Origin of the sequence: Streptomyces sp. NPDC002055, from assembly GCF_040296705.1 — a bacterium.
Lineage (GTDB): Bacteria > Actinomycetota > Actinomycetes > Streptomycetales > Streptomycetaceae > Streptomyces.
The window spans coordinates 1-45802 of record NZ_JBEOXS010000056.1; the positions used below are offsets into that span (position 1 = coordinate 1).

Consider the following 45802-nt stretch of genomic DNA (forward strand, 5'->3'; position numbering starts at 1 on the left):
CGGGCCGCGCCGGAGCCCGCGGCCCGGAGCCCGGCGCCCGGCGTACGGAGCCCGGCGTACGGAGCCCGCGGCCCGGCGCACGGCGGTGGAGCGGCCTGCTCCGGAACCTCCTCTTACCGGGGCTCTTGCGACAAGCCCCGGCGTTCACGCCGGGGATGAATGCATCTCAAGGCTGCTCTGCCGTGCAGGTCAGAGCGGACGTTGCTGCTGCTCGATGTACTGGCGGATGATCTCCAACGGTGCTCCGCCGCACGATGCGGCGAAGTGCGAGGGCGACCACATGTGACCGTGCATGGTCGCGCGGTTGACCCGGCCGGTGAACTTTTGCCGGATCCGGCGGGTGGAGACGCCTTTGAGGCTGTTGACCAGCTTCGAGACGGCGACCTTGGGCGGGTAGTTGATCAGGAGGTGGACGTGATCGCGTTCGCCGTTGAACTCCGTCAGCTCCGCCTCGAAGTCCTCACACACCTTCCGCATGACCTCTTCGCAGCGCGTCAGCATCTCCTCGTCGAACACTCCGCGCCGGGACTTGGTCACAAAGACCAAGTGAACGTGCATCGCCGAAACTACATGCCTGCCACGCCTGTAGTCATTCACCTGATCCAGGAGACCAATCGTAGTAGCGTCGCGGGTGTGCAGCTCCGCTACAACTACCGGGCCTACCCGAATGCCTCCCAGTGCCGCGCTTTGGCTCAGGCGTTCGGGTGCGCGCGGGTGGTGTGGAACGACTGCCTGCGCGACCGGAAGGAGGCGCATGCGGCGGGGCTGCCGTATGTGACGTCGGGCGAGCTGTCCCGGCGTCGCATCACCCAGGCCAAACGCACCGCCGAGCGTGCCTGGCTCGCGGAGGTGTCGGCGGTCGTTCTGCAACAGTCCCTGCGGGACCTGGATGCCGCTTACAAGAGCTTTTTCGACTCGATCAAGGGCAAGCGGCGGGGCCGGAAGGTCGGGCCGCCGCGGTGCAAGTCGAAGAAGGACAACCGGCAGTCGATCCGCCTCAACACCAACGCCTTCTCCCTCCGGGGCGACGGCACGGTGTATGTGGCCAAGGTCGGCAACCTGAAAGTCAGGTGGTCGCGGCGGCTTCCGGCCGCACCCACCTCCCTGACCGTCACCCTGGACAGCTCCGGGCGGTACTTCCTCAGCTTCGTCGTGGACACCGAGCCCGACATCCTCCCCGAGTCGCAGACCGACACGGGCATCGACCTCGGCTTGTCCACCTTCGCCGTCCTCTCCGACGGGACGAAGATCGCTGCCCCGCGTTTCCTGCGCCGGGCGGAGAAGAAGCTCAGGCGCCTTCAGCGGGAGCTGTCCCGCAAGGCCAGGGGGTCGAAGAACCGGGCCAAGGCCCGGATCAGGGTCGCACGCCAGCACGCACGGGTGGCCGACCGGCGCCGGGACTTCCACCACAAGGCATCCACACAGATCATCCGCGACAACCAAGCGGTGTATGTGGAAGACCTCGCGGTGTCCGGCCTCGGCCGCACCCGGCTGGCCAAGTCCGTGCACGACGCGGGATGGGCTGCCTTCGTCTGCATGCTGGAATACAAGGCCGCCAAACACGGCCGCACCTTCACCAAAGTGGACCGGGCCTTCCCCTCCTCCCAGCTCTGCTCGGCCTGCGGATTCCGGGACGGCCCCAAACCCCTCCACATCCGGCAATGGACCTGCGGCCGGTGTGGCACCACCCATGACCGTGATCACAATGCAGCATGCAACGTCCTGACTGAAGGACGCCGTATCGTCGCCGCCGGGCGGGTGGAGACGCCAAACGCCTGTGGAGCGCCGGTAAGACGGGTACATGTGCCCGCACAGCGCCGTGAAGCAGGAAGCCCCCGGAAGGGTCAACCGACCCAGACCGGAATCCCTGGATGTTAGGCCAGGGAGCACGTCAAGATGGCAAGCGCACGGGCGGACGACGACGTGCCGGCGGCTCGCACGCCGACGCCCGGATGGTTTCCATCCCTGGAGAAGCAGGACGATGTGGACAGAATCGCCGCAGCCGAGCGTGCGCTGCGCACCGCCGCCCCCCACACGCTGATCGACGTGACGGCCGCGGCGCTCCGGGAGAGGTACGGCGCCACCGGCGTGGCCCTCCGGCTCGCCGACTACGGCCTCACCACCCTGCAGGCCGTGGAGCGCGGGCCGTTCCACGCCGAACCGGTCTCCGTCCACGACAGCCCGCAGGGCCGCGCCTTCGGGGCGCAGGAGCCGTTCATCACCACGGAGGAGGCGGCCGGGACGCTGACGGTGCACCTCCCGGTCACCATCCGCGGCGACCGGCTGGGGGTGCTCTCGGTGTCCCTGCCCGAGGACGCCGACGTCCACGCGCTGCTGCCGGAGCTGCGGCACCTCTGCGAGGCCCTCGGCCACGAGATCCTCGTCGCCGACCGCGACACCGACCTCTACCTGCTCGCGCGCCGCGCCACCCGGCTCACCCTCGCCGCCGAGATGCAGTGGCAGCTGCTGCCCGGCCACTCCTGCGCCCGCCCCGAGTTCGCCCTCGGCGCCCACCTGGAACCCGCGTACGCGATCTTCGGCGACAACTTCGACTGGTCCGCCTCCGCCGATGTGCTGACCCTCACCGTCACCAACGGCATGGGCGAGGGCAGCGAGGCCGCCCTGCTGTCCAACCTCGCCGTCAACGCGCTGCGCAACGCCCGCCGGGCCGGCCTCGGCATCGCCGACCAGGCCGCCCTGGCCGACCAGGCGCTGTACGGGCACTACCGGGGCGCCGTCCACGTGTCGGTGCTGCTGCTGGCCTTCGACCTCGCCACCGGCGAGGTGGAGGTGGTGGACGCCGGGTCGCCGCGGCTGTGGCGGCTGCGGGACGGTGTCGTCAGCGGAATCACCTTCGAGCCCCAGCTCCCGCTCGGCATGTTCGGGGACAGCCACTACACCGTGGAGCGCTTCCGGGTGACCACCGGCGACCGCCTGCTGTTCGGCAGCGACGGCGTCTATGACACCCTGTCCGGCGCCGGGGAACACTACGGCGACCGGGCTCTGGCGCGGTCCCTCATCTCCAGCCGGCTGCTGCCCCCGCCGCAGGTGCCCCGGGCGGTGCTGCGCGACCTCGCCACCTACCGCTCGGACACCCCGCTGGAGGACGACGCCCTCGTCGTCTGCCTCGACTGGTACGGACGCGAGGCCGGATGACGGCCCGCCGGACGTCCGGCACCGGAGGCGTGCCGGCCCCCGCGCCCGCCGGGTGCCCGTACGGTGACGGGCGCGGGCGACGGTGACGGGCGCGGGCGACGGTGACGGGCGCCCGACGGTCGGCGGGGTGGCCCGGGGAGGTGAGGTGCCCGACGGTCGGCGCGGTGCCCGGGGGAGGTGTGGTACCCGACGGACGGTGCCCGGGGAGGTGTGGTGCCCGACGGACGGCGGGGTGCCGCGTGGAGGTGTGGTGCCCCACGGCGGGCATGGGCCGCCCCACGGAGGGCACGGGTCCGCGCGGCAGGCAGGGCACCCAGGGCACGGAGGGGGTCCGCGCGGCACCCAGGGCGGGCAGGGCACCGACGGCAGGCAAGGCGCCCAGGGCAGGCACAGCACCCCGGGCAGGCAAGGCGCCCACGAGGCGGACGAACGTGAGGACACGAGCATGGACATCATCGGCAACCGCCGAACGGGCGACACCGTGCACAGTGACCCGCCCGCCGGCGCCACGCCGTCGTCCCCCGTCGGCCTGCCCCGCTCCGAGGACTGCCTGACCGCGCTGCGCCGCACCCCGGCGGCGGTGTGGAACGAGGACGCGACCGACTGGGCCGCCGCGCTCACCTACTACGCGGTGCTCGCGGTCTTCCCCACGCTGCTCGTCACCGTCTCGGTGATCGGCGCGACGGACAGCGCGGCGACCGAGAACCTGATCCGGAGCGTCGCCGGCCTCGTCCCGGCCGAGTCCCGGTCCGTCATCCGCGGAACCCTGGAGGGCATGGCGGCGCAGAGCTCCGCCGCCTGGCTGCTGATCGTCGTCGGCACGATCGGCGCACTGTGGTCCGCCTCCAGCTATCTGGCCGTATTCCGTCGGGCGCTGCACGCGATGCACGGAGTCGAGGACCAGCGCCCGGTCTGGCGGCGTGCGCCCCGCATCGTGCTCACCGCCCTCCTCCTGCTGGCCCTGCTGGTCTCCAGCGTGCTGGTGCTGGTCCTGACCGGGGAGGCCGCCCGCCCCCTCGGCGCCTTCCTGGGCCTGGACAGCGTGGCGGTCACGGCGGCGTGGAACGCCCTGCAGTGGCCGATGCTGCTGTGCCTGGTGGCGGTACTCGTCCTGGTGCTGTTCCGTACCGGCCCGGCCGAGACCCGCGGGGTGCGGCGCCGCGCCCTGGGCGGCGCACTCGCCGTCGTGCTGTGGCTGATCGCCTCCGCGGGCTTCACCCTCTACACCTCGAACGTCGGCACCTACAGCCGGCTGTACGGCTCCCTCGCCGGGATCGTGATCTTCCTGGTGTGGCTGTGGGTCTCCCACCTGGCCCTGCTCACCGGCGCGCAGTTCAACGCGGAACTGGCCAAGCTCCACCGGCGGTGAGGGGCGGCGCTCCACCGGCGGTGATGGGGCGGCGTGCCGGTCTCCCGCCCCTGCTCGGCGGGCTCCGAGCCCACCGCGTGCCGCCGCCCGCGGTGAACCTCCCCGTACGCCCCGCTCACGCTCCGCCCGCCGAGCCGCCGACGTCACCCCTGAGCGCGGCGATCGTCTTGAAGGGACTTCATCCTCATGAGTGACCATTTTCGCCTCGATATCGAGACGATGGACTATCGAGACGGCGTGGCCTACTACGAATTCATCGACGGTGTTCCTGCGAGGCAGGTCACGAACGTGGATCGCCTTTGGCTGAGTTCACGCAGAGGTCACCACCCAGCGGTAGGGCCACTGTTCACGGACCAGTTGCAGCAGCCGGGCGAGTTCGATGAACTCGATCGAATCACGGCCGACGCATTCGAAGAGGCGTGGCGCCGTGCGATCGAACAGGAGGAGGGGGCGTAGCCGGCGAACACCGGACGGGAGGCATCCTCGTGGCGCAAGATGCGCCGACTTTACGCTCGGCATTCGGTTCCGGTTGCGCCGTGCAGGAAAACCGACACGACGGCCGCCCTCTCCGGTACCGGTTCGAAGCCCAATTCCACCCTGCCATAGGTCGGCGAACAACCGCTGAGCATCTGGCGGGAATGCACTTCCATTCCCCGCACTGGGTGAGCGAGTCCGACGGTCCGTGAGTCAGCCACGAAACAGGCGGGGGTACGAGTGTCGAAGTCCCAGCGCCCGCGGATTTCCGAACTGCCGACGCTGCCATTCGTCGTCGACATCCGCAGGGCTGGTTCAGTTCAGGGCTGGGGGCGTTCCCGGAACATCGGCGGACGTTCCCGGAGACCGAGCAACCTCGACCTGCCCGGCGGACCCGCTCCGGTGGCCGCGCCGCAGCAGCCGGTCAAGACTCGGGCGGACCGTCCCGGTCTGCGGCGAGGACGCTCCCCGCACCGGTGGTGGTCAGCATCGGAGTCCGACGATGCCCCAGCCACGGTGCTCTGCCTGCCCGACCACCTCGCCCCAGTCGGTGAGGAGGTCGGTGAACGATTCGAAGGTGTTGATCCATCCGCCGGGCTCGGCGGCGTGCTGGGAGAACGGCGCGCGCAGAGATTCCAGGTGGGGTGCTGCCTCCTGCCACCATCCGGCGATCAGGGGCACGTGATCGGGCGGACACCACAGCAGCAGGTCGGCGTCCCAGGTGCACGGCCGCGCCGGGAGTCCCGAACCGACGCCGGTGGTGTCCTCCATGCCGTGCCAGAACAGTGCGTCGTTGAACCGGTCCAGTAGATTCCGCACGTTCGGCTCAACGAAGTCGCGCATGTGGTCCCAGCGATGGCCTGCCCAAAAGTGCGGCTTGTACGAGCCGATCGTGTTCCGGAAGGCATACCTGCCATACCAGTCCTCACCCGGCTGCGCGGACCATGACCAGCCGTGCTCGAAGAGGTCGTCGCTGTACGCCTCTCCGAAAGCGGCGTCGATCAGCAACTGTTCCCGGTCGCCTGCCGCGGTTGCTTCCACCCGCGGCCAGTCCACGATCAGCACCTCCATCCCCACACCCATCACGCCAGACTAGGTCAGGGAGTCCCCGCCTTCTGCAGGGTTCCGAGCCCTTCTCGCATGTGGGCGGCCCGAGTCAGGTCGCCATCAAGCGGCCCAGCTCGTGTGACTTCTCCTGAAGACTGACTGCCCACGACCCGTCGGAAGAGCCTGGGGCCCGAGATGGCTGAACTTGGTTCAACCCGCCGCACTTGGCAAGGTCGGCACATGGCCAGTTCAATGCGATGCCCGCCCTCTCCGCCAGGACCAGCACCGTGGCGACGAACCCCTCGGACAAGGCGGCCATCACGGCGTGGCTGTTTTTCCGGTGCCATGCGAGCAGGGCGGCGACAAACACTTCGAACACGGCGGGGTCGATCTCGCACTCGTCGTCCTGCACGGGGCCGATACCGGACGGCAGCCCCAGCTCGGCCTGATGGATGCCCACCTGCATCATGAACAGCCGGGAGGCCCCGTTGGACGGATTCCACAGCGTCCGGTCGCCTACGCCGTAGTACTGACTCAATGCTGCCTCCGCCCGCCGACCATATCGGCCAGCGTAGTGAGCGTGAACAGCACCTCGGTCGGGTTCGCGCACGACGCGTGCGCCCGGGGGAAGCGCAGGGCACCCGTGTGCTTCGCCGCGCAGGCGCGGATCCAGCCAAGATGCTCGGAGCTACAGAAGACCGCGAAGCGCTGCTTCGGCCTTGTCCACGGCTTGGGTGAGAGCCTGCATATGCGCCGGTGGAAGAGTCCCGGCGCCGAGTCCTGATGCGGTGAGTACGGCGCCGAGTTTCTCGCTCTGCTCGCTGGTCAGGCGGGAGCCGGCGATGTCGTGGTTCAGGACGTCCCGGGCGGCGTAGGCGTCGAGGAGGGCCACCTCGGCGAGGGCGTTTTGCGTTGTCGACCTGCGCGCCGCGCGGACCGCCACCGCCGAGGTACGGGACTGGCTGGGCAAGCAGCACATGCATCGCAGCTTCGGCGCCAACGTGCCACGCTTCACTTACCGACTGCACCACGCCCCGACAGTGCCCGCCGAGGACTACGACGGCCTCGCCTACGTCGATACCTCCACCTGCTCCCGCCCTCTGCCGTGAGCGGACGCCGGGCCGGACGGCAATGGCACCCGCCTGTCGGTCAGGGTGCTTCGCGCTTCCCGCACCTCTTACGACGACGCTTCGCACCGAACGAGCGGAACGGAGGCGGCTGCGGGATCAGCGGAGGCGTCCGAGGTGGATCACGCTGATCCGGACTTGCTGGTCGCTGATCTCGTACATCACGCGGTAGGCGCCGACGTGGATGCGCAGCAGGTCGGCGCTGCCGAACGCGCCCCGGGGCCGGGGGTCGTCGGCGAGGCGGTCGACGGCAGTGAACACGTGCCGCACTCCGTCGGGATCGTCCTTGGCTAACCGCTCCGCCTGGGCAAGGGCCTCGGGCTCCCAGATGACCTCGTAGTTCACGCCTCGTCCCCGCCGAAGACTCGGCGGTAGGCCTCGGCGTGTCCGATGCCGGCGTTCTCGCCGCGGGCCTGGCGGGCGCGGTAGGCGGCCAGGGCGCGCAGTTCCTGGAGCTCCAGGGCGTCGGCGGGGCTGACCAGTACGGCGACGGTCTGTCCGTGGTCGGTGATGGCGACCGGTTCACGGGTGGCGCTGACCTCGCGCGCGATGGCACCGAGCCGGGCCCGGGCCTGCACGATCGAGTACGTGGTCTCCGTCATGCACACCACCTTACGGAAGTGTGCACCTTTCTCTCTCGGCTTGCGGCGCTTTCCTGGATTCAGACCTCAACCGAAGGCCGCCCAGGACACCCCGGACGGCCTCCGTGTTTGCCGGCCCTCCCGCGAATCTTCCGGCGGATCGTCGTCGTGCGCGGAGCCGCAGCCCGGGTCGCCGATGCCGCCGACGGCAGACCAGGGACGTGGAGCTGCGCACCGACGCTTCCGACGTCGCCGACGACCTGGTCCGTCACGACAGCCGGCAGGGGACCAGCGCCACCGGTGCCATCCCGGCGGCTCTGGAGGACGGCTGCGCCGACGTCGAGCGGGACGCGGTCAGTCCTCCTCCGGGTCTTGACCGGCGTGGAGTCGGGATGCGAGGTCGTCGGCCCAGGCCAGGGCCCACGCGCGCAGGTCCTCCACCTGCTCAGAGCTCAGTCCGTAGTCGGTGAAGTCCTGGTCGTCCCACCACTCGGCGCCGACGAGGCGGTCGTGCAGGTCGTGGAGGCTGAACTCGAAGCGGGCGTGGCGGCGGCCGAGGTTTTCAAGGTCGGCGGTAGTGCGGTGCCGGGTGGCGGCATGGACGTCGATGAGGTCGCGGACCGCGCCGCGGTCGGCGAGCGCGCGAACCTTGGTGCCGATCACGTCGTCCAGGGAGAGAACCGGCCCGTACTCGGTGATGGTGGGCGGAGCCCAGAACGCTTCCTTGAGGATGTCGACCTCGCACTCCTCGCCCGTGGCAGGGTCAGTGGCGATGAGCCGGCCCGAAAGCGGGCTGGACTCGATGTGCCGGATGCCCCAGCCGCGCTCGGTCAGACCGTCGCCGACCGTGCAGATGATCTCGTTGATGGGAGCCGGATTTTCAGTGGCCACGTCAAGATCCTGGGAGAGCCGGTCGACCAGGCCATGGGCCTGCACGGCGTATCCACCAGTGATCACCAGCGGGTAGGGGGTGCCGATCGTGAGGACATCGGCCAGGAGCCGCCGATGGAGTGCGCTGAGGTTCACGCGGCCGTCTCGGCGGCTGCCGGGGTGAGCTCGGGGAAGGCTGACTCCCACACGACCCTGAGCGGGCGGCTGATCAGCGTGCGCAGCACCGGCCACTGCGCAACGAGGAGATCCCGGTTGAGGAAGTCGATCAGGTCCTGGCATTGGCCCTCGGCCAGGACGGTGCGGTACAGGCTCATCCGGGAGCGCGACTGCTCCAGGCCGTAGGAGCGGCGGCCCGACCAGGCCACGTGCAGCGGCAGGTCAACCCTGCCGTGGGCGGGACCGTTCAGATCCTGTAGCTCCGCGGGCAGCCGCTGTGCGTACTGGGTACACAGCAGCTCGAACGCGTTCGGCACCGGGAACGAAGACTGCGCGGTCATGCCGCCAGTATCGCCCGGAGGGTCACGCGGTTTCCAGCCGGCGCCCGAGCTGTGCGGCGGGGCGGGGCGGTCTCAGGCAGTGGTCGGCTGCGGCATCGTGCCCGGACATCGGCGGCCCCGAGCGGAATCCGCCCGGGACCGCCGATGTCCGGCTGCACGGCGTTCGGCCTTTCCCGGATTCGAGATGCGGGCCGCACGGCCATTCGACTACTTCAGGGTCGCGGCGCGCTTCGTGCCGGAGCCCTTGAACTGAATGGCGATCTTCGTGTTCCTCGGGAACTTGGGACCGGTGTGTCCGCCGCGGCCCCAGTCCACCTCGATCCATGACTCGGAGCTGTTGTGTACCTTGGTGCCCTTCCGCCAGCTCTTGCCGACCTTCCATGAGCCGCCCGGCTTCTTGTAGAGCCACCGCGCGTAGTAGGTCTTGCCCGCCGCCGGGTTGTCCTTCCCTGCGTAGATCCAGCCCACCCCCCGGCTGTGGGACCCCTTCTTGTACCAGTACTCGACGACAATGCCGGGATTGCACCCCACGCAGGGGTTGGCACGCTTGTCCACGTAGGAGGCGGCTGAAGCAGGTGCCGCGGACACGATGACTGTCATGGCACCAGCCGCGACAGTTGCCGCTGCCGCCTTTCCCATACCCCGTAGCAAATGCATGTTCCTTCCTCATCGGAATGATCGTCGCCGCTACCGGAGCTGACCTCGGCCGAGGGGAGCCGCCAGAACGACAGCGGCCTCGTGAAGTGGACGATCCTGCCGGCCCGCGGAGTGCAGTCGCGACCCAACCGCGGCTCACTGAAAGCCAGTTGGACCTGCTCCGTTCTCGCCCGTTCGCACCTGTCGGCGAACCAGCACCACGGCGACATCAATCAAGATTGCAGGCGCCCCGTGCCCTGGTCGTTGGCAATCAGTCGCGCACTGCTTGTCGATCCGTCTACGGCGAGCCGACTGGGGAGACGCACAGCGTCTTGAAGGACAGAGCAGGTCGCGACGGCGATGACCGCGCTGGGCGTCGTTCGATGTGAGTTCGGGAGTCACCCGAGCGGTTCCGACCTGCACGTAGGGCGGGTCGGGAAGGAGCTCCCTTCCTGACCCGCGCTACGCGAGATGTGGCCCTCCGCTGCTAACGGGATGAGCTACCGAACGTTGTACGACATCCCCGTTGCGCCGATTCCGGACGGGCACTCGGCCTTGTTGTACTCCCAGCGCCAGTAGGGGCTGCTGGCGTAGGAACGGCCGTTTCCACACTTCACGTAGACACTCACGTCGACCCCCTGGCCCTGGCAGTTGGCGTGGGCCCGCCCGCGGCCGTTGGCGTAGTCGATCCAGGTCGAGCAGGCAGCGGCCTCCGTCTGCGACCCTGTGGCCGAAGCCGCCGTGGCCGTTCCCGGGACCATGATTCCCGCCAGCATCAGGCCGGCTGCTGCTGCGGATATGCGTCGGAAGTTCACAGTTCTCCCTGGTCTCGTTGATGGGACTCGTCGCCGCGCCGGCGACAGGACTGTGCGTCGTTGCTGCGCCGTCGTTGGCCTCCCGGCGTTCTCGACCGCGCAGTGAGAGCAACTCATGGGTGCATCCGCTTCGATGCCCCAATTCGGTGTCACCTGCGGGTCGAGCACGCCGTCGCCATCACCCGCCGCGTTTCGGGATGGCGGGCGCCGCGCGTGGCGTGTGTCCAGATTGCTGTGGAGCCCCGGCGATCGCCTTGTACGAAGGCGCACTCTCTTCACGGGCGATGACTGTCGCGCGCGGCACGGGGCCGCAGACGGAGGTTGAAGTGTCCATGGAGCCGAGGAGCAGGGGCGAGTATGCGGAGCGTCGCGCTCCCGAGTGGTTACGGGCTCAGGTGGTCATGTACAGAGGTCACCGCACTGCGGGGCGGGGACCGGTCAGGCTCACTCTTCCTGCAGCCACCGTGACGTTGTTCCTGGGCTGGGGCGATCCCCTGTGCCTTCTCAACGAGGTCAAGAGCGTTCCGGCGGCGCGGACGACGTGGCATGCGATGCTCTCCGGTCTGCGGACGTCGCCGGTGAAGGGGGGGCTATGAGGGTGTCGCGGAGGCGGTCGAGGTGGAGTTCACTCCGCTCGGCGCGTACAGGTGTCTGGGGTTACCGCTGCACCACCTGGCCAACGGCCACGTGCACCCGGATGAGGTACTGGGCAGCGGCTGGTCGGTCAGGCTCACCGAGCAGCTCGTTGCGATGCCGGACTGGCAAGGGCGCTGGGCGGTCATCGACAACGCCCTGGCGCGGCGGATGGTGGACGCTCCGCCGCCCTCGCCGGTCGTTGCCGAGGCATGGAGCCGGCTGCGCGCCTGCCACGGGCGGTTATACGCCAAAGACCTGGCCGACGCCACGGGCTGCGGCAAACGGCGGCTGCAGGTGCTCTTCCGCGAGCAGATCGGACTGCCGCCGCAATCCGTCAGCCGAATCCTGCGGTTTCAACGGGCGCTCACCTTGCCGCCCGCCGCTTGTCGATCACTGGCTGACCGGGCGACTCTGTGTGGCTACTACGACCAGGCACACATGAACCGCGACTTCCGCGACCTGGCCGGACTCACCCCCGCACAGCTATGCCTCCTCGCCGACCGTGCCGCTTCCCGGGGCAAAGCCCCCGTCGAAGGGCGGCTGCCCAATGTCTTCGATCAATGAAGCTGCCGCCCTTGGTCCTGCCCGATGTCGGCGTCGCCGGCTTGGCGGAGCGGCGCCGGACTCACGGAGGGCCCTGCGGCGCCCCGGCCGCCGCGCGGCCACCAATGGAGCGGCCGGGAGCAGGCGGGCACGAGAGGCCCGCCTGCCCCTAGGAAGTGCCCCAGGTAGACCCGGTCATCACCCAGGCAGTGGAGCGACGGACCCGCGCGATGCGGGAGCTGAGCCGACGACGTTCCCGGAGTCGGAGCTGCCCTCGGACAGCCCGGCGCGCCCACGCGCTGGTCAGGGCCTCTTCCCTCAGCACTCGATGACGTTCACCGCGAGCCCGCCCCGCGCCGTCTCCTTGTACTTGACCTTCATGTCCGCGCCGGTGTCCTTCATGGTCTTGATGACCTTGTCGAGGGAGACGTGGTGCCGGCCGTCGCCGCGGAGGGCCATCCGGGCCGCCGTGACGGCCTTGACCGCCGCCATGCCGTTCCGCTCGATGCACGGGATCTGCACCAGGCCGCCCACCGGGTCGCAGGTCAGGCCGAGGTTGTGCTCCATGCCGATCTCGGCGGCGTTCTCCACCTGCTCGGTGCTGCCGCCCATGACCTCCGCCAGGCCGCCGGCCGCCATCGAGCAGGCCGAGCCGACCTCGCCCTGGCAGCCGACCTCGGCGCCGGAGATGGAGGCGTTCTCCTTGAAGAGCATGCCGATGGCGCCCGCGGCGAGGAGGAAGCGGACGATGCCCTCCTCGTCGGCGCCCGGAACGAAGTTCGCGTAGTAGTGCAGCACCGCGGGGATGATGCCCGCCGCGCCGTTGGTGGGGGCGGTGACGACCCGGCCGCCGGCCGCGTTCTCCTCGTTCACGGCCATCGCGTAGAGGGTGATCCACTCCATGGCGCGGGCCGTGGCGTCGCCCTCGGCGCGCAGCTGGCGGGCGGAGTTCGCCGCCCGGCGGCGGACCTTCAGGCCGCCCGGCAGGATGCCCTCCCGCGTCATGCCGCGGCTGACGCACGCCTGCATGACCTGCCAGATCTCCAGCAGGCCCGCGCGGATCTCCTCCTCGGTGCGCCAGGCCTTCTCGTTCTCCAGCATCACCGCCGAGATCGACAGGCCGGTCTCCCGGGAGATCCGCAGCAGCTCGTCACCGGTGCGGAACGGGTACTTCAGCACCGTGTCGTCGAGCTTGATCCGGTCCTCGCCGACGGCGTCCTCGTCGACGACGAAGCCGCCGCCCACCGAGTAGTACGTCTTCTCCAGCAGCGGCGCGCCGGTCTCGTCGTAGGCGTAGAGGGTCATGCCGTTGGCGTGGTACGGCAGGGAGCGGCGGCGGTGCAGGACGAGCTGCGAGGACTCGTCGAAGTCGACCTCGTGCGCCTCGCCGATCTCCGCGCCGAGGAGCCGCAGCCGCTTGCTGCTGCGTATGCGCTCGACCTCGTCGTCGGCGGTCTCGACGTCGACGGTGCGGGGGGAGTGCCCCTCCAGGCCGAGCAGGACGGCCTTGGGGGTGCCGTGGCCGTGACCGGTGGCGCCGAGCGAGCCGAACAGCTCGGCCCGGACGGAGGCGGTCTGCGCCAGGAGACCGTCCCTCTTCAGGCGCCCGACGAAGATCCGGGCCGCGCGCATGGGGCCGACCGTGTGGGAACTGGACGGGCCGATGCCGATGGAGAAAAGGTCGAAGACGGAGATGGCCACGGTGGCGGACTCCCTTGTCTGTGCTGGGTGGTACTGGAGGTGCCGGGCGGGGCACCCGCACGTGGTGATGCGGGTGCCCCGCCGCCGGCCGGTTACTTCTTCAGGCCGGGGTACAGCGGGTGCTTCTCGGCCAGGGCGGTGACCCGGGCCTTCAGCGCGTCGGCGTCGTAGGACGGCTTCAGCGCCTCGGCGATGACGTCCGCGACCTCGGCGAAGTCCTCCGCCGTGAAGCCACGGGTGGCCAGCGCGGGGGTGCCGATCCGCAGGCCCGAGGTGACCATCGGGGGCCGGGGGTCGTTCGGGATGGCGTTGCGGTTGACGGTGATGCCCACCTCGTGGAGGCGGTCCTCCGCCTGCTGCCCGTCCAGCTCGGAATTACGCAGATCCACCAGGACGAGGTGGACGTCGGTGCCGCCGGACAGCACCGAGACACCGACCTTGGTGACGTCTTCCCTGGTCAGACGCTCGGCGAGGATCCGGGAGCCGTCCAGCGTGCGCTGCTGGCGCTCCTTGAAGTCCTCGGAGGCCGCGACCTTGAACGACACCGCCTTCGCCGCGATGACGTGCTCCAGCGGGCCGCCCTGCTGACCGGGGAAGACCGCGGAGTTGATCTTCTTGGCGAGATCGGCGGTGCACAGGATCACGCCGCCGCGGGGGCCGCCCAGCGTCTTGTGGGTGGTGGTGGTCACGACGTGGGCGTGCGGCACCGGGCTCGGGTGCAGCCCCGCGGCCACCAGGCCCGCGAAGTGCGCCATGTCGACCATCAGGTACGCGCCGACCTCGTCGGCGATCCGCCGGAACGCCGCGAAGTCCAGCTGCCGCGGGTAGGCGGACCAGCCCGCGACGATCAGCTTCGGCCGGTGCTCCTTGGCGAGGCGCTCGACCTCGTCCATGTCGACCAGGTTGGTCTTCTCGTCGACGTGGTAGGCGGCCACGTTGTAGAGCTTGCCGGAGAAGTTGATCTTCATGCCGTGGGTCAGGTGCCCGCCGTGGGCGAGGTTCAGACCCAGGATGGTGTCACCGGGGGAGAGCAGGGCGAACATCGCCGCGGCGTTCGCCTGGGCGCCGGAGTGCGGCTGGACGTTCGCGTGCTCGGCCCCGAAGAGCTCCTTGATGCGGTCGATCGCGAGCTGCTCGATCACATCGACGTGCTCACAGCCGCCGTAGTAGCGGCGGCCCGGGTAGCCCTCGGCGTACTTGTTGGTCAGCACCGAGCCCTGCGCCTCGAGGACCGCGACCGGAGCGAAGTTCTCCGAGGCGATCATCTCGAGCGTGGACTGCTGGCGGTCGAGTTCGGCGTCGACGGCGGCGGCGACGTCCGGGTCGAGCTCGTGCAGGGACTGGTTGAGAAGCGACATCAGGATCCCAATCGGGCGACGGGTGGGCGGATCAGTTGCCGGTGAAGGCGGTGTACTCGTCGGCGGAGAGCAGGTCCGCCGGCTCGTCAGTGACCCTCACCTTGAACAGCCAGCCGCCCTCGAAGGGGGCGGAGTTCACCAGCGCGGGGTCGTCCACGACGTCCTGGTTGATCTCGGTGACCTCGCCGGTGACCGGGGAGTACAGATCGCTGACCGACTTGGTCGACTCCAGCTCACCGCAGGACTCGCCCGCGGTGACGGTGTCGCCGGCCTCCGGGAGCTGGACGTAGACGACGTCACCGAGCGCGTCGGCGGCGTGCGAGGTGATGCCCACGGTCGACACACCGTCCTCGGCGACGGTGAGCCACTCGTGCTCCTTGCTGTAGCGCAGCTGCTGGGGGTTGCTCATGACCTGATTCTCCTGGATGAGGGGGCGTGCTGTGGTGCCGGGTCTTGACAGATGGGACGGCCGTGACGAGAGATTCCCGACAACCGGTCGGCAGTGGGTGACCGGCCGGTGACCGGTGCCCGTCGGGGTGGCGCGGACAGGCCGCGACGTCAGCGCGCCGCTGGTGGGGACCGGCGGGGACGTCAGCGCTGCCGCTTGTAGAACGGCAGGGCGACGACCTCGTACAGCTCGTGGCTGCCGCGGATGTCCACCGCGACCCCCTCGGTGCCGGGCGCGGCGTGCTCGGCGTCCACATAGGCGATGGCGACGGGCTTGCCGAGGGTGGGCGAGGGGGCGCCCGAAGTGACCTCGCCGATCACGGTGCCGGAGCCGGCGGCCACCACCGGGTACCCGGCGCGCGGCACCCGGCGGCCCTCGGCGATCAGGCCGACCAGCTTGCGCGGCGGGGCCTCCTCGGCCCGCTTCGCCGCGGCCTCCAAGGCCTCACGGCCGACGAAGCGGCCGTCGTTGGTGGTCTTCTCGAACTTCACGACCCGGCCCAGCCCCGCGTCGAACGGGGTGGTGTCCGTGGTCAGCTCGTGCCCGTACAGCGGCATGCCCGCCTCCAGGCGCAGGGTGTCCCGGCAGGACAGGCCGCACGGCACCAGGCCCGCGTCCTTGCCCGCCTCCGTCAGCGCCTGCCACAGAGCCTCGGCGTCGCCGGGCGCCACGAACAGCTCGAAGCCGTCCTCGCCGGTGTAGCCGGTCCGGGCGATCAGCGCGGACACCCCGGCCACCGTGCCGGGCAGTCCGGCGTAGTACTTCAGCCCGTCCAGGTCGGCGTCGGTCAGCGACTTCAGGATGCCGGGGGACTCCGGTCCCTGGACGGCCAGCAGGGCGTACGCCTCCCGGTCGTCCCGCACGGCGGCGCCCGCGAAGCCCGCCGCGCGCTCGGTCAGCGCGTCCAGCACGACCTGCGCGTTCGAGGCGTTGGCGACGACCATGAACTCCTCGTCGGCCAGCCGGTAGACGATCAGGTCGTCGAGGATGCCGCCCCGGTCGTCGCAGATCATGGTGTAGCGGGCGCGGCCGGGAGCGAGCGCGGAGAGATTGCCGACCAGGGAGTAGTCCAGCAGCGCCCCGGCCTCCGGGCCGGTCAGGGTGATCTCACCCATGTGGGAGAGGTCGAAGAGTCCGGCGCGGGTCCGCACCGCCAGGTGCTCGTCGCGCTCGCTGCCGTAGCGCAGCGGCATGTCCCAGCCGGCGAAGTCGGTCATGGTGGCGCCGAGCCCGCGGTGCAGTGCGTCGAGGGCGGTACGGCGTGATGCATCGGTCATGTTCAGGCTCCCAAGCAAGGGTGGCGAGGCTCTGTCGACAACAACACAGCCTCCCCATCTGTCATCGGAACCTGAGAGGTTCGCCACGACCCGGCAGGCGGGTCACAGCTTGCACCTTGGGTGGGACCGCTCCACGGCGGCCCGCTTTTCAGATGTGCCTCGCCTGCGCGGTACGGGGCCTGAGAGATTCAAGGGAGGACTTGCTCCTTCGGCGCTCCGGCGCCCGGCTCACTGCCGGTCCGGAGACTCTCCCGCGCGGGTTACAAGCGGCCGGTATGGAGTTTGCGCGCACATCATTGCACGCCTGTGACACTTTCGGACCCTGCGGGCGGGGGATAAGGCGGTTGTATGGCATTACCTTTTCTTGAAACTCTGCGGCAGCCGCAGTGACCGGACCTGGGAGGACGATCACGGTGCAGAGCCACGGAACGTTTGCGACAGCCTCGGGGGTCGGGCTCGGCGCGGTGCCCAGCCAGACGGGCCCGGGAGCCCCGGCCGCCCCGGGCGTCGTCCGCCCCGGCCGCCTGGCCGGCACCACGGAGCTGCGCGGGCGCCCGGCCGCCGCGCTGCGCTACCCCGCCGGGGACGTGCTCGTCGTCTCCGGCCTGCCCGGCAGCGGCAAGAGCACCCTGATCCGGCGGGCGGCCGGCGCCCCGGAGCACGGCGGGGCCCGGGTCCACCGGGTGGACTCGCAGGACACCAGGGACCGCTGGGAGCGCAGGATGCCCGCGCTGCTCCCGTACGCCGTCTACCGCCCCCTCGTCCGCCTGGCGCACTACGCCGGGCTGCGCCGCGCGCTGCGCTCCGGCGACAGCGTCGTGGTGCACGACTGCGGCAGCCTCGTCTGGGTGCGCCGCTGGCTGGCCCGCGACGCCCGCCGGCGCGGCCGCTCCCTGCACCTGGCGCTGCTCGACGTGGAGCCGCGGGTCGCCCTGGAGGGGCAGGCCTCGCGCGGGCGCGGGGTCTCCGGATACGCCTTCGCCCGGCACCGGCGCGCCGTGGGGCGGCTGGTCCGGGAGCTGGAGGCCGGGCGGCTGCCGGACGGCTGCGCCTCGGCCGTCCTGCTGGACCGCCGGGCCGCGACCACACTCTCCGGCATCGGGTTCGACTGACCGACGCAGGCGGTCACCGGCCGTCCGCGACCGCCCCTGACCGGTGCCGAACGAACACGGACCGGGACCCGGACCCGGACCGGGACCCGGACCGGGACCCGGACCGGGGCCCGGCAGGCGGACCCGACGGTTCCGCAGCCGCTCCGCAGCGGTCCCGGACGGTTCCGGAGCGCCCCCGTCCGGAGGATCCGTCCGTCCGCGGCGGGCGGGACGGCGCCAAATGGCGGAAAGGTCCGGCGCGTCCTGGAGGTTCCCGACAGAAATCCGGTCACCCCAGGGGAGCTCCCGCGGCCCGCAACCGCTAGGGTTCCTGTGCAGTTCGGACGAGACGTGGTGGGGCCCGATGAGCATGACGGAGCAGCACAGCTATACCTCGCTTCCCGACGGGGCGACCCCGGGCAGCGGATTCCCCGGCAATGCGCTCGAAGAGGCGCTCGCCGCCTCCGTGGGCGTGGCCGGCGCCGGGCCCCGGCTGGTCGAGGTGCTCGGCCGCAGCCATGTCTGGGTGCCGCTGCCAGGCGGCGGCAGCCGGGAGAGCCGGGACCTGGACCTGCCCACCGTCGAGATCGACGGCGCCGCGTACGTCCCGGTGTTCAGCTCCGAGCAGCAGTTCCTCCAGGTCGTCGGCTCGCATGTGTCGTTCACCGTCGCGCCGGCCCGGGAGTTCGCCCGCGGTCTCCCGCCGCAGCTCGGCATCGCCGTCAACCCGGGCGGGGCCGTCGGCGTTCCGCTGCCGCCCGCCGCCGTCGCCGAGCTCTGCCGGACCGGCCGGACCGAGCTCGACGGGCCCGCCTCGGGTGGCCGGGTGCGGCTCTTCGAGCCCGACTGGCAGGACGAACCCGTCGACTTCCTCGGCGCCGCCGCGGGCGAGTTCGCCGTCACCGGGCTGGTCCGCACCGCCCGCCGCGCCCTCGCCAGCGTCGAGGGCGACGCGCCCGCGCTGTTCGTCGGCGTCGAACTCGTCCGCTGCGAACCGGAGGACCGGACCGTGGTGATGGAGGCCCTGGGGCGTGCGCTGGGCGCGGTTCCGGTGCCCTGGCCGGTGCAATTGGTACTCCTGGACGTCGCGAACGACCCCGTGGGGCACTGGATGCTGGAGCGCGTGCGCCCCTTCCACACCGCGGAGCGCTGAACGCGACCCGGGTGTACCCCCGGTGGTGCACCGGGACGGGCCACCGTCGGCCCGTAAGCTGGTTGGATGACCGGGCGGGAGCGGGACTGCCCCGCACAGTGCCGACAGGCCGGAAGAAGGGGCGGAGTCAGGTGAGCGCGGGAGCCAGCGCAGCGGCGGCCGGAGCCGTCGAGCAGATGCTGCGGCAGGTGACGCCCGGGCGGTACGACGCCTATGAGGCCCTGCTGCGCGCCCTTGCCGAGGAGCAGGTCTGGATGCTGCTCTGGCACGGCCGGCCCGGATCACCGGACGCCCAGTACGGGAACATGGAGGTCGGCGGCCTGGGGTACGCCCCCTGCGTCACCTCCGCCCAGGAGTTGGCGGCCAGCGGCTGGAACCGCGCCCACGAGGTCGTCACCGGCTGGGAGATCGCGTCGGCCCTCTACCCCGAGCGCTGGGGCCTGTGGCTCAACCCGCACGCCCCGGGCGGCGGCGTCGGCATTCCCTGGGCGGATCTCCGCCGGATCGCCGGCGGGCTGGACCGGCTGCCCGCCGGGCCGCTGCGGCTGTCCGAACCGACCATCGAGATCCCGCAGTTCTACGCGCTGCTGACGCAGAACGCGCACCGCACCCCCGCCGTACGGGCGCTGCGCCGCGCCTGGGTGCAGCCCTCCCTCGGCGCGCCGTACCTGGCGATCGGCCTGGAGCTGTACGACACGGGCCCGCAGGCGGTGGACTCCGTGCGGGTGATGATGCAGCAGTCGATCGGGGCCGTGCCGGACGGGCTGCCGGTGTCGACGGTCGCGATGTCCGACGAGTACGACCCGGTGGCGATGTGGCTGCGGGCGAACGCCCGGCCGTTCTTCGACCGGGACGCCTACGGCGCCGCGGCGGCGCCGCCCACCGGGCCCGCCCCCGGCTACGGTTACCCGCCCGCGCCCGCCGGCGGTGCCCCGGAGGCGCAGGGCTGGCAGGGGCCGGCACCCCGGGCGTACTGACCGCACCGGGCGGGCGGACCCGGATCCGCACGGTCCGCGCCTTGCGCGGGCGCGTCCGCCCGATCTGCGCCTGCCCGGTTCGCCGTTGCCCGGTCGGCGTCCGCCTGAGCTGTGTCCACCCGGCCCGCGCCGCCTGACCTCTGTCCACCCGGCCCGCGCCGCCTGACTTCTGTCCGCCCGGCCCGCGTCCGCCGGTACCGGCCGCGCCGCCCGTCCCGGAGCGCTCTCCGAATCGGAACTCCCCGAACCGGCGGCGGGGCTCCACGACCTGGCGCAATTTGTACGCCCCGGCTCGCGGATCCGCCCCTCCATACGTCCCCGGAAACCCCCGGATTGCATCGTTCCGCGCGCCCGCCGGCTGCTCCGGGGATGCCATGACGTGCAGCAACTTCGCGCCATATCAAGGGATATGGGCCGTTTCTGGTTCCGCTCGTGCTGTTCTGTTGTTCGGATAACGGAGGATGCCTGGTCACATCACAGTTGCGCATCCATTGCCGGGGAAGTCTGGCGGGGCCTCAGACCGCGATGAAGACTCCCGGCAACGACGCGGCGTCGGCCCTCTGGGACCGCTCCGGAACGTTTTCGTACCACTCGTTCAGCTCGCACCACTGATGTGATCAAGCCGCTCCGGCGGCGGGCGTGGGCCGTTTCATGCGGCCGAGAGGGGTTCCCCAGACGATGACCGCACCACCGCACGACACGAGTGCCGTTGAGGCCGCGGCCGTCGACGTCGCCGCCGATGTTCCGGTCGCGGCGATCCAGGGACGCTCCCCGTGGCGCATCGCCTGGATCCGGCTGAAACGGGACAAGCTGGCGCTGGCCGGTGGCGTCGTCGTGCTCTTCCTGATCCTGGTCGCGGTGTTCGCGCCGCTCATCGTCGGTCTCCTGGGCCATCCGCCGGACGAGTTCCACGAGGAGAAGATCGACCCGCTGTTCGGCACCCCGTACGGCTCCTGGGGCGGCATCAGCGGCGACTTCCTCTTCGGCGTCGAGCCGGTCAACGGCCGGGACGTGTTCTCCCGCGTGGTCTACGGAGCGCGGATCTCGCTCCTCGTCGCCTTCCTCGCCGCGATGGTCGCGGTCGCTCTCGGCACCGTCTTCGGCGTGGTCGCCGGCTACTTCGGCGGCTGGGTCGACGCGGTGATCAGCCGGGTCATGGACGTGCTGCTCGCCTTCCCGCAGCTCCTCTTCATCATCGCGCTGGTCTCGGTGCTGCCCAACGAGATGCTCGGCGTGAGCGGCAGCGGAGTGCGCATCGGCGCGCTGGTCGTGGTGATCGGCTTCTTCGGCTGGCCGTACGTCGGGCGCATCGTCCGCGGCCAGACCCTCTCGCTGCGGGAGCGGGAGTACGTCGAGGCCGCCCGGAGCCTGGGCGCCGGGCAGATCTACATCCTCTTCCGGGAGCTGCTCCCCAACCTGGTGGCCCCGATCACCGTCTACACGACGCTGATGATCCCCACCAACGTGCTCACCGAGGCCGCGCTCAGCTTCCTCGGTGCGGGCGTCAAGCCGCCCACCTCCTCGTGGGGGCAGATGCTCGACAAGGCGGTGGACACCTATGAGTCGGACCCCACGTTCATGGTGATCCCCGGTCTGGCGATCTTCATCACGGTGCTGGCGTTCAACCTCTTCGGCGACGGCGTGCGGGACGCGCTGGACCCGAAGGGCTCCCGTTGAGCCCACCCGCACCGACCGCAACGACCCAGCTCAGAACCGCCCCTGCCGATCCGTCGGGCGGCCATTCCACAACAGTCGTCGCCCGGTGGGCCGCGACCATCACGGAGGTTGCTAGATCGTGAGAACGAACCACGCTTCGAGACGCAGACTGGCCGCCGGCTCGGCCCTCGTCGTCGCCGCCCTGCTGGGCACCGCCGCATGCGGTGGCGGAGGAAAGGACGACGACGGGAAGGGAGGTGCCCCCGGGTTCAACGCCGCCGTCGGCAACATCGCCAACGCGTCGGCGAAGAAGGGGGGCACCCTCAAATTCATCGGCACCCAGGACGCCGACTCCTGGGACCCGCAGCGCGGCTACTACGGCTTCATGTGGGACTTCGCGCGGTTCTACACGCGTCAGCTCATCTCCTTCAAGACCGCGCCGGGCAAGGCCAGCACCGAGCTGGTGCCGGACATGGCCACCGACACCGGCAAGGTCTCCGCGGACGGCAAGACCTACACCTTCACCCTGCGTGACGACGTGACCTGGGAGGACGGCAAGCCCGTCACCGCGCAGGACATCAAGTACGGCATCGAGCGGATCTGGGCGCAGGACAAGATCTCCGGCGGTCCGATCTACCTTCAGCAGGTCCTCGACCCGAAGAAGGAGTACGCGGGTCCGTACAAGGACAAGAGCAAGGACAAGCTCGGCCTGAAGTCCATCGAGACCCCGGACGAGAAGACGATCGTCTTCAAGCTGCCGAAGGCCAACGGTGACTTCCTCCAGATGCTGGCGATGCCCTCGGCGACGCCGGTGCGGCAGGACAAGGACACCGTGGAGAAGTACGGCCTGAAGCCGTTCTCCAACGGCCCCTACAAGTTCGACTCCTACACCCCCAACAAGGGGATCGCGCTCTCCCGGAACGCCGAGTGGAAGAAGAGCTCGGACCCGATCCGCAAGGCGCTGCCGGACAAGATCACGGTCAAGCTCACCACCAACGCCGACGACATGGACAACCGGCTGATCGAGGGCGACTACGACCTCGACATCAACGCCACTGGCGTCGGCGCGGCCGGCCGCCAGAAGGCGCTGCGGAACCACAAGGACAACCTGGACAACCCGCAGACCGGCTTCATCCGGTACGCGGTGTTCCCGCAGACGGTCAAGCCGTTCGACAACGTCCACTGCCGCAAGGCGGTCATCTACGGCTCCGATCACAAGTCGCTGCAGAACGCCCGTGGCGGCCCGATGGCGGGCGGCGACATCGCCACCAACATGCTGCCGCCGGCGATCAAGGGTTCCGACCCGAAGTACGACCCCTACGGCGTGCTCAAGAACAAGGGCGCCGCGAACGTCGCGAAGGCCAAGGCCGAGCTCAAGGCCTGCGGCAAGCCGAACGGCTTCAAGACCACCATCGCGGTCCGCAACAACAAGCAGCAGGAGATCGACACCGCGCAGTCGATGCAGGCGTCGCTGAAGAAGATCGGCATCGAGGCCGATGTCGACCAGTACGACGGCGCCCAGAGCTCCGGCATCATCGGCGCACCGAAGAACGTCGAGAAGAAGAACTACGGCATCATCATCATGGGCTGGGGTGCCGACTTCCCGTCCGGCCAGGGCTTCTCCCAGCCGCTGGTGGACGGCCGGTTCATCCTCGACAGCGGCAACAACAACTTCTCGATGCTGAAGGACCCGTCGATCGAGAAGCTCTTCGACAAGGGCCTCGCCGAGACGGACCCCGACAAGGCGGCCGACTACTACCGGCAGATCAACGAGAAGGTCTCCGAGCACGCGGTGTACCTGCCGTTCACCTTCGAGAAGAACATCATCTGGCGCAGCTCGCGGCTGACCAACGTGTACACGGCCGACTCGTACAACGGCCGCTACGACTACGCCTCGCTCGGCGTCAAGTGATCACCCGTACGCTTCCCACGGCGCATCGCCGCTAGGCACGAAGGGCAGGTGATGGCCGCGCGCGGTGGCTCGGGGGACCTCTGCGGAGGTCTCCCGGGCCGCCTGCCGGGCCGACTGCAGTGCTCGCATACCTCATCAGGCGGCTGGCCGCCGTTGTCTTGATGCTGCTCGTGGTCACGCTGGTGACGTTCGGCATCTTCTTCATGATCCCGAAGCTGACGGGCAGCGACCCTGCCGCGATGTTCATCGGGAAGCAGGCGGACCCCGCGGCGATCGAGGGCGTCCGGCAGAAGCTCGGCCTGGGTGATCCGATCCTCGTCCAGTTCTGGGAGTTCGTCCGCGGCATCTTCCTCGGCCGCGACTACGTGGGCGGGGGCTCCTCCGTCCACTGCGAGCGGCCCTGTTTCGGCTACTCGTTCCGCAATGAGCAGGCCATCTGGCCGGTCCTCCTCGACCGCCTGCCGGTCACCCTCTCGCTGGCCGCGGGCGCCTGTGTCCTGTGGCTGCTCGGCGGCGTGACCACCGGCATCGTCTCCGCGCTCAAGCGGGGCTCGCTGCTGGACCGTTCGGCCATGAGCATCGCCCTCGCCGGCGTCTCGCTGCCGATCTACTTCACCGGTCTGCTGTCCCTGGCGATCTTCAGCTACCAGCTCGGCTGGGTCGAGGGCGAGTACGTGGAGTTCGCCGAGAGCCCGGGCGGCTGGTTCGGCGGGCTCGTCCTCCCCTGGGTGACCCTCGCCTTCCTGTACGCGGCGATGTACGCCCGGCTCACCCGGGCCACCATGCTGGAGATCCTGGGCGAGGACTACATCCGCACCGCCCGCGCCAAGGGCCTGCGGGAGCCGGTCGTCATCGGCAAGCACGCGCTGCGCTCCACCATGACGCCGATCCTCACGATCCTCGGCATGGACCTGGGCGCGCTGGTCGGCGGCGCGATCCTGACGGAGACCACCTTCAACCTCCCCGGCCTCGGCCAGGCGGCGGTGAAGGCGATCGGCGACCGGGACCTGCCGCTGATCCTCGGCGTGACCCTCATCGCGGCGGCGGCCGTGGTCGTGGCCAACCTCGTCGTGGACCTCCTGTACTCCGTGATCGACCCCCGAGTGAGGCTCTCGTGACGGATCTGACCAAGTCCGGCGCCGTCGGCGAGCCGGTCGCCACCGCCTCTCCCGCGGCGGAGGCCTTCCTCGACGTGCGGGATCTGCGGATCCACTTCCCGACCGAGGACGGTCTGGTGAAGTCCGTGGACGGGCTCTCCTTCCAGCTGGAGAAGGGGAAGACGCTCGGCATCGTCGGCGAGTCCGGCTCCGGCAAGTCCGTGACCTCGCTGGGGATCATGGGCCTGCACAAGGTGGGCCAGTACGGCCGGGGACGGGCGCAGATCTCCGGGGAGATCCGGCTGGACGGGAAGGAACTGCTGTCGGCCGACCCGGAGGAGGTGCGCCGGCTCCGCGGCCGGGAGATGGCGATGATCTTCCAGGACCCGCTGTCCGCGCTGCACCCCTACTACACGATCGGCGCCCAGATCGTGGAGGCCTACCGGGTCCACCACGACGTGGACAAGAAGACCGCCCGCAGGCGCGCGGTCGAACTGCTCGACCGGGTCGGCATTCCCGAGCCCAAGGCCCGGGTGGACAGCTATCCGCACGAGTTCTCCGGCGGCATGCGGCAGCGCGCGATGATCGCGATGGCGCTGGTCAACAACCCGGAACTGCTCATCGCGGACGAGCCCACCACCGCCCTCGACGTCACCGTCCAGGCGCAGATCCTCGACCTCATCCGGGACCTGCAGAAGGAGTTCGGCTCCGCGGTCATCATCATCACCCACGACCTGGGCGTCGTCGCCGAACTGGCCGACGACATCCTGGTGATGTACGGCGGCCGCTGCGTGGAGCGGGGCCCGGCGGAGAAGGTCTTCTACGAGCCGCAGCACCCCTACACCTGGGGCCTGCTGGGCTCCATGCCGCGGATCGACCGGGAGCAGACCGAGCGGCTCATCCCCGTCCAGGGCTCCCCGCCCAGCCTGATCAACGTCCCCGGCGGCTGCGCCTTCCACCCGCGCTGCCCGTACGCGGACGTGCCGGCCGGGGGCGTCAGCCGCACCGAGCGCCCCGAGCTCCGCGAGGTGGCGGGCGGGCACCACGCGGCCTGCCACATGACGCAGGAGGACCGGACCCGGATCTGGACCGAAGAGATTGCCCCGAAGCTGTGAGCAAGGCAAAGGACGCCGAGATGACGATTCCGGAGCAGGCCGCCGCATCTCCTGAGCCGCTGCTCAAGGTGTCCGGGCTGGTCAAGCACTTCCCGATCAAAAAGGGACTGCTGCAGCGCCAGGTCGGAGCGGTCCAGGCCGTGGACGGCCTCGACTTCGCCGTACGGCCGGGGGAGACCCTGGGCGTGGTGGGCGAGTCGGGCTGCGGGAAGTCGACGATGGGCCGGCTGATCACGCGGCTGCTCGAACCGACCGCGGGGAGGATCGAGTTCGAGGGCAAGGACATCACGCATCTCGGCACCGCCGGGATGCGGCCGATGCGCCGCGACGTCCAGATGATCTTCCAGGACCCGTACTCGTCGCTGAACCCGAGGCACACGGTGGGCTCCATCATCGGGGCGCCCTTCCGGCTCCAGGGCGTGGACCCCGACGGCGGGGTGAAGAAGACGGTGCAGGGACTGCTGGAGCTGGTCGGCCTCAGCCCCGAGCACTACAACCGCTATCCGCACGAGTTCTCCGGCGGTCAGCGCCAGCGCATCGGCATCGCCCGCGCGCTGGCGCTCAAGCCGAAGCTCGTCGTCGCGGACGAGCCGGTCTCGGCGCTGGACGTGTCGATCCAGGCGCAGGTCGTCAATCTGCTGGACGACCTCCAGCAGGAGCTGGGCCTCACCTATGTGATCATCGCGCACGACCTGTCGGTCATCCGGCACGTCTCCGACCGCATCGCGGTGATGTACCTCGGCAAGATCGTGGAGCTCGCCGACCGCACCTCGCTGTACGAGACGCCCATGCACCCCTACACCCGGGCGCTGATGTCCGCGGTGCCGGTGCCCGACCCCCGGCGGCGCACCGAGCGCAACCGCATCCTGCTCAAGGGTGACGTCCCCTCGCCCATCTCGCCGCCGCCCGGCTGCCGCTTCCACACCCGCTGCTGGAAGGCGACCGAGCTCTGCTCGACGCAGGAGCCGCCGCTGGTCCAGCTGCGGACGGGCCACCAGGTGGCCTGCCACCACCCGGAGAACGCCCCCGACCAGGCACCGGCCGACACCCCGCTGGAGGGCGCCGCCGACGCGATCGGCCTCAGCACGGCCGCCGCCGGCGCGGACGCCGACGGGGAGGCCACGGGGCCCGTGCGCGGGAGGAACGTGAGCAAGGAGACCGGCACGGAGTAACGGCCCCGGGGCGGACCGGCGGCATGATGACCGGGTGCTCCTCACCGATCTGTACACCCCTTCCGTCCAGCACTCCCTGGACCTCGTCGGGATCTTCGTCTTCGCGATCTCCGGTGCGCTGCTCGCCGTGCGCAAGAACTTCGACGTGTTCGGTATCGCGGTGCTCGCCGAGGCGACGGCGCTGGGCGGAGGGGTGGTGCGTGACCTGATCATCGGTGCCGTCCCGCCGGCCGCCTTCACCGATCTGGGCTACTTCCTGATGCCGCTGGTCGCGGCGACCTGCGTCTTCTTCCTCCACCCGCAGGTCGAGCGGATCAACGGCGCGGTGCTGGTCTTCGACGCCGCGGGCCTCGGACTGTTCTGCGTGGCGGGCACCACCAAGGCCCACGAGTACGGCCTCGGGCTCACCCAGTCCGCCGTCCTCGGCCTGGTGACCGCGGCCGGCGGCGGTGTGCTCCGCGACGTGCTCGCCAACGAGGTGCCCTCCCTGCTGCGCTGGGACCGCGACCTCTACGCGGTGCCCTGCATCGTGGGCGCCACGATCACCGCCCTGCTCATCCGCTTCGACGGGCTCAACGCGCTGAGCAGCGCGAGCGCGGCGGTCATCGCGTTCCTGATCCGGATCCTCGCCATGCGTTTCGGCTGGCGTGCGCCCCGCGCCTGGCACCGGCGTTCCTCGGCGGTGGAAGAGGCCTGACCCGGACCGTCGTCGGTGCCCCGAACGGTCTCCGGCCCCGGGGACGGGGTGCGGCCGCGCCGGTCGCCGCGCGCTGCCCGGTGGCTGCCCCCGGCCGGGCGGGGGACGGGTTCCCGGACCGGCCCGCGGGCGCCGGATCCCGGGGCTCCGCTGTGATGTTCAAGACAACACTACCCGCCGGTAACTTCTCGGTGTTAGCGTGCAGCGCATGGCACAGGCAGCAGCTCAGGCAACCATCGGCAGCAGCGAGTTCGACCGCGATACGGCCGTCGTGCAGCGCGCCCCCGGCGTCTACGACGCCCGGCTGTCCGAGGGCTGGACGATCATCCAGGCGGTCAACGGTGGCTACCTGCTCGCCGTCCTCGGCCGCGCCCTCGGCGAGGCGCTGCCGCACCCGGACCCCTTCACCATCACCGCGCACTACCTGACGGCCTCCACCCCGGGCCCGGCCGAGATCCGCACCGAGACCGTCCGCACCGGCCGCACCATGTCCACCGGCACCGCCACCCTGGTGCAGCGGGCCGAGGACGGCTCGGACGTCGAACGCATCCGCGTCACCGCCCACTACGGCGACCTCGCGGCCCTCACCGACGAGGTCCGCACCACCGCGAAGCCCCCGGCCATGCCCCCGTACGAGCAGTGCCTCGGCGCGAACGACGGGCCCGGGGCCAGTGTCATCCCCGGCAGCAGCGCCATCACCGACCGCCTCGACCTGCGGCTGGACCCGGCCACCGCGGGGTGGGCGGTCGGCTCCCCCTCCGGCAACGGCGACATGCGGGCCTGGTTCGGTCTCGCCGACGGCCGCGACCACGACCCGCTCTCGCTGCTGCTCGCCGTGGACGCGCTGCCGCCCACCGCCTTCGAACTCGGCGTCCTCGGCTGGGTCCCCACCGTCGAACTCACCGTGCACGTCCGCTGCCGGCCTGCCCCCGGCCCGCTGCGCGTGGCGATCGGCACCCGCAATCTGGCCGGCGGCTTCCTGGAGGAGGACGCCGAGGTCTGGGACAGCGAGGACCGCCTGGTGGCCCAGTCCCGGCAGCTGGCGCGGGTGCTCCAGGTCTGACGAGCGGGGCGGGACCCGGGCCGGGGGCACGGTCGCGCCCGGTGCGGATGTGCTGGTGCGGATGTGCCGGGGCGAGGGCGGACGGCGGGGGCGCGCCCGGCCGGTGCCGAGGCGCCGGTGCCGACGGCGCCGGAGCGGAGGGCGCCGGTGCGGAGGGAAGCGCTCCGCCGGGCCTCCTCCCGGCCGGTCGTCCGCCACCCGGTCATGAGCCGGTACGCGCCTTAACCCCGCCCCGCCGCGGCTCGTAGAATCGGGGGCACCATGGCCTACCTCGACCACGCCGCCACCACCCCGATGCTCCCGGAGGCGGTGCAGGCGATGACCGCTCGGCTCGCCGTCACCGGCAACGCCTCCTCCCTGCACGCGGCGGGGCGCAGAGCCCGCCGCGCCGTCGAGGAGTCCCGGGAGCACCTCGCCGCCGCGCTCGGCGCGCGCCCGAGCGAAGTGGTGTTCACCGCGGGCGGCACGGAGTCCGACAACCTCGCCGTGAAGGGCCTCTACTGGTCCCGCCGGGCCGCCGACCCGGCCCGGATCCGCGTCCTGGCCAGCCCCGTCGAACACCACGCGGTGCTGGACGCCGTCGACTGGCTGGCCGAGCACGAGGGCGCGCGCGTCGAGTACCTGCCGGTCGACGGCTACGGCCGGGTCCACCCCGACGCGCTCCGCGACGCCATCGCGCGCGACCCGTCCGACGTCGCCCTGGTGACCGTCATGTGGGCGAACAACGAGATCGGCACCGTCCAGCCGGTCCGGGAACTCGCCGCGGTGGCGGCCGAGTCCGGCATCCCGATGCACGCCGACGCGGTCCAGGCGTTCGGTCAGCTGCCCCTCGACTTCGCCGCTTCCGGCCTGGCCGCCATGACGGTTTCCGGCCACAAGATCGGCGGCCCGTACGGCATCGGCGCCCTGCTCCTCGGCCGGTCCCAGGCCCCCGTACCGCTGCTGCACGGCGGCGGCCAGGAGCGTCAGGTGCGGTCCGGCACTCTCGACGTGCCCTCCGTCGCCGGGTTCGCCGCCGCCGCCCGGCACGCCGCGGAGCACCAGCCGGTCTTCGCCCGGGAGATCGGCGCGCTGCGCGACAAGCTGATCACCTCGGTCCTGGCCGCCGCCCCCGACGCGATCCTCGGCGGCGACCCCGACCCGGACGGCCGGCTCCCCGCCAACGCGCACTTCTCCTTCCCCGGCTGCGAGGGCGACTCCCTGCTGCTGCTCCTGGACGCCCAGGGCATCGAGTGCTCCACCGGCTCCGCCTGCACCGCGGGCGTCGCCCAGCCCAGCCACGTGCTGCTCGCCACCGGCAGCGACCCGGAGCTGGCCCGGGGCACGCTGCGCTTCTCCCTCGGGCACACCTCGACGGAGGCCGACATCGACGAGCTGGCGGCGGCGATCGGCCCGGCGGTGGAGCGGGCCCGGAACGCCGGCCTGAGCTGAGGCCGTCCCGGCCGCCGGGGCTGCCGGAGCCGCTGGGGCCACCGAAGCCACCGGGGCTGCCGGAGTCCGCTGGGGCCACCGGAGCCGCCAGGGTCACCAGGGCACCCGGAACCGCCGGCGGCCACTGCACCCGGCAGCGCCATCGGAACCGCCCGGCGCGGACGGCCCGGCCGGGCAGCCGGGCGGGGCCCCAGCCCCTCAGGCCCGCCGCACCAGCCGCAGATAGCGGTCCCAGTCCCAGTGCGGACCGGGACAGGTGTGGTCGGTGCCCGGCACCTCCACATGCCCCACGATGTGCTCGCGGTCCTTGGGGATGCCGTACCGCTCGCAGATCCCCGCGGTCAGTTTCGCCGACGAGCGGTACATGACATCGGTGAAGAACTCCGGCCGGTCCACCCAGCCCTCGTGCTCGATCCCGATGCTCCGCTCGTTGTAGGGGCGGTCACCCGCGTGGAACGCCACGTCCAGCTCGCGGATCATCTGCGCCACATGCCCGTCCTTCGAGCGCACCACGTAGTGCGCGGCGGCGCCGTGACCGGGGTCCTTGAAGACCTTCAGGGTGAGCGGATAGGTGGCCTGCGGAACATGGATCACCACCCGGTCGATTCGGTAGTCCGCCGGCCGGTCGGCCCGCCGCCAGTTCGCGTCGGACGCCGGTATCCACTCCGCGCCGCGGTGATCGAGCTCCCCCGGTCTGCGCGGCTTGTCGTTCCCCGGGAGCCGCCACCACAGCCGGGACAGCGAGTCCGACGCGAGGTACCCCGCCGCGCCCAGGACGGCCGCACCTCCTCCGACCAGCACCGCACGCCGGCCGACCACCCCTCGGGACCGCTCTTCCATCCCGCCCCTGCCTTCCCGGCGGCCCTCCCGGCCACCGATTCGACAACGGCTGCGGACACTCGTCCGGTTCCCCTTACCCTGGTAGAGCTATGAACGACTTTCCCGGTGCTCCCTCCGGCCCCCGCGACGGCGGCCGCCTCCGTGTCCTCGCCGCCATGTCCGGCGGTGTCGACTCCGCGGTGGCCGCCGCCCGCGCCGCCGAGGCCGGCCACGACGTCACCGGCGTCCACCTGGCCCTCTCCGCCAACCCGAAATCCTTCCGCACCGGGGCCCGCGGCTGCTGCACGATCGAGGACTCCCACGACGCCCGCCGGGCCGCCGACGTCATCGGCATCCCCTTCTACGTCTGGGACCTCGCCGAGCGCTTCCGTCAGGACGTCGTCGAGGACTTCGTCAACGAGTACGCGGCCGGCCGGACCCCCAACCCCTGCCTGCGCTGCAACGAGAAGATCAAGTTCGCCGCGCTGCTCGACAAGGCGCTGGCGCTGGGCTTCGACGCGGTGTGCACGGGCCACTACGCGACCGTCGTCGTGACCGGGGACGGCTCCCGCGAGCTGCACCGGGCCTCCGACATGGCCAAGGACCAGTCCTACGTCCTCGGCGTACTCGACGAGAAGCAGCTCGCCCACGCCCTGTTCCCGCTCGGCGACACCCTCACCACCAAGGACGAGATCCGCGCCGAGGCCGAGCGCCGCGGCCTGGCCGTCGCGAAGAAGCCGGACAGCCACGACATCTGCTTCATCGCCGACGGCGACACCCAGGGCTTCCTGGCGAAGCACCTCGGCACCTCCGAGGGCGACATCGTCGACGAGGACGGCACCCGGCTCGGCGGCCACAGCGGCGCGTACGGCTTCACCATCGGCCAGCGCAAGGGACTGCGCCTGGGCGTCCCGGCCGCCGACGGCAAGCCGCGCTACGTCCTGGACATCTCCCCGGTGAACAACACCGTCACCGTCGGCCCCTCCGACGCCCTCGACGTGAGCGGCCTGACCGCGATCCGGCCCCGCTGGTGCGGCACCGCCCCCACCGGCCCCGGCCGCTACACGGCGCAGCTCCGTGCCCACGGCGGCGAGACCGAGGTGACGGCCGAGCCTCTCGACGGGGAGCTGCGGGTCACCTTCGCCGAGCCGGTCCGCGGGGTGGCCCCGGGCCAGGCGATCGTGCTGTACGACGGCACGCGCGTGGTCGGCTCGGCCACGATCGCCACCACCGAGCGGGCGAAGGCCACGGCGGGCTGAGGCTCCGGCGGGCCGCTGCCCGCCCGTCCCACGGACCGCATTCCGGAGCCCGCGAGTCTGGTTGTGGGGATATCGGTGATGCTGTCGAGGAGCGTGTTATTTCCGTCGCAGCGGAGATCAACGAGCCCTATTCTTCTGCGTGTTGTGGATCCGGCGCATGCCCACGGGGGGTGAAGGCCGGGCCACGGAAAACGGGAGGAACAACAAGTGAAGAAGGCTCTCAAGGGCCTGAGCGTCGGCTCGGTCGCGCTCGCCTGCGTGCTGGTGTCCGGAACCGAGGCCCTGGCGGCCGAGGGGCACGGCGCCCGCTACGGCGGCTGCCGCAACTACATCAAGGTCTGGCGCAGCGGCGGCAAGGTTGTCGCCCAGGGGAAGATGATCTGCAACCAGCGGGTCAGCATCATGCGCCCGGACGCTGCGCTCTCCTCGTACAAGAACGGCAGCCTCCAGGACGTCACGGGTGGCGGCCTGCACGGCTGCCACCGCGCCAAGAAGTGCTACTCCAAGAAGGTCTCGCTGAAGGCCCACAAGGGCTGGAAGTACCACGCCACCAACATCGGCACGGCGTCCCTCGCCGGTCCGAACCAGGGCGACATGGTCTGGCCCCGGCGCACCAACGCCAAGGTCTGGTACAAGGTCCGCTGACCTGCGCCTGATCCGCACCTGACCCGCACCGCTGACGAGCGGCGGGCGGTCGGCGGACTGCCGCCGGTGACCTGACCACCCGGCGCGCCGGGTACGCGGAGTTTCCGCCTGCACCACGTGTGGCTGTCGTCCCCTTCGGGACGGCAGCCACACGGCGTTTCATGGGCCCGCGGGCCGGTCCGCCGGTCAGCGCCTGCGGCGCAGCCCCGCGCAGCACACCACCGCAGCGGTCAGCCCGAAGAGCCCCGCGGTGAACCATGCGTCCTCCGACGTGTGCGAGGCACCGGGACGGTCCGGCAGGCGCGGCGCCAGCATCCCGAAGGGATCCTGGCGGAGCGTCACGCGGTCCGGGCGCTCGAAGGAATCGGAACAGTTCTCCTGCTCGCCCAGCTCGTACATCGTGTGATTGCCGCCGGTCTCCACCACGGTGCAGCGCGCCTGTTCGCCCCGCCACTCCACCCCCGTGACGACCACCGGGGAGCGGACCCCGACCCGCTCCATGTACAGCCCGTAGAGCCCGGCCCCCGCGCAGATCCCGAGGACGACGCCCAGGACGGCGACGAGCAGGGCGGCCCACCTGCGACGCCAGACCCCGCCGACCAGCACGACGGTGGTGGCGAGCGTCGCCAGGGCGACCACGGCGCCGCAGAGGTTGGTCGCCGGATGCGGGAACGCGCCGAGCACGGAGGCCGTGGCGAACCCGGCGGGCACGAGGAGAGCCCACACCAGTGAGTTGAGGAGACTCGGGTGAGCGTCCGGGATGTCAACGGCCTTCTCCGGTACGGAGGATGACACGGTCCCTGCTGGTCGCACCCGGTTTCCCTCTCGGTCGTGTGCGGGTCGAATCCAGCATGCACGACGGGACGAGAGCGGACGCGTGCGGGGGATGGGAACCGGCCGTACCCGGGCGGTGCTTGAAGGAGCATCACCTCGGGCCAGTCCGCCGACGTGCCGTGCAACCCGCGTACCACGCGGGTGCTCATGCGACGTGTGCGCGGTCACCGGTCACGTGATGATCAGGTGTCCGGCCCTCGTCCCGCCGCCGGCAGTCGCGGCAGTGGCCGGGGCGTTCGGCACGGAAGGGCCGGTCGCACCCCGGGCACTCCTGGAGCGGAACCACCCGGGGCGGAGCCGGGACGGGTGCGGGCTCCGGTGGGCGGAACGCGGCGAGCCGGTGGGCGACCAGCCGGGCCGGACGGTGGGTGAACCGGTCCGGGAGGTGCGCTGTCAGCGTGGCGGTGATCTGAGCCGGTCCGGTGCCGCGTGCCAGCCAGTCGGCCACGGCGGGTGCCAGCGCGGCGACCTCACGCTCCGAGAGGAGCAGCCGGGAATCATGGTGCCGTAACCCGGAGAGCAGGGCGGTCGCTTCCGGGGCGACGGGTGCGGTGGGGCGCTGCGGAGCAGGTACGGCGGCTGGGCCCGGGGGAGCGCTGGGTGGCTCGGCTCCGGTCGCGGACGTGGCTCGGTGTACGGGAACGGCGTCGCGAGGGGCGGCTCCGAGGATGCCGGGGATTCCGGAGGCGGGCATGGCTCCGGGTGGCGGCAGGGGCGCCGATTCGGCAGCGGTTCCGGCTACGGCGGGGGTGTGCGGGGCCGATGACGGAGCCGGCTCCGGTTGCGGGCCCGAGGCCGAGGCCGGACCGGGGAGCGGGGGCGGTCCTGGGTGGCGCTCCGGAGCCGGTACCGACGCCGCTGCCGGGCGCTGTGCCGGGACCGAGGCGGTTGCCGGACGGGAGGACGGTGCCGCCGGGGCACCGCGCCGGGCCGGTGAAACCGGACCGGACACCCGCTGGGGTGCGCGGTCGGCAGGCCGGGACGGCGCCCGGACCGGCGCCGCGCCCGCCGCGCCCGGCAGGTCGTAGACGAAGGTCCGGGTGACGATCCGGCCGTCCCCCGCGCGCTCCACACGGCGCTCCAGCCAGCCTTCGGCCTCCAACTCCCGCAGCGCGCGGGAGATGCGGGTCTCGCCCTCGGCGAAGTGGGCGCAGAGCGCGTCGATGGTGATCGGGACGCCGTCGGGCAGCGACAGGATGTACGCCGCCACACCGACGGTGACGGCGCTGCCCGCGCGCTGCGTCAGCCGGTTGGCGAGCACGGTGAAGTGCGCCGTGAGGCGGGTGCGGATATGGGTGACGCCGGAGGACGGAGCTCCGGCGGACGGGCGTGAGGGCGCAGTAGACTGTGCGTCAGCCATCGGGAAGGTATCGCTTCCTGATCGGTCAGGCCCTCGATCGGGATTGCCGTCCCGGCCGGGGGCCGATGTTGTGTTCGGGGTGTTGGCGTGAGCCTAGCCGGACCCTCGACGCATATGCACCCAACTCACCCGATGGGGTGAGAGGTTGGGGAGGAGGGATGGAGTTCTCTTCCTCGGTTCTTGGGTAGCCACCCGGACCACCGGATCCCGGCGCACCGGGCCCTGGTCCGCCGCCACCGGGACCCGGCCCCTCGGGATCCGGTCCGACCTGCGAAAACAGCAATGCGAAAGGCCCCGCTGGGAGCGTGCTGCTCCTCGCGCGGGGCCTGTGGCGCGCTCCCGGAATCGGATCAGTCGGCCGACACCGTCGCTTGCCGGGAGGCGTAGTCGAGGAAGGCCGACCAGGCGTCGGGGGTGAAGTTCAGGGCGGGGCCGGAGCGGTCCTTGGAGTCCCGTACGTGCACGGCTCCGGGGCAGGTGGCGACCTCCACGCACTGACCGCCGTCGCTGCCGCTGTGGCTGGACGTGCGCCACTCGACGGCGACCTCGATGCACTCACCCCCGTCGCTCCCGCTGTAGCTGCTCTTGAACCACATGAGGTCGGCTGAACTGCGCGGTGCGCGTTCGGTGTTCATGATTCTCCTGCCAATGAACGCTCGATGTGCTCCGTCGACTCCTCCGGGGAGAGAGCCTGCGAACGGATGATCCCATAGCGGTGGGTGATGACACTGACCTCTTCGGGCTTCGAGACGAAGTAGCTGCCGCGTTGCCCTTCGACATAGGCGATGGTCCGGTGGTCAGGCGTCTCCAGCAGTGTCATCGGACCGTCGAGCCCGGCGTGCGTCTCCCGACTGTCGGGCATGACCTGCAACACCACGTGCGGCAGGGCTGCGCAGGTGAGCAGCTGGCGAAGCTGACCGTCCCGCACCGTGAGGCCGCCGATCGTTCTCCGTAGGACCGACTCTTCCAGCACGAAGGTCAGCCTGGCGGGCGGCCGTCGTGTCAGCAGCTTGCGCTCCATGCGGGCTTGGACCGCACGCTCGACGTCTTCTTCGTCCAAGGCAGGGCAGCGTGACCGGAACACCGCCCGGGCGTACTCCTCCGTCTGTAAGAGTCCGTGCAGCACATGAGTGCTGTAGACATGCAGCGCCAGCGCCTCCGCCTCCAGCTGCACGTACTCCTGCGCCCAGTGCGGGTGGTCCTCCCGTTCCATGTGCGGGGCGAGCACCGCCAGCATGCCGTTGGCGCCCAGTGCTTCGTCCACGCGCTCGATGTAGGCCGGCTGCGGGGAGCGTTCGCCGCGTTCCACCATCGCGATCAGTGAGTCCGAGTAGGTAATGCGTTGCGCAAGTTCCTTTTGCGTCAAACCGCGACGCTCTCTGAGGAATCGTGACTGGATTCCGAAGATGTGAAGGCTGGACGGTGGTTGATCCTGTCGGGTCATGGGGGCTTCCTCACTGACGCCGGGTCGTACCGGATTGCACCAACCACACAACAGGCCCGTATCGCCGCACCCGTTGTGCGATGTCGTTGACCACGCTAGGGATGCGGCGAAAGCGTTGTCGGCATGACCGAGAACCTCCCCACGTTTCAGCGACCCGCCCCCGAGCGCGGCCCCGTGTCAGCCCCTCCCGCGGACCCCACCTCCGCTCCCGCCCTGGCCGGTGGCCTGAGGCTGCTCCCCTGGCCCACTCCGGACGGCAGGCCGTGTTATCTCTCTTCCGACGGAAACGGCCGGCTGGCCGAACTCGCGGATCGTGTCGAGGAAATGCAGCTGAGGACCGGAGAAGAAATTCTCGGCCACGCCCGGAGGATGCTCGCGGACCACACCGTGCCGACCCGGGAATTTCGCTTCCTTTCCTCCCGGCTCGCGGAGGCTCTCCACGATGCTCTCCGCATCTCGGAAAGTCGTGGCATGCGCGTCTAGCACGGTGGGATTACCGGCGGAAACACCTCCCGCGAGAATGTGGACGGAATGCTTGGCTGGGTATTCTGATTGTGATTTTCGCAGGTGAGGGCCGTGGTGTGAGCGCAGCCTGATGGCAGGACTGCTGATGTCGCAAGACCCTGGACTTTGCCCACGGTTGGGCGTCAGTATGGGGCAAGTCATCGCTTGACAGCGTCCTGCCGGTGCCCCAAGGATGGCGGCGCCTTCGGGTTCAGTTGTCGTTCCTGTCCAACAGTCTGTGACGAGAAGCCCACATGACATCCGGCTGTCTTTTTTGTAACTCCTCGAATCCCGAGGGTGAGTGCCAGAACTGCGGGAGTATTGACGGGCTGTCTAATTCCTCGGCGAAGTCGTCCGCAACGGTTTCCGTTGTGCCGGGAAACTCTCCGGTCTTCCTGCCGGATGCCCGAATCCCGTTGGATCCGGCGGTCGTTGACGCCTTCGACGAAAGATCCGGCAGCGCGGAGGGGTACGAGCGGAACGCCGCCTCCGAGCCGGCCACCACCCCGTCCCCGGTCGGCTGGGCACAGTGGGCCGCCCGATGGGGACTCTCCGCGCTCCGCCCCGGCCGGCGGCAGCAGGACGGCCGGCGCGACCCGCGGTCCGGCGAACGCTCCGACCCGCTCTCGGACCGCCTGGTGGGAGCAGGCCCCGCCGTCATGGTCTGCATCAGCATCGCCGTGCTCTCGGTGCTGGTCGTCCTCTCCGTGTCCGAGCCCCCCTCGACGGAGGAGGAGCCGGTCGCGGCGTGGCCGCGGAAGGCGGCACCGCCCTCGTTCGGCAACGGCGCCGTCCCGACCGCCGAGGAGAGCCCGTCCGAGCAGCCCGACGACAAGAAGAAGCCGTCGAAGTCGGCCGAGCCCACGCCGTCGCCCACCCCGAAGCCCACCCGGCACAAGAAGCCCGGGGCCGGCGTCACCTCCGCCCCGCCGCGCACGGAGCGCCCCGCCCTCGCCTATCTGAACGCGGCGTCCAGCCACTGCCTGGACCTCCGGTACGGCTACCGCGACCCCGGCACCCAACTGCAGATCTACAACTGCCACGGATCGGAGAACCAGCAGTTCACCTACACGGAGACGGGCGAATTCCGGGTCTTCGAGGACCTCTGCATGACCTCCACCAACGGCGCGTCGCGCGGCTCCCCGGTGGTGGCCGACCCGTGCGACGGCGGCTCCGCACAGCAGTGGCACACCGAGGCCGACGGCACGGTGCGGCAGGCGGGCCTCTGCCTCGACGTCCTCAACGAAGGGCGTGACCCGGAGACCCCCGTCCAGCTGTGGGACTGCGGGAGCGCCGAGAACCAGCGCTGGCTGCCGACCGTCTTCCGCCAGGGGCAGGTCTACTGACGGCCGGAACGACGGGTACGGTTCCGGATCCGCCCGTCCTAGGGTGAGGGCCATGAACATCTGCGTCTTCTGTTCCGCGGAGAACCTCGACGAGCGGTACACCCGCCCCGCCCGCGAGTTCGCGCGGCTCATGGGGAAGGGCGGGCACACCCTGGTGTGGGGCGGCTCGGATTCCGGGCTCATGAAGGTCATGGCGGACGGGGTGGAGGCCGCGGGCGGCCGGCTGGCCGGCGTCTCCGTGGAGTTCCTGTCGCACCTGGCGCGGACCGGCGTCGACGAGATGGTGGTCACCAAGGACCTCGCCGAACGCAAGGCGGAGCTCCTCGCCCGCGCCGACGCCGTCGTGATCATGGTGGGTGGCATGGGCACGCTCGACGAGGCCACCGAAATCCTGGAATTGAAGAAGCACGGGCTGCACGACAAGCCGGTGGTGCTGCTCAACGCCGCCGGGTTCTACGACGGGCTGAAGCAGCAGTTCCAGCGGATGGACGCGGAGGGCTTCCTGCCGCGCCCCCTCTCCGAGCTGGTCGTCTTCGCCGAGGACGGCGCGGAGACGATCGCCCGCCTGGAGGAGACCGTCGGCTCGGGGTGAGACGGGCGGCGGCCCCGCGGTGAGGCAAGCTGGGGGCATGACTGCACATCTGATCACCGGCGCCGGGTCCGGCATCGGCGCCGCCGTCGTCGACACGCTGGCCGAGCGGGGCGACGAGCTGTGGCTGCTGGCACGCGACGCGGGCCGGGCCAAGGAGCTGGAGAGCCGGTTCCCCGGCGCCCGCACGGTCGTCGGAGACCTCGCGACGCCGGAGAAGCTCTCCTGGGCGCTCAGCCACCAGGCCCTGCCCGACCGGCTCGACTCACTGGTGCACAGCGCGGGCGTGGTGGACCTCGGCAGCATCGCCGACCTCACCCCGAAGACCTGGAACGCGCAGCTCGCCGCCAACCTCGTCGCCCCTGCCGAGCTGACCCGGCTGCTGCTGCCGCAACTTCGGGCCGCCCGCGGCCAGGTGGTGTTCGTGAACTCGGGCGCCGGGCTGCGCACCAACCCCCAGTGGGGTGCCTATTCCGCCAGCAAGCACGGCCTCAAGGCGCTGGCCGACGCCCTGCGTGCCGAGGAGCACGACAACGGCGTGCGCGTCACCTCCGTCTACCCCGGCCGGACCTCCACCCCCATGCAGGCCAAGGTCCACCAGCAGGAGGGCAAGGAGTACGACGAGGCCCGCTGGATGGACCCGGCGTCGGTGGCCCGGACGGTGCTGACCGCACTGGACCTGCCGCGGGACGCGGAGATCACCGACCTGTCGGTGCGTCCGGGCGCCTGACCTGACCTGACCTGACCTGAGCCGAGCTGACGTGACCTGATCGGGCCGGGCGGGACCTGAGCTGATCGGCCCGGGCGGACCGGGCCCGGTCGACGTGCGGGGCGAGCCCGGCCCGGATACGGCCGGACCGGAGCGGACCGGGGCGCGGCGGCGGAATCGTGCCCCGGAGCCGGCCGGACCGGGCGCGGCCGCACGCGCGCCCCGGTACCGCCCCGGCCCCCACCGCGCGACGGGATCGCCCACCGCCCGACGGGACGCGCCCGCCGCCCCCGCCGCCCGCCGGAACGCCCCCGCCGCCCGCCGTCCGGCCCCTCCGGCAGGTGATCACGGCCGCTCGGCCGGGGAATTCCCGGGGCGGCCGGTCCCGTACGCTTCCCGACGTGAGTACGGAGACCAAGTTCGCACTGCCCGCCGGCTCGGCCACCGGGGTCGGCTCCATGCCCGGGACGGACGCGCGGGAAGCCGCGAAGACCGTCACCGGATCCCTGGAGGCCCTCCCGCATCTGCCGGAGCTGCCCGCGCGCGGCCCCGGCGCCGACATGATCGGCCGCACCGCCGGGCTGCTGGTCGAGATGTACGCGCGGGTGGAGCCCAGCGGCTGGCGGTTCGGCGACCGGCCCGGCCGCGACACCCGGCGCGCCTGGGCGTGGCTGCGCGAGGACCTGGACGCCTTCGAGGAGTTCACCCAGGGCTACGCGGGGCCCCTCAAGGTGCAGGCGGTCGGCCCGTGGACGCTGGCCACCGCCCTGGAGCTGAAGAACGGCGAGGCCGCCCTCGCCGACCCGGGCGCCTGCCGTGACCTGGCCGGATCCCTGGCCGAGGGGCTGCGGGCGCACCTCGCGGAGGTGCGCCGCCGGGTGCCCGGCGCGGAGGTGGTGCTGCAGCTCGACGAGCCGTCGCTGATCTCCGTGCTGCGCGGCAGCGTCAAGTCGGCCAGCGGCTACCGCACGCACCGGGCCGTGGACCGCGCCGTCGTCGAGGGAGCGCTCCGCGACATCCTGGCCGCCGCCGGCGACAGCCCCACCATCGTCCACTCGTGCGCCCCCGACGTGCCCTTCGCGCTGCTGCGGCGGGCCGGAGCGGCGGGCATCTCGTTCGACGCCGGCCTGCTCACCGAGCGTGACGACGAGTCGATCGGGGAGGCGGCCGAGGCCGGTACCAAGCTGTTCGCCGGAGTCGTCCCCGGTACCGACACGGCATTGTCCGACCCTGCCGGTAGCGTCATGGGTGTCAGGACGCTGTGGCGCAGGCTGGGGCTGTCACCGGCGACTCTTCCCGAGTCCGTGGTGGTCACCCCGTCGTGCGGTCTGGCGGGCGCCTCACCGGCGTACGCCCGGGCCGCGCTCGCCCACTGCGTCCGGGCGGCGAGATCACTCGCAGACAACCCTGAGTGACGACACTCGCGGACTACGGGAGGACGAGACGGTGGCTGGCGAACAGGCGGCAGTGCCCGCGGAGATCCGGGATCAGCACCAGCAGCTGGCGGAGCAGGTCGAGGAGCACCGCTTCCGGTACTACGTGAAGGACGCCCCGGTCGTCAGCGACGCGGAGTTCGACCGCCTGATGCGGTCCCTGGAGGCCCTGGAGGAGCAGTACTCGGAGCTGCGCACCCCGGACTCGCCCACCCAGAAGGTCGCGGGCGCGTACGAGACCGAGTTCACCGCCGTCGAGCACCGCGAGCGGATGCTCAGCCTGGACAACGCCTTCGACGACGAGGAGCTGGCAGGCTGGGCCGACCGGATCGCCCGCGAACTGAGCGGCACGGAGCACCACTTCCTGTGCGAGCTGAAGGTGGACGGGCTCGCCGTCAACCTCACCTACGAGCACGGCCGGCTGACCCGCGCCGCCACCCGGGGCGACGGGCGCACCGGTGAGGACATCACGCCCAACGTCCGCACCATCGCCGACATCCCGGAGCGGCTCAGCGGGGAGCGCATCCCGGCCCTGGTGGAGATCCGGGGCGAGGTGTTCTTCCCCATGGAGCGCTTCCTGGAGCTGAACGCGCGCCTGGTGGAGGCGGGCAAGCCGCCGTTCGCCAACCCGCGCAACGCCGCCGCCGGTTCGCTGCGCCAGAAGGATCCCAAGGTCACCGCCACCCGGCCGCTGCACATGGTCGTGCACGGCATCGGTGCCCGGGAGGGCTTCGACATCGCCCGCCTCTCCGAGGCGTACGGCCTGCTGCGCGAGTGGGGCCTGCCGACCTCCCGGCACAACAAGGTCGTGACCTCCCTCGACGCCGTCCGGAAGTTCATCGGCTCCTACTCCGGCGAGGCCCGGCACTCCGTGGAGCACGAGATCGACGGCGTGGTCGTCAAGCTGGACGAGATCCCGCTCCAGGGCCGGCTGGGCTCCACCTCGCGGGCACCGCGCTGGGCCATCGCCTGGAAGTACCCGCCGGAGGAGGTCAACACCAAGCTGGTGGACATCCGGGTGGGCGTGGGCCGCACCGGCCGGGTCACCCCGTACGCGGTGGTGGAGCCGGTGACGGTGGCCGGCTCCGAGGTCGAGTTCGCCACCCTGCACAACCAGGACGTGGTCAAGGCCAAGGGCGTGCTGATCGGGGACACCGTCGTGCTGCGCAAGGCGGGCGACGTCATCCCCGAGATCCTCGGTCCGGTCGTGGACCTGCGGGACGGCGGCGAGCGGGAGTTCGCCATGCCGGCCGCCTGCCCCGACTGCGGCACGGAGCTGCGCCCCATGAAGGAGGGCGACGTCGACCTGCGCTGCCCCAACGCCCGTTCCTGCCCGGCCCAGTTGCGGGAGCGGGTCTTCTATCTCGCCGGCCGCAAGTGCCTGGACATCGAGAACTTCGGCTATGTGGTGGCCTCGGCGCTGACCCAGCCGCTGGAGCCCGCCGAGCCGCCACTGCGGGACGAGGGGGACCTCTTCGACCTGACGGTGGAGAAGCTGCTGCCCATCCGCTCCTATGTGCTGGACCCGGACTCGGGGCTGCCCAAGCGCGACCCGAAGACGGGGGAGGAGAAGGTCGTCACCCTCTTCGCCAACCAGGACGGCGAGCCGCGGAAGAACACCCTCGCCATGCTGGAGCACATCGAGGCGGCCAAGCAGCGCCCGCTGGCCCGGATCATCACCGGGCTGTCCATCCGGCACGTCGGTCCGGTGGCGGCGGAAGCGCTGGCCAGGGAGTTCGGCTCGGTGGACCGGATCGCCCGGGCCGACGAGGAAGAGCTCGCCGCGGTCGAGGGCGTGGGGCCGACCATCGCCGCGTCGGTGAAGCAGTGGTTCGCCGAGGAGTGGCACCGGGAGATCATCGAGAAGTGGCGGGCCGCCGGTGTCCGGCTGGAGGAGGAGGGCGGCGAGGAGCGCGGCCCCCGTCCGCTCGACGGCCTCACCGTCGTCGTCACCGGCACCCTGGAGTCGTACACCAGAGATGGCGCGAAAGAGGCGTTGCAGAGCCGCGGCGCCAAGGTGACCGGTTCCGTTTCCAAGAAGACCAGCTTCGTTGTCGTAGGTGACAACCCCGGATCGAAGTACGACAAGGCAATCCAGTTGAAGGTGCCGGTCCTCAATGACGAGGGCTTTTCCGTGCTGCTCGAACAAGGCCCCGACGCGGCGCGGGAGACGGCCGAGGTGTCACCCGAATAGCCGTCAGGCATCACCCGTTCGGTGCATATCAGATGCATCCGGTTGCCCCGGCCGCATTCGGGCAACCGCTGCGGATCGCTGCCCCTTCCAGCCTTCTCCGGCCTACTGTTGAGGTGTGCGCCTGCCGTGCACGGCTGCGTGGTGGGACCTCAGACGTGGTGGCATCGGACGGAGATGCCACCGACGTGGCGTTGGCACCGCCGGCTGTGAGAGGGACGGGAATGAAACCGACCGAGAGCGCCGAACCGGTGTCACGGCTGCGCCGGTTCACCGCACCGGTGAGGATGTCGGTCGCCGCAACCGTCGTGGCCGGGCTCGCCCTGGCCACCGGCGTCGCCCGGGTGCTCGCCGAGGGGCATGCGCTCTTTCCGGGCGGCGTCGTCGGCTGGTCGCTGGCGCTGCTCACCGGCGTCATCGTCGGCCACCTGGTCGCTCTGGGCCGGGACCGCTGGTGGGGCGGCACCGGCTCCGGCGCCGCCCTCACCCTCGCCGTGCTGCTGCTCTACGGCTGGCTGGCCGCCGTGCTGGTCAGCCTGGCCGTCGTGGTCCTGGTCAGCGCCGCGCGCCGGCACCGCTGGCGGCAGGGCGTGCTGCACGGGGCGGCGGACATCCTGGGCCTCGGCGCGGCCGGCCTGGTCCTCGCCGCGTTCGGCACCGTCCCCACGGTGGAACAGCCCTGGCGGCCGGACACCTGGACCCTTCTGGTGCTGCCCGAGGTGGTGCTGGCGGCCCTCGGCTACCTCGTCGTGACCCGGGTGCTGCTCTGGTACTGCACGGCCCCGAACGCCGGCCGGCTGCCCACCGTCGCCCGAACGGCCCTGGCCCGCCAGGGACTCGTCGCGGTTGCGCTGCTGGGCATCGCCCCCCTCGTCTGCGTGGTGGCCACCACCATGCCCTCGGTGCTGCCGCTGTTCGCGGTGCCGCTGGTCGCCCTGGACTCCACCCTGTGGATCGCCCGCGCCCGCGCCGAGGAACAGCTCCGCGACCCGCTCACCGGGCTGCCGAACCGTCAGTGGCTGCTGGAGAGCGCCTGGGCCGCCCTGGACGACGCGGAACGGCTCGGCACCCGGTCCGCCCTGGTACTGATCGACCTCGACCGGTTCCGATCGGTCAACGACACCCTCGGTCACCTGGCGGGGGACCGGCTGCTGCTGCAGATCGCCGAGCGGCTCCGGGCCGCCCTGCCGCACACCGCCGGTCCCGCCCGCCTCGGCGGCGACGAGTTCGCCGTCCTGCTGCCCACCGTCGACTCCACGACCAGCGCCCAGCAGGTGGCCCGCCAGCTCGTCGCCGAGCTCGGCTCACCGCTGAACCTCGACGGCCTGACTCTCGTCCTGGAGGCCAGCGCCGGCGTCGCCGTCTTCCCCGATCACGCCCTGGACGCCGAGGGCCTGCTCCGCCGCGCCGACGTGGCGATGTACCAGGCCAAGCGGGACCGCAGCGGGGTCGAGGTCTACGAGGCCAAGCGCGACGGCAACACCCCCGACCGCCTCGGTCTCCTCGGCGACCTGCGCCGCGCCCTCGACGCGGGCGAGGTGGAACTGCACTACCAGCCCAAGGTCGGCTTCGACGGCCGGGTGAACGGGCTGGAGGCGCTGGTCCGCTGGGTGCACCCGGAGCGCGGCCGGGTCAGCCCGGACGAGTTCATCGCCATCGCCGAGTCCTCCGGCCTGATGCCGCACCTCACCGAGTACGTCCTGGAGACGGCCCTCGGCCAGGTGGCCCGGTGGCGGGCGGCCGGCATCGAGGTGCCGGTGGCGGTGAACGTCTCCCCGCGCGACGTGCACAGCCCCGGCTTCGCCGGCGCGGTCGCCGCCCGGCTCGCCCGGCACGGCGTCCCGCCCTCAGCCCTCCAGCTGGAGATCACGGAACACGTCCTGCTGGAGGACCCGCAGCGCGCCGCCGACGCCCTGGCCGGCCTCACCGGGCACGGGGTCAAGATGTCCCTCGACGACTTCGGCACCGGCTACTCCTCGCTGGTCCACCTGCGGCGCCTGCCGGTCAGCGAGCTCAAGATCGACCGCTCGTTCGTGGCCCGGCTCGCGGTGGACAACGAGGACGCCGAGATCGTCCGCTGCACCATCGACCTCGCGCACTCCCTCGGACTGCTGGTCGTCGCGGAGGGCGTCGAGGACGACGAGACCTGGGAACGGCTCCGCGACCTCGGCTGCGACGCCGTCCAGGGCTGGCTGGTCGCCGCGGCCATGCCACCGGACGAGACCACCGCGTGGCTCCGCCTCCGCAGCAAACACGGCTGGCGCCGCCCCACCCCCACCCCGGCCCTGGACCCCCCACCCCGCCCCGCCCTCACCACCACCCCGCCCCCCGAACCCCAGCACCACACCCCCGAGGAATCCCCCCGCCCCTCCAGCCAACCGGTGAACTGACCCCCTCCACCCACACCCGTCAGCCTCACCGCACGAGACCCATGCCACGACGGAACTGCTCCGGACACGAGGACGTCAGGCGGCCGGGCGCCCCCAGAGACGCACCACGACGGGGAATGTCAGCGAGCAGAGTGCCGGACGCATGAGGCGGTCCGCAGGCTCGATGTACACGACGGCGCGGTGCCACCGGCCCGGCCCGGACATGACGGCAGCGGGTGCCGCAGGGCGGCGGGGTAAACGCAAGGGGGTGGGGCCACCGGGCGGGGTGGTCCGGACGTAAGGGGGTGGGGGCGCAGGGGTGGGGGGGTGGCGGCACAACCCGGTATTTGTGGGGCCCCCCCGCCCGGAACAATAAGGTG

General features: G+C 71.1%; 44 protein-coding genes and 1 riboswitch. Of the genes, 25 read left to right on the forward strand and 19 right to left on the reverse strand.

Annotated elements, in window-relative coordinates; genetic code table 11:
• Positions 1–189: 189 nt before the first annotated feature.
• Positions 190–606, reverse strand: coding sequence for an IS200/IS605 family transposase (tnpA, locus tag ABT112_RS27460; RefSeq protein ID WP_351514083.1), 417 nt, complete (start codon positions 604–606; stop codon positions 190–192).
• Between the two features lie 27 nt (positions 607–633).
• Between tnpA and ABT112_RS27465 the strand changes: the two genes are divergently transcribed.
• The 4 genes from ABT112_RS27465 (at position 634) to ABT112_RS27480 (ending at position 4981) form a co-directional block, all read left to right on the forward strand.
• Entirely contained in the window at positions 634–1878 is a 1245-nt protein-coding gene (locus ABT112_RS27465) for an RNA-guided endonuclease InsQ/TnpB family protein (RefSeq protein WP_351514014.1), read from the forward strand.
• Between the two features lie 105 nt (positions 1879–1983).
• A complete protein-coding gene (locus ABT112_RS27470) occupies positions 1984–3156 on the forward strand; it encodes a PP2C family protein-serine/threonine phosphatase (protein WP_351514085.1) in 1173 nt (390 codons plus the stop codon).
• Positions 3157–3601: 445 nt separating this feature from the next.
• Complete coding sequence (locus ABT112_RS27475) at positions 3602–4525, forward strand: YihY/virulence factor BrkB family protein (RefSeq protein ID WP_351514016.1); 924 nt, start codon at positions 3602–3604, stop codon at positions 4523–4525.
• 186 nt (positions 4526–4711) lie between these two features.
• Positions 4712–4981, forward strand: coding sequence for a hypothetical protein (locus ABT112_RS27480; protein ID WP_351514018.1), 270 nt, complete (start codon positions 4712–4714; stop codon positions 4979–4981).
• A gap of 501 nt (positions 4982–5482) precedes the next feature.
• On the opposite strand, the gene ABT112_RS27485 is transcribed toward ABT112_RS27480, so the two are convergent.
• The 3 genes from ABT112_RS27485 to ABT112_RS27495 all read right to left on the reverse strand — a co-directional run bounded on the left by ABT112_RS27485 (position 5483) and on the right by ABT112_RS27495 (position 7025).
• Positions 5483–6082: a hypothetical protein gene (locus ABT112_RS27485; protein ID WP_351514020.1), complete on the reverse strand. Its 600-nt coding sequence runs from the start codon at positions 6080–6082 to the stop codon at positions 5483–5485.
• A gap of 73 nt (positions 6083–6155) precedes the next feature.
• Positions 6156–6584 carry a DUF6086 family protein gene (locus ABT112_RS27490; RefSeq protein WP_351514022.1) on the reverse strand — a complete coding sequence of 143 codons (429 nt, stop codon included), beginning with the start codon at positions 6582–6584 and terminating at the stop codon, positions 6156–6158.
• A gap of 150 nt (positions 6585–6734) precedes the next feature.
• The gene (locus ABT112_RS27495; RefSeq protein WP_351514023.1) at positions 6735–7025 is read right to left on the reverse strand and encodes a hypothetical protein; all 291 of its coding nucleotides are present in this window, start codon (positions 7023–7025) and stop codon (positions 6735–6737) included.
• On the opposite strand from ABT112_RS27495, the gene ABT112_RS27500 reads away from it, so the two are divergent.
• The gene (locus ABT112_RS27500) at positions 7024–7155 is read left to right on the forward strand and encodes a hypothetical protein (RefSeq protein ID WP_502975466.1); all 132 of its coding nucleotides are present in this window, start codon (positions 7024–7026) and stop codon (positions 7153–7155) included. The two genes, ABT112_RS27495 and ABT112_RS27500, sit on opposite strands and share 2 nt — an antisense overlap.
• A 117-nt stretch (positions 7156–7272) precedes the next feature.
• Here the strand turns inward: ABT112_RS27500 and ABT112_RS27505 are convergent, their stop codons facing one another.
• The 6 genes from ABT112_RS27505 to ABT112_RS27530 form a co-directional block, all read right to left on the reverse strand.
• Positions 7273–7518 carry a type II toxin-antitoxin system RelE family toxin gene (locus ABT112_RS27505; protein ID WP_351514025.1) on the reverse strand — a complete coding sequence of 82 codons (246 nt, stop codon included), beginning with the start codon at positions 7516–7518 and terminating at the stop codon, positions 7273–7275.
• Positions 7515–7775 carry a type II toxin-antitoxin system Phd/YefM family antitoxin gene (locus ABT112_RS27510; protein WP_351514027.1) on the reverse strand — a complete coding sequence of 87 codons (261 nt, stop codon included), beginning with the start codon at positions 7773–7775 and terminating at the stop codon, positions 7515–7517. Before ABT112_RS27510 ends, ABT112_RS27505 begins: the two co-directional genes overlap by 4 nt.
• Positions 7776–8108: 333 nt before the next feature.
• Positions 8109–8780, reverse strand: coding sequence for a nucleotidyl transferase AbiEii/AbiGii toxin family protein (locus ABT112_RS27515; RefSeq protein WP_351514029.1), 672 nt, complete (start codon positions 8778–8780; stop codon positions 8109–8111).
• Positions 8777–9142 (reverse strand): hypothetical protein, encoded by a 366-nt coding sequence (locus tag ABT112_RS27520; protein WP_351514031.1) that lies wholly within the window; start codon positions 9140–9142, stop codon positions 8777–8779. The genes ABT112_RS27515 and ABT112_RS27520 overlap by 4 nt, the downstream gene beginning before the upstream one ends.
• A gap of 207 nt (positions 9143–9349) precedes the next feature.
• The gene (locus tag ABT112_RS27525; RefSeq protein WP_351514033.1) at positions 9350–9742 is read right to left on the reverse strand and encodes a hypothetical protein; all 393 of its coding nucleotides are present in this window, start codon (positions 9740–9742) and stop codon (positions 9350–9352) included.
• Between the two features lie 536 nt (positions 9743–10278).
• Complete coding sequence (locus ABT112_RS27530) at positions 10279–10593, reverse strand: hypothetical protein (protein ID WP_351514035.1); 315 nt, start codon at positions 10591–10593, stop codon at positions 10279–10281.
• Positions 10594–11211: 618 nt separating this feature from the next.
• Between ABT112_RS27530 and ABT112_RS27535 the strand changes: the two genes are divergently transcribed.
• On the forward strand, positions 11212–11793 hold the full coding sequence (locus tag ABT112_RS27535; protein WP_351514037.1) for an AraC family transcriptional regulator: 582 nt from the start codon (positions 11212–11214) through the stop codon (positions 11791–11793).
• Between the two features lie 297 nt (positions 11794–12090).
• Here ABT112_RS27535 and ABT112_RS27540 read toward each other — a convergent pair whose 3' ends face one another.
• The 4 genes from ABT112_RS27540 to gcvT all read right to left on the reverse strand — a co-directional run bounded on the left by ABT112_RS27540 (position 12091) and on the right by gcvT (position 16556).
• Entirely contained in the window at positions 12091–13473 is a 1383-nt protein-coding gene (locus tag ABT112_RS27540) for an L-serine ammonia-lyase (protein WP_351514038.1), read from the reverse strand.
• Positions 13474–13565: 92 nt separating this feature from the next.
• A complete protein-coding gene (gene glyA / locus ABT112_RS27545; protein ID WP_351514040.1) occupies positions 13566–14831 on the reverse strand; it encodes a serine hydroxymethyltransferase in 1266 nt (421 codons plus the stop codon).
• Between the two features lie 31 nt (positions 14832–14862).
• A complete protein-coding gene (gene gcvH / locus ABT112_RS27550) occupies positions 14863–15240 on the reverse strand; it encodes a glycine cleavage system protein GcvH (protein WP_351514041.1) in 378 nt (125 codons plus the stop codon).
• A 182-nt stretch (positions 15241–15422) separates the two neighbouring features.
• The gene (gcvT, locus tag ABT112_RS27555; RefSeq protein ID WP_351514043.1) at positions 15423–16556 is read right to left on the reverse strand and encodes a glycine cleavage system aminomethyltransferase GcvT; all 1134 of its coding nucleotides are present in this window, start codon (positions 16554–16556) and stop codon (positions 15423–15425) included.
• A 158-nt stretch (positions 16557–16714) separates the two neighbouring features.
• A riboswitch (glycine riboswitch) is annotated at positions 16715–16820 on the reverse strand.
• Between the two features lie 143 nt (positions 16821–16963).
• Here gcvT and ABT112_RS27560 point away from each other — a divergent pair.
• The 11 genes from ABT112_RS27560 to ABT112_RS27610 all read left to right on the forward strand — a co-directional run bounded on the left by ABT112_RS27560 (position 16964) and on the right by ABT112_RS27610 (position 29920).
• A complete protein-coding gene (locus ABT112_RS27560) occupies positions 16964–17668 on the forward strand; it encodes an AAA family ATPase (RefSeq protein ID WP_502975467.1) in 705 nt (234 codons plus the stop codon).
• 349 nt (positions 17669–18017) lie between these two features.
• Entirely contained in the window at positions 18018–18800 is a 783-nt protein-coding gene (locus ABT112_RS27565; RefSeq protein WP_351514090.1) for an enhanced serine sensitivity protein SseB, read from the forward strand.
• Between the two features lie 176 nt (positions 18801–18976).
• Entirely contained in the window at positions 18977–19777 is an 801-nt protein-coding gene (locus tag ABT112_RS27570; RefSeq protein WP_351514091.1) for an enhanced serine sensitivity protein SseB C-terminal domain-containing protein, read from the forward strand.
• Positions 19778–20455: 678 nt separating this feature from the next.
• Positions 20456–21454: an ABC transporter permease gene (locus tag ABT112_RS27575; protein ID WP_351514045.1), complete on the forward strand. Its 999-nt coding sequence runs from the start codon at positions 20456–20458 to the stop codon at positions 21452–21454.
• Positions 21455–21572: 118 nt separating this feature from the next.
• Complete coding sequence (locus ABT112_RS27580; protein ID WP_351514047.1) at positions 21573–23345, forward strand: ABC transporter substrate-binding protein; 1773 nt, start codon at positions 21573–21575, stop codon at positions 23343–23345.
• Positions 23346–23464: 119 nt separating this feature from the next.
• Positions 23465–24463 carry an ABC transporter permease gene (locus tag ABT112_RS27585; protein WP_351514048.1) on the forward strand — a complete coding sequence of 333 codons (999 nt, stop codon included), beginning with the start codon at positions 23465–23467 and terminating at the stop codon, positions 24461–24463.
• Entirely contained in the window at positions 24460–25557 is a 1098-nt protein-coding gene (locus tag ABT112_RS27590) for an ABC transporter ATP-binding protein (RefSeq protein WP_351514050.1), read from the forward strand. The genes ABT112_RS27585 and ABT112_RS27590 overlap by 4 nt, the downstream gene beginning before the upstream one ends.
• 20 nt (positions 25558–25577) lie before the next feature.
• Positions 25578–26729 carry an ABC transporter ATP-binding protein gene (locus ABT112_RS27595; protein ID WP_351514052.1) on the forward strand — a complete coding sequence of 384 codons (1152 nt, stop codon included), beginning with the start codon at positions 25578–25580 and terminating at the stop codon, positions 26727–26729.
• Between the two features lie 34 nt (positions 26730–26763).
• Entirely contained in the window at positions 26764–27426 is a 663-nt protein-coding gene (locus ABT112_RS27600; protein ID WP_351514054.1) for a trimeric intracellular cation channel family protein, read from the forward strand.
• 208 nt (positions 27427–27634) lie between these two features.
• A complete protein-coding gene (locus ABT112_RS27605; RefSeq protein ID WP_351514056.1) occupies positions 27635–28489 on the forward strand; it encodes a thioesterase family protein in 855 nt (284 codons plus the stop codon).
• A 261-nt stretch (positions 28490–28750) separates the two neighbouring features.
• The gene (locus ABT112_RS27610; protein ID WP_351514058.1) at positions 28751–29920 is read left to right on the forward strand and encodes a cysteine desulfurase family protein; all 1170 of its coding nucleotides are present in this window, start codon (positions 28751–28753) and stop codon (positions 29918–29920) included.
• A gap of 198 nt (positions 29921–30118) precedes the next feature.
• Here ABT112_RS27610 and ABT112_RS27615 read toward each other — a convergent pair whose 3' ends face one another.
• Positions 30119–30760 carry an N-acetylmuramoyl-L-alanine amidase gene (locus ABT112_RS27615; RefSeq protein WP_351514060.1) on the reverse strand — a complete coding sequence of 214 codons (642 nt, stop codon included), beginning with the start codon at positions 30758–30760 and terminating at the stop codon, positions 30119–30121.
• An 89-nt stretch (positions 30761–30849) separates the two neighbouring features.
• Between ABT112_RS27615 and mnmA the strand changes: the two genes are divergently transcribed.
• Both mnmA and ABT112_RS27625 read left to right on the forward strand, forming a co-directional pair.
• Positions 30850–31998, forward strand: a complete 1149-nt coding sequence (gene mnmA, locus ABT112_RS27620; protein WP_351514062.1) for a tRNA 2-thiouridine(34) synthase MnmA — start codon at positions 30850–30852, stop codon at positions 31996–31998.
• A 207-nt stretch (positions 31999–32205) separates the two neighbouring features.
• On the forward strand, positions 32206–32643 hold the full coding sequence (locus tag ABT112_RS27625) for a hypothetical protein (protein ID WP_351514064.1): 438 nt from the start codon (positions 32206–32208) through the stop codon (positions 32641–32643).
• A 186-nt stretch (positions 32644–32829) separates the two neighbouring features.
• On the opposite strand, the gene ABT112_RS27630 is transcribed toward ABT112_RS27625, so the two are convergent.
• From ABT112_RS27630 to ABT112_RS27645, 4 genes are all read right to left on the reverse strand, one after another.
• A complete protein-coding gene (locus ABT112_RS27630; RefSeq protein WP_351514066.1) occupies positions 32830–33438 on the reverse strand; it encodes a hypothetical protein in 609 nt (202 codons plus the stop codon).
• Positions 33439–33622: 184 nt separating this feature from the next.
• Positions 33623–34837: a hypothetical protein gene (locus tag ABT112_RS27635; RefSeq protein ID WP_351514068.1), complete on the reverse strand. Its 1215-nt coding sequence runs from the start codon at positions 34835–34837 to the stop codon at positions 33623–33625.
• 350 nt (positions 34838–35187) lie between these two features.
• Positions 35188–35472: a DUF397 domain-containing protein gene (locus ABT112_RS27640; protein ID WP_351514069.1), complete on the reverse strand. Its 285-nt coding sequence runs from the start codon at positions 35470–35472 to the stop codon at positions 35188–35190.
• On the reverse strand, positions 35469–36281 hold the full coding sequence (locus tag ABT112_RS27645) for a helix-turn-helix domain-containing protein (protein WP_351514070.1): 813 nt from the start codon (positions 36279–36281) through the stop codon (positions 35469–35471). The genes ABT112_RS27640 and ABT112_RS27645 overlap by 4 nt, the downstream gene beginning before the upstream one ends.
• 875 nt (positions 36282–37156) lie before the next feature.
• Here ABT112_RS27645 and ABT112_RS27650 point away from each other — a divergent pair.
• From ABT112_RS27650 to ABT112_RS27675, 6 genes are all read left to right on the forward strand, one after another.
• Positions 37157–38131, forward strand: coding sequence for an RICIN domain-containing protein (locus tag ABT112_RS27650; protein ID WP_351514072.1), 975 nt, complete (start codon positions 37157–37159; stop codon positions 38129–38131).
• A gap of 52 nt (positions 38132–38183) precedes the next feature.
• Positions 38184–38723 carry an LOG family protein gene (locus ABT112_RS27655; protein WP_351514074.1) on the forward strand — a complete coding sequence of 180 codons (540 nt, stop codon included), beginning with the start codon at positions 38184–38186 and terminating at the stop codon, positions 38721–38723.
• A gap of 37 nt (positions 38724–38760) precedes the next feature.
• Positions 38761–39450, forward strand: coding sequence for an SDR family oxidoreductase (locus tag ABT112_RS27660; RefSeq protein ID WP_351514075.1), 690 nt, complete (start codon positions 38761–38763; stop codon positions 39448–39450).
• 437 nt (positions 39451–39887) lie between these two features.
• A complete protein-coding gene (locus ABT112_RS27665) occupies positions 39888–40844 on the forward strand; it encodes a methionine synthase (protein ID WP_502975468.1) in 957 nt (318 codons plus the stop codon).
• A gap of 31 nt (positions 40845–40875) precedes the next feature.
• Positions 40876–43056, forward strand: a complete 2181-nt coding sequence (ligA, locus tag ABT112_RS27670) for an NAD-dependent DNA ligase LigA (RefSeq protein ID WP_351514079.1) — start codon at positions 40876–40878, stop codon at positions 43054–43056.
• Positions 43057–43277: 221 nt separating this feature from the next.
• Positions 43278–45443: a putative bifunctional diguanylate cyclase/phosphodiesterase gene (locus ABT112_RS27675; RefSeq protein ID WP_351514081.1), complete on the forward strand. Its 2166-nt coding sequence runs from the start codon at positions 43278–43280 to the stop codon at positions 45441–45443.
• Positions 45444–45802: the final 359 nt, after the last annotated feature.

Excerpts from the sequence above, each read along its gene's own strand:
- ABT112_RS27675 (WP_351514081.1), top strand. The coding sequence starts at position 43,278 with ATGAAACCGACCGAGAGCGCCGAACCGGTGTCACGGCTGCGCCGGTTC.
- ABT112_RS27595 (WP_351514052.1), top strand. The coding sequence starts at position 25,578 with ATGACGATTCCGGAGCAGGCCGCCGCATCTCCTGAGCCGCTGCTCAAG.
- ABT112_RS27570 (WP_351514091.1), top strand. The coding sequence starts at position 18,977 with ATGCTGCGGCAGGTGACGCCCGGGCGGTACGACGCCTATGAGGCCCTG.
- ABT112_RS27640 (WP_351514069.1), bottom strand. The coding sequence starts at position 35,472 with ATGAACACCGAACGCGCACCGCGCAGTTCAGCCGACCTCATGTGGTTC.
- ABT112_RS27500 (WP_502975466.1), top strand. The coding sequence starts at position 7,024 with ATGCATCGCAGCTTCGGCGCCAACGTGCCACGCTTCACTTACCGACTG.
- ABT112_RS27510 (WP_351514027.1), bottom strand. The coding sequence starts at position 7,775 with ATGACGGAGACCACGTACTCGATCGTGCAGGCCCGGGCCCGGCTCGGT.
- ABT112_RS27660 (WP_351514075.1), top strand. The coding sequence starts at position 38,761 with ATGACTGCACATCTGATCACCGGCGCCGGGTCCGGCATCGGCGCCGCC.
- ABT112_RS27645 (WP_351514070.1), bottom strand. The coding sequence starts at position 36,281 with ATGACCCGACAGGATCAACCACCGTCCAGCCTTCACATCTTCGGAATC.
- gcvT (WP_351514043.1), bottom strand. The coding sequence starts at position 16,556 with ATGACCGATGCATCACGCCGTACCGCCCTCGACGCACTGCACCGCGGG.
- mnmA (WP_351514062.1), top strand. The coding sequence starts at position 30,850 with ATGAACGACTTTCCCGGTGCTCCCTCCGGCCCCCGCGACGGCGGCCGC.
- ABT112_RS27575 (WP_351514045.1), top strand. The coding sequence starts at position 20,456 with ATGACCGCACCACCGCACGACACGAGTGCCGTTGAGGCCGCGGCCGTC.
- ABT112_RS27610 (WP_351514058.1), top strand. The coding sequence starts at position 28,751 with ATGGCCTACCTCGACCACGCCGCCACCACCCCGATGCTCCCGGAGGCG.
- ABT112_RS27615 (WP_351514060.1), bottom strand. The coding sequence starts at position 30,760 with ATGGAAGAGCGGTCCCGAGGGGTGGTCGGCCGGCGTGCGGTGCTGGTC.
- ABT112_RS27475 (WP_351514016.1), top strand. The coding sequence starts at position 3,602 with ATGGACATCATCGGCAACCGCCGAACGGGCGACACCGTGCACAGTGAC.
- ABT112_RS27655 (WP_351514074.1), top strand. The coding sequence starts at position 38,184 with ATGAACATCTGCGTCTTCTGTTCCGCGGAGAACCTCGACGAGCGGTAC.
- ABT112_RS27485 (WP_351514020.1), bottom strand. The coding sequence starts at position 6,082 with ATGGGTGTGGGGATGGAGGTGCTGATCGTGGACTGGCCGCGGGTGGAA.
- glyA (WP_351514040.1), bottom strand. The coding sequence starts at position 14,831 with ATGTCGCTTCTCAACCAGTCCCTGCACGAGCTCGACCCGGACGTCGCC.
- ABT112_RS27525 (WP_351514033.1), bottom strand. The coding sequence starts at position 9,742 with ATGACAGTCATCGTGTCCGCGGCACCTGCTTCAGCCGCCTCCTACGTG.
- gcvH (WP_351514041.1), bottom strand. The coding sequence starts at position 15,240 with ATGAGCAACCCCCAGCAGCTGCGCTACAGCAAGGAGCACGAGTGGCTC.
- ABT112_RS27635 (WP_351514068.1), bottom strand. The coding sequence starts at position 34,837 with ATGGCTGACGCACAGTCTACTGCGCCCTCACGCCCGTCCGCCGGAGCT.
- ABT112_RS27565 (WP_351514090.1), top strand. The coding sequence starts at position 18,018 with ATGACGGAGCAGCACAGCTATACCTCGCTTCCCGACGGGGCGACCCCG.
- ABT112_RS27605 (WP_351514056.1), top strand. The coding sequence starts at position 27,635 with ATGGCACAGGCAGCAGCTCAGGCAACCATCGGCAGCAGCGAGTTCGAC.
- ABT112_RS27665 (WP_502975468.1), top strand. The coding sequence starts at position 39,888 with ATGCCCGGGACGGACGCGCGGGAAGCCGCGAAGACCGTCACCGGATCC.
- ABT112_RS27495 (WP_351514023.1), bottom strand. The coding sequence starts at position 7,025 with ATGTGCTGCTTGCCCAGCCAGTCCCGTACCTCGGCGGTGGCGGTCCGC.
- ABT112_RS27480 (WP_351514018.1), top strand. The coding sequence starts at position 4,712 with ATGAGTGACCATTTTCGCCTCGATATCGAGACGATGGACTATCGAGAC.
- ABT112_RS27520 (WP_351514031.1), bottom strand. The coding sequence starts at position 9,142 with ATGACCGCGCAGTCTTCGTTCCCGGTGCCGAACGCGTTCGAGCTGCTG.